The sequence below is a fragment of the Haloarcula argentinensis DSM 12282 genome (genome assembly GCA_000336895.1).
Taxonomy (GTDB): domain Archaea; phylum Halobacteriota; class Halobacteria; order Halobacteriales; family Haloarculaceae; genus Haloarcula; species Haloarcula argentinensis.
This window is the reverse complement of sequence record AOLX01000015.1, coordinates 56,414-111,339: the sequence shown is the minus strand read 5'-3', so window position 1 is coordinate 111,339 and position 54,926 is coordinate 56,414. Positions and strand designations below refer to the sequence as shown.

The following is a 54,926-nucleotide window of genomic DNA, read 5'->3' as shown; positions in this document are numbered from 1 at the left end:
CCCGCGCGAGGTGGCTGGTGTGGCCGCCGGTCCGACTACCCTGCTGGAGCCACTCGAAGGAGAGGGAGCTGTCGGCGGCGACGGAGCGGTCGATGCGGTCACCAAACCCTTCCAGCGTGGCGAGGCGCTCGTGGCTCTCGGGGTCGATGCGGTCAGCAACGACTTCCCGGACGCGGTCGAGGTAGCCGTCGAAGCCGAACACGACCCGCCCGGTATCGATAGCGTCGGGAAGCGCGTCGCTGGCGGGCAACGCCTCGTCCGCTGCGGCGACGGCTCGGCGCGTCTCCTCGTCCATGGCCTACAGGACGTCGTCTGCCGTGGCGTCCTCGAAGATGACGCCTTCGAGCTTGTCGAGGATGTCGTAGGGGTCGTCGCGCTGCCAGACGTTGCGGCCAACCGCGAGGCCGGCGACACCGACGTCCATGCAGTCTTCGACGAGTTCGAGGAAGTCACGGTCGGAGGTCTTCGACCCGCCGGAGAGCAGCACGCGGTTGTCAGCGGCCGAGCGGACGGCGTGTGCCATCGCTTCCTTGTCGCGCGGGTACTTCACCTTCGTGAAGTCAGCGCCGAGTTCCAGACCGATACGGGCCGCGTAGGCGATGGTCGAGGGACTGCGGTGCTCCTTGATGGCCTGTCCTCGCGGGTACGACCACATTGCAATCGGCAGGTCGTGATCGCGGGCGTTCTCCTGTACCGGGCGGAAGTCCTCGAACATGTCGGTCTCGCGGTTGACGCCCGGGTAGACGGTGTAGCCGATGGCGTCGGCACCGAGTTCGGCGGCGTAGTCGACCGACCAGTTCTGGGGCGAGTACGGATCGCCCATCCAGAGGTCCGAACCGCCGTTGAGCTTCGCCAGCAGGTTCACGTCGTCTTCGTAGCTCGGATAGTACGTTTCGGCGAGCCCTTTCCCGACAGCCAGCGCCGTCACGGCGTCGTGGGTCGCCATCTCGAACACCTCACGCGGGTCGAGGCGCTCCTCCACGCCGCTGAACTGCTTGGGACCATGTTCCAGCCCGTGGTCGTGTGCTAGCACCAGCGTCTTGTCGTTCCGTACGAGCGGTGAGTCTCCCAGTGGTCGCATGTGTCGTGTTTCTACCGAGAACGACCATTAACAGTTTTCGGTTCTGATTTGTTACTACTGTTCGCGTTCGTTTTTGATCGAGGGCGGGAATTAAGTGTGTTCCAGTGAAAGATTTGGACATGCCATCTGTGGAACTGGACGCTGAGACAGTAGAGCGCCTCGACGACCTCCGCGTCGAGGACGAGTCGTACGACGACGTCGTGACGGAACTCATCAACATCTACGAGGCCGAGGGGCTGACACTGTTCCACAGCGGCGACGAGTACTAACCCTGTGCCTGCTCGCAGACGGACTTCCAGCGCCCGTTCGATACCAGTTTCTCCTGAAGTTGCTCAGCGTACTCCTGTGCGAGCCGTGCCGCCTCTTCCTCCTGTTGTTTGTTCCCGCCACCGGACCCACCGAGCCCAAGCGCGTCCTTGACGCCCGAGAGGAGGCCGCCGCCCGAGCTTCCGGACTGATCGCCCCCGGGCCCGCCCATCGGCCCCTGATTGGCGACCCGTTCCATCTCTGGCATGACGCTAGAGAGCTTCGACGTATCGGCGACGATCCGAGCGGCGTCCGGGTCACCCGGGTTCTCGATCTCGAACTCGACGGCAGTCATTACCAGCCCCCACTGCTGGCTGGAGAACGATGATGCCTTGACCTGTTCGTTGAACCGCTGGTCGACCGCCATCCGTTCGCCGGCGATGCGGTCGGTCCAGTCTGAATCGCTCATGGACTGGTGTTTGCGGGCCGGCGGTATGAGCGTTTCCCGCTCCGTGCGGTGTTCTACAGTAAAACGTACCGTCTCTGGGCTGACTGTCACGCCACTGGCTGCCGCGACCGCTACGTTTTATTGTCTCCAAAACGGTTCCAATATGTTAAGTTAGCTCACGATATACTTGCATCTCGATGACTACTGAGTTTGGGACAGGGCAGGCGACGGGGGACTCGGGAGATGCCGCAGCGATGGACGCCATACGAGAAGCCATGGCCGATATCTCGGCAAGCGAACCAGACTTCTGTCAGATTTTCTGCTCTCCAACGTACGATTACGATGCGGTACTGTGGGGTGCTCGGAGTGTTGTTGGGTCAGATACCGAAATCGTGGGCTGTTCGTCCTCCGGAGAATTCACCGAATCCGGTTCGGGGGACGGAACTGTCACAGTCGGCGTCGTTTCGTCGGACTCGATGCGGTTCTTCTCCAGCCTCTCGACCGAACTCAGCGCTGATCCCGAGCGCTGTCTGTTCGAAGCCGTTCACGACCTCCCCGCAAGCGAGGACCCCGCTGTCGACGGGTATCCGCATCGGACGATCATCAACCTTCACGACGGTATGGCTGGAATCGGAAACAAGGTCACTCGACTCACCGAGCAGTATCTGGACGACGAGGAGACGCCGGTCGTCGGCGGGTCCGCGGGTGACGATCTCCAGTTGGAGCAGACCCACGTCTTCCGGAACGACCGCGTCGAGACGGACGCTGTCGTCCTCGCGCTCATCGCTGCAGAGGACCCGCTCCCGGTGACAGTCAACCACGGCCACGAACCGATCTCCGAGGCGATGACAGTAACCCGGGCAGAGGGAAGCACCGTGTATGAACTCGACGGGAGACCCGCGTTCGAGGCCTGGCGGGACGCGATTCGGGAGGACGCGATGGAGACATACGATATCGACGTCGACGAACTGGAGGCGGGATCGGAAGATCTCGTCATGTTGCTCGGCCGTTACGAACTCGGTATCGAGTCGGAACCGGAAGCCGATGCCGACGGACTCGCCTCCCGAATCAAGACCTTCATCGAGAGCAAACTCATCTCGACGACGGGATACAACATCCGATGGCCGGGCCACACGACCGACACCGAAGGACCGCTGGATTTCGCCGTCGCCGTCTCCGAAGGAACGGAAGTGGTGGTGACACATAGCAATAAATCCGACCAGGTGTATGCGGTCCGGAACGCCGCCAACAACGCTGTCAATGAACTCCGCGGCGGAAGCGTCGCGGGCGGGTTCGTCTACGACTGCGCCTGCCGTGCAATGATTCTCGGCGATGACTTCGATGATGCCGTCGACACGATTCACAGCGCTATCGACGCGCCCTTCGCCGGCTTCGAAACCTACGGCGAAGTCTGCTCGGCCGACGAGGATTACACGGGCTATCACAACACGTCCTCAGTCATTCTGCTGTTTCCGGAGTGACGACTACAGGCCTGCTACCAGCGAAGAATAAACGTCACCCCCGTTCCTGCCCACTCAGACGCCGGACTCGATGGAGATTTCCGCGTGCAGCTCGTCCTGCAGCGCCGAGTGGACGTGACAGATGTCTTCGGCGAGTTCGACGATGTCCTGCTCTTCGTCCGCAAGCGATTCCTCGACCTCGACGTGGAAATCGATGTGCTCTAGGTCGTCGTCCTCATCGAGATCCGCGGCGACTTCGACGTCGACGCTGCCGATGTCCTCGTGGCCGTACTTGTCTGCGGCGACGCGTAGCGCCGGAATGTAACAGGAAGCGTAGTCGGCGGCCAGCACCTCGTTCGGTGACGGGCCGTTCTCGCTCAGCGCGTCGACGATGAGCTCCCATTCGCCGTTGATGATGCTCTCTACTGTGTATCCTTCCTCGCATGTGCTCTCGACTTCGATATCTGCCATAGCAATCCTGTGGACACAGCCCTCCCCCTAAACGTTTCCTGCGTAGCATTTCTGTCGGCGGGGCACTGCCGAAAGGTAATACACCTCCAACCCGTATGAATGGGCAATGGAACACCTCGCACCGTCGAACGTGCCGGTGTACGCCACGCGGGACCACCAGCGTGAGATCTGGGAGCGCTGTCGGGACCGGGGTCACCCGGTCCTCGCTGTCAGAGACGCGACGCGGGGGTTCATCGTTCGGTACGACCTCCAGCATCTGTCCTACGAACTCTCTGACGCCACCGTTCAGGCGCTCCGGGACCGTGTCCGGTCCCGCCGACCGTATCCGACGACGACGGACCCGATCTCGGAGACGGAGGGCGTCGGCGGCGAGGCTGGCCCAGTTTCCGGCGAACTCCACGCGGACACTGAACAGGCCGCCAGAGAACTGGCGTCACACATCTCGGGGTTCGTGCTGGACCGGTCGAACTGGCGGTAGTACCGAAACAACGCGGATAGGGATTTTTCCCACTGCCGTGCCTTGGGTTCGTATGGCAGTCGCCCGACACGAGACCGGTCCGTTCGCGACCGTGAGTGCCCTGGCCTCGCAGGTTCATCCGGTGTTCATGCTGCCACCGCTTGCGACCTCGCTGTTCGGGGGGTTGCTCTCCGGCGGGTTCTGGCCACCGGTGGCAGCGCTCCACGCGGGCGCGATGTTCTTCGCTGTCTACACGGCCCACGTCAAGGACGGCTACGTCGATTTCCACGTCCGCGGCGAGGACGACGATCATCCCCTTACTGCTTCGGGCTGTCGCATGGCGCTGGTCGGTGCTGGCGTCGGCTTCGCGTTCTGTACGGGAGCTATCTGGCTGCTGGTCGGCCCCGGCGCAGCGCTGCTGACGCTGCCGACCTGGGTCATCGGCTACACCCACGCGCCACAACTGGATATGAACCCCGTTGGTGCGACTATGGGATACCCGGCGGGTATCGCGCTGGCGCTGCTGGGTGGCTACTACGCTCAGGTGACGACGCTGACGCCGCGTGCTGTCGGTCTCGCGGCCGTGTTCCTCCTGTTGCTGACCGGCATCAAGATCATCGACGACGAACAGGACTACGACTACGACCGGTCGATACAGAAACGCACCGTCGCCGTCGTACTGGGCCACCAGCGCGCCCGACGGCTCGCGCTTGGCCTGTTCGGAGCGGGTCTTCTCGGAATCGTCGGGCTGTCCGTGGCATTACCTGGGGTCCCGCCGAGTGCTGCAGCGGCTGCGGTCGTCTTCGGGACAGTCGCGGCTATCGCCCAGCGAGGTGACCCCGAAACTGCGACGATGTTGCTGATTCGCGGGTCGTATCTCCTGCTGGCTGTCCTCGTTACCGCTGTCTGGTTTCGGCCGCTAGCGTGAGGCTGTGGCTGTGCTGCCGGTTTTCGTCCGCTAGCTGCTCGAAACTCCCATCGTTCGAACCACCCCTCGTCGGTCAGCCTGAAATGTGTGTGAGGACGTGGGTCGCTGAGACGACCAGTGAGATTGTCAGTATCGAGACTGCCATGACACCGGCGACGACGGGCGAGAGGTTCCCCGAGAGGCCACCGACTGCGAGCAGTACGGCGGCGATGATCGTACAGACCAGCAGTGCCAGATGGACGAACAGCCACGGGCCGACACGTCGCAGTGAACCGAACAGCGTCTCGACTCCCGACGACTGCGTCGGCCGGACTCGTTGGCCGGGCTGGTAGTACTCCGCGGCAGTCCCGTAGCCCGTGCTCCCTCCACGAGTCTGGGTGGGCCGCTGTGTCGCTTTCGCCGTTGCCTCGCCCATTGTCTCTGCATCGGCCCGCTGGTCGACGTACTGCTGTGCGATGTCACTGACACCGCCCGTGGCTGTGCCTCCGTCCGCGCCGCTGTCGACGTGCCTGTTGACGTATGCGTCGTGGCCGAGCCGGTCGTATCGCTCTCGCTCGGCCTCGTCCGTCAGCACGTTCTTCGCCTGTGTGAGGCGCTTGAACCGTTCTCCCGCGGCAGGGTCGTCACTCACGTCCGGGTGATGCGTTTTCGTCTGCTCCCGGTAGGCGCGGACTATCGTCTCTTCGGTGGCATCTGGGTCCACCCCCAGAATACCGTAGAACGTCGCTTCCATACACACCCCTGTGTATTTATTCAGTTGGACTAGGTGTATAATAAGGTATCCACTCCCTCACGTCACGATATCGCTCGTCTGTCGCCGAGTCGCCGGACTGAAACTGCGTGGTCACCACCGTTTCTGTATGGACGACGACACCGAAGACTGGGCAGCGCAGTTGGAGGCCAACCGGGACGAGAAAGACCGCTTCTTCGCGGAACACCGCCAATCCCCGATTCCGCCCGAGGAACGCGACGATTTCGACGGACTCAGCTACTTCGATCCGGACCCCGACTATCGGGTCGAAGCGACAGTTACTGCTCACGAGACGCCGGAGTCGGTCGATCTGGAGACGAGCGACGACCGAACGGTGCGCTATCTCCACGTCGCAACGCTGTCGTTCGATCTCGACGGCGAGTCCCGCGAACTCCACGCGTTCCGGCAGGCTGCCGACGAGTCACGGACGCTCTTTGTTCCGTTCCGTGACAAGACGACCGGTCAACAGAGCTACCACGGTGGCCGGTACATGGAACTGGAACCCGACCGCGACCTGAGCGACGGCGACAAGATTACGCTGGATTTCAACCTCGCGTACTCGCCGTTCTGTGCCTACAGCGACACCTTCTCCTGTCCGCTCCCGCCGGAGTCGAACTGGCTCGAAACCGCGGTGACGGCCGGGGAACGGACTGACTGAGGCGTCTTTACCGGCAGTCATGACACAACACCAAACGAATTGTTTACACATCACCACGACCAATGCAGTGTATGGCAACGGATTCCCGGGAAGATCCGGTCTTTCATATGGCCCTGAAGGCCTTCCAGTACGGGTTTGCGCTTTTCTCGGCGCTCTGGCTGGGTTCGTTAGGGCTTTTGTTTGGCTTTAGCCTGCAGTACATCACTGTTTCTTTCCTGTTAGACGGTGCAGGAATCCAGTTGATGCCAGCACACGCACTGGTAATTGGGCTGATAACGGTCCAGGGGATCGGCTTACCGATCATCGCATACACGTACATCAAACTCAGGCCGCTGATCAGATCGAAGCTCCGCAAATACATCTCTTATCCGCCAGACACCGGTGCATTCAGTATCGGCATTTCTGTGCCGAGTCTCCGTGAAGCCGGCATCGTCGTGTTGGGCTACGCGAGCGCGATGGTCGGGCTCGTGGTAGTGGCCGTCATCATCAGGGCGCTCGTCTCGATGTTCGGGATCGAAACGGCGAGCAATCAGGCGGCTGAGATCGGAATGGAGAACCCGGATGTCCTCCTGCTGTTGATTCCCGCCTCCTTTCTCCTCATTGGTCCGGGCGAGGAACTGCTGTTCCGCGGCGTCGTTCAGGGCCGCATTCGGGACTACTTCGGCCCGATTTCGGGCGTCACCATCGCGAGTGTCATCTTCGCCGGCATTCACTACCCCGCCCTCAGCGGTGGGTCGGTCACGGGGAAACTTGTCGGGGTGTGCGGCCTCCTCATTCCGTCGCTCATCCTCGGCGCAACCTACGAGTACACGGACAACATCGTCGTCCCGTCACTCATCCACGGCGCGTACAACGCCACGCTGTTTACTGGCCTGTACGTCACCGTAAAATTCAGTGGTGAACTCTCGTCCGCCGCGGGCGTCCTCAGTAGCAACTGGTTCTGACCAGCCCCTGCCCAAGCAGGCTCGTAGTGTAGGACGTTTGTAAATAATGTGATTTGTTCCCCGGCCTGCACACCCAGGGGACGGTAATAGTTATATTCTATTTGCACCTCTAAAAGGCGATTTTTCTCCCCTAGATATCCCTTTCCCTCCGAACTAGCACTCGATCAACCACCCGAATTTTTACCCGGTGACAGGCGATACATTGATGCTAATACTTTGAAATGACAAACGTCTTATTACGGTTTTTGCACAATATCTAAACAGATGGTTGGTTCAGTGCGCGTCTTACATGTCGATGACGAACCGGACTTTGCCGATCTAACTGCGGCATATCTCGAGCGGACCATAGATTCCTTCAGCGTCGATACTGCGAAGCGGGCCGACGAGGTCATCGCGGACCGCCCGCAGGACACGTACGACTGTATTATCAGCGACTACGATATGCCTGGAATGAACGGGCTGGAGTTCCTCGAACGGATTCGCGAGGACGCACCGAAGTTTCCGTTCATCCTCTACACCGGGAAGGGTAGCGAAGAGATCGCGGCCGAAGCAATCTCCGCAGGTGTCACGGACTACATCCAGAAGGAATCGGGAACGTCCCAGTACACGGTGCTAGCGAACAGGGTGCAAAACGCGGTCGAAGCCCGCAGAGACGAACTGCAAGTCACGCGTGGGCACCGCGCAATGAATGCGGCCTGGGACGGCATCAGCACACTGGACAACGAGGGCCGGTTCACCTATTTGAACGATGCCTACGCGGCCACGTTCGGCTATGAGCGCGACGAGCTTCTGGGCGAACATTGGCAGAAAATCCACTCGGCAGCGAGCCTCAAAACGGTCGATGATGAAATCCTCCCGGCTGTGAACGAAAACGGGACGTGGACGGGCGAGACACTGCTCGAACGCGCCGACGGGACACAGTTCATCGGCGAACACACCGTCGCGAGTATCGAAAATGACGGCTCCGTCTGCGTGGTTCGTGACCGGACTGACCGCGAAGAACTCGACAAGCAACTGCGACACGAGCGCGAGCGGTTCCGGCTACTCGTCGATGCAGTCGAGAATTACGCGATGTTCCTGCTCGACCCCGACGGCCGCATCCAGTCGTGGAACGCCGGTGCGAAACAGATCACGCAGTACGAGGAGTCTGATATCCTCGGCGAGCATTTCTCGACGTTTCACACAGGGAAACAGGTGGCCGACGGCATCCCCGAGCAACTGCTGCGAGAAGCCGGGGAGTGCGGCAAAGCCACCGACCGCGGGCTCCGGGTTCGGAAGGACGGGAGCACGTTCTGGGCAGATGTGGTCATCACTGAACTCCGGGAAAACGGCGACTCCCATGGCTTTGCGAAAGTGATCAAGGACATCACGGAGGAAATCGAACGGGAGCGGCTACAGGCGACGGCCGAACGCTATCGAGAGAAACTCTACGAGGTCACGAACGATACGGACCGACGATTCGAACAGCGGTTAGTCGATGTACTGGAACTCGGTGTCGAGTATCTTGACGTCGATCAGGGCCATCTCGTCGCAATCGATCCCAAGGCGGGAACACATGAAATAATCGCTACCAGCGGCGAACCGTCTCTCACTGCCCCCGGCGACATCACATCGCTTTCCGAGACCTACTGTCGACGAACTATCGAATCTGACGGTATGCTTTCGATCTACAACGCCGAGCAGCAGGGGCTGGATGACGACCCCGCATACCAGCGGTACGGTATCGGCTGTTACCTCGGTGCGAAAATCGAACTCGACGATGAACTGTTCGGGACGGTCTGTTTCGTTGCCCGTGACTCCCGGTCGGGCCAGTTTAGACAGGACGAACAGGCATTCGTCGAACTACTCACCCGCTGGCTCAAATACGAACTGAGCCGACGTGATGGACAGGTCCAGTGGCCCCTCAAGACGTGAAAATCTGGAGATGAGCCCGTCGGGCTACGGATCGTGCTGACGTACGGCCTGATTGATAGCGGGCAGGTCAATCATCGACTGCGGCCTGTTCGGGCTGTCCGGTTTCGGACTCGGAACCGTATTTTACCTCTATGTACAGCAATGCCAAGATCGTGAGTGTTGCGACGGCCTGCACGGCAACGGTCATCGGCACCAGTGGAGCGAACATCGCTGCTCCCGCAGCCACCAGTAGCCCGGCGCGATTCGGCAGCCTGAGTTGGCCTGAGAAATAGTTGACAATGGCTGTCACGGTAGCGACGAGAGCGACACCCACGACGACAAACGTAATGGGTGTTGCCGGAGCCGACCAGAACAACAGACTATCGTTGACGACGAAGACGTACGGGAGAACAAACAGCGGCGCCCCGAGCACGAGTGATTTTCCGGCGGTCCGCCAGAAGTTCCCGCCTGCAACCCTGGCCGTGACGAGGCAGGCGATGGCAACCGGTGGCGTCAGCGCCGAGAGGATTGCGAAGTAGAACACAAAGAAGTGGGCAGCGAGCAGGTCGATACCGGCCTCAGTCAGTGCTGGTGCGATCAGCAGCACGGCCGTGATGTAGGCCGCGACGGTCGGCATCCCGAGACCAAAGAGAAGCGCGGCGACCATCGCGAACATGAGCAACAGCGCGAGCACGCCACCCGAGAGTTCAACGAGGCTGGACGCGAACACCTGCGTGAACCCGGTGAGATTCAACACACCGACGAAGATGTTCATCACGCCCAGCGATACCGCAATTGGGGCCGCGTTTTCCATCCCGCGACCCAGGCCATCCATAGTATCCACGAAAAAGTCGCGGCTCCCGTAGCCATCGCGGAAAAAGATTCCCTGGACGAACGCAGCCGGGAACGCGGACATTATCGAGAGAAACCCTGCGTACAGCGGGTCGTACATGAGGACAACCAGTGCGTACAGGAGAACGACCAGCGGGACCCACAGCGCGAGTCCCTCGACGATCAGGTTACGAACCGATATCTGCCCGAACGAAACAGCGGTTGTTGTCCGACCGAAGATCCTGTTTAGTGCGTTTTTCCGATCCTCATCAACCGTCTCAACCTCGGTTAGTTCTTCCTCGTTAACCTCGCTCGTGAGCCCTTCCTTGATGGTCGTCAGGTGGACACCAATTGCGACCGTTCCGTAGAAGAGGAGTGCCGGCAGGAATCCGACGACGATAATCTTCAGGTAGCTCATCCCAGTTATTTCGGCCATTATGAATGCCGCTGCACCCATGATTGGTGGCATAATCTGGCCCCCGCTGGAGGCCACTGCCTCGTAGGCCGCTGCGGTATCTCTATCGAGTCCGTGACGCTTGAGCAACGGGATGGTAAACGCGCCTGTCGTCGCTGCGTTGGCGGCCGCGCTGCCGTTGACTGACCCCATACCCATGCTCGCGACCGTCGTCATCTGTGCCAACCCGGACCGGACCCGTTTGCCGATCAGCGTTCCGACCTGGACGAAATACTCCAGCGCGCCGTACGCTTCCAACAGCCCCGCGAGGATCATGAAGATAATAATAAACGTCCCCGAAACCTCGACAATGACGCCGAAGACGCCGCTGCCGAACTCAACTGTCAGACCCTGCACCAGTCGTTCGGCCTGAACCCCGTTGTGGTTCAAAATCCCTGGGAAGTACGGTCCAAACAGCGCATACGCAAGGCCAACTACACCGACCAAGGACAGCATCGGACCGTAGACCCGCCGGCAGACATCCAACAACAGCAGAATTATCAACAGCCCCATGAACAAGTCGAGGTGGGTGTATATTCCGAGTTGCTCGTAGACGATGCGGTTGAAGGCCGTAAAGAGGTAAACGGCGACGACAACCGAGAGAGCGGCCTCAAGTAACGTCGCGTAGTTTCCGAGCCGCTCCCGGCGTGTCTCGGGTTCAGGTTCAAACGCGAGGACAGCCGCCCCGACGAGCATGAATCCGAGGTGAGCGATTTTGTGCTGGTCCTGTTCGAACGGGAACAGCTGGGTGAACCAGAGGTGATAGGCCGTCGAGGCGATTCCTAGGGCTATCAGGAACCCATACTTGATCATGCGCACCCGATCCGGAGCGAGCCAGCTTCCGGTTGTGTTTTTCGCAGTCATAGCTGGCATTGATGCGGTGACCGGACGGGATACGGGGAGTTCAAATTACCCCTCATATTCGTCAAGCGTGGTTAGTCCGTCCTTCCAGAGGCCCTGTTCCCTGTAGTACTTCTCGGCGCCGGGATGGACGGGTGCGTTCGGCGAGGAGAGTAAGAATTCTTTCGCGAAGTCCGGACCGGCGCGAGAGAGCACTGAACTCGCCTCACGGACCGCGTCAATGTCCTCCATGACGGTACGTACGAACTCGTAGCCCAGTTCCTCAGATACATCAGCCGGGAAGACCGTCTCGTAGCCGACACCGACTGCCGGAATGGAGTCCATTCGAATGTCCTGGCCGTCCCAGAGGCCGGCCGGCGTTTCGATGTACGTGTAGGGCAAGTCGGAGCTGGCCAGATCTGACTCGTCGAACTCCCAGTTGACGACTGCAACATCAGCTTGCGCGCCGGCCTCCTGCGCCCATCCGGTCAGTACCTCGCGACTGACCCCGTAGACCATCATCATATCGAGGCGGCCATCCGCGAACTGCGCCCCCTGATCTCCCCAGCTCATTGACTGGAGGTCGTACTTCTCCTCGACATTGTCGATCCCGGACAGTTGGAACCCATCAAGGCCCGCGAAGAAGTTCGTCCCGCCACGCTGGCCGAACGCCATCGAGACCGACCCGTCCTGCGGGATGTCCGACACTGTCTCGATGCCCGCCAGTGCGTCGTCAGTTCGCCTGACGAGGTAATACTCTAAGGTCATGAACGGTAACACCTGCGTCATCGTCTTCCCGACTGGTTCTCCGTAGGGGTCTCCCCCGCTGTTTGAGCGCGCGACTGCCCAGTCGGTACTCTGGGCGATATCGATGTCTCCCTGAGCGATCAACCGAGGGTTTGCGGCAGTCCCGCCGGTCGTCTGGGCGCTCATGCTGATGTCGTCGGACTTTTCAGAGAGCAGCTGTGCCATTGCTACCCCCGACGCGTGAGTCGCTGTCTCCGGCCCCGACGTCCCAATTGTCCAATTTGCACTGCCGCCACTGCCATCACTACTATCACTGTCGCCACTCCCACCGCTATCCCCGCCACTACTCCCGCCGCCACCGCTGCCGCCACTACCGCCGTCCCCACTACAGCCAGCGAGGCCTGCCAGACCAGCTGTACCTACCATCTTCAAGAAGCTACGCCGCTCGGAAATCGAACCCTCCTGACCGTTTCTGAACATTAGTTGAGCTACAACTATGGTGTCAACCAACCTATATTTAAATGTTACTCCAAATATTTTTGTCATACTGACATCGGCTGCGGAAACATACAATGCAGCCCCGACCGAATCTTCGAACCTCGGGCAATAGTGACCACTCAGCACCATTATCGAGACTGTGTAACCTGAGAGATGTGAGTCGACTCGACAGCCCTACTGTCGGGAATACCACTATTAACGATTCCCGAAGACTCGACTAACAGGGCGTCATCACGGAGGCATCCATCTCGGTGACACACCAGAGCCACTGTGGTATGTCCGTATTATATCAAATATTGCCACTAGTAGGCTCGAAATGTACGCCCGGAACACTAACGTCCGGCATCATCCTCGGCGGTGTGCCACGTCAGCCGGCAAACCCTCGTGCCGGGCGGGTCGCCGGATACGGCGACCGATTGCGCGAGCGGCGTCAGCCGCGAGCGCGGGTGATTACGGCGTAATCACCGAACGCCCAGACGGTGCAACCGTCTGGCGGGCCGTCATGTACGACGACCAAATGCGGTGTGAACCGCGGTCATGTCGCGTGCCCGGGTTCTCCGGGTCGTCATTGTCCCGGTGACGGGTCTCAGCCGGGGATTAAAGGCACGCAGCCGTAGTTAGCCGGTCGCACACCTAAGGGTGACGTTCAGACCGCGTAGTCGTCCTCGCGCAGCTGGACGTACCTGCCGTTGCGGGAGGAGAACTTCCCCCATTTGTAAGCCAGCACCATCTTGATGCCGTTGTAGCCGCCACGGAGAGCCGCATCGGCTTTGATTCCACGGGCGTCCATCAAGTCGTTGGCGGTAGTAAAGGCCCGGTCCCAGTCGGTGGGCCGCCAGTCCCGAACCATATCTGCGAAGGTGACGTTCCGGAGGATTTCGTCGCCGATGGCGTCGTGCCAGGCGTCGTTGTACCGTTCGAGGCGGTCGTTCGCGGCGAGGCGGCCGGCGATTTTTCCGGTGCGAACGGCGACGTGGTCGCCGCCCTCGTGGAACGCCGAGGTGGTCCCCATTGCGCCACCAGCCACAGCGATGCCGGCACCCACGGGGGACTCTATCGGCTGAGTTGAGGAGATGGGATACGTCTCCGTCCCCTTCGATTTCCCGCGGTCTTCGACGAGCGGGAAGTCGTCGAGATCGTACGCCTGAAACTCCCGTTCGAGCAGTCGCTCGATGTACTGCCGGCCCTGCGGGATGCTGTCGTCGTTCGCTCTGAGGAGGTCCCACTCGCTGCGGTCGTACGCGTCGATGTCCAGCCCGATGGGCATCGTGAGGCCGATGCGCGCGACGGAATTGTCGTTCGGGAAAATCCACGGGTACGCCGTGTGGCCGGGCATGATGCCCCACCAGAACTCGATGAACTCCGGTGTGAACAGTTCCTCGGGCATCCGGCGGTGTTCCTGATAGGCGATGTGGTTGACCTTGTTCGAGGGCATGATGTCGGCCATCGTCTGCCCGGCCGGGAGGAACTGGTCGAGCGTGCCGCCGGTGATAGTCCGCTGTGGGCCGTCGGCAAGGATCACGTACTCGGCGGCGATGTCCTCGCCGTTGGCCAGCCGAACGGTGTGTCGCGGCGAACTCCGCAGGTCGGTCTCGACATCGGTGACGCTGACGCCGACGCGGTAGTCCGCACCCGCGTCCGTCGCCCGTTCGCGGAGCCAGTCATCGAACCGTGCCCGGTGGAACGTGATACCGAAGTCATCAGTGCTGGAACTGATACCGGTCTCCGTGAGCTTCATCTCCGTCGAGGGGCCGTAGAACTTCGCCCCGTCGAGTTCGCTCAGAACCACGTCCTCGGGGAACTCCGACCGCGGAATACCCATGATGTCGAACCAGTAATCGAGCAGCCCAGCGGCGTCCGTCGAGTCCGGCCCCGTCCCCTCGCGGTCGGCTCTGGGGACCCCCTTTTCGAGGAGGACGGCGTCGGCCCCGTGGTCGGCTGCAGCCTCGGCCGCCGACGACCCGGCCGGGCCACCACCCACAATGGCGACGTCTACGTGTTCCATACCCGCTACGGCGTCCCGCGCCCGCTAAAACCTATTGTCTTGCATCGGATTCGCGCTCTGACGCCCTTGTGTCTGAACTGGAACGCGCTGCGCGCTACGGTTCGGACGCTGCGTCGGTGAGTGACACGTCGTGTTGTTCTAGCTGTTCGACGGCTCGCTGGTACGCGTCGCTCTCCGCAAGCACTGTGGCCCGTACAGCGTCGGCAACCGTTGCCCGGCGGTCGGCAAGTCCCAGGAGTTCCCGACGTTGCGTCTCGTACTCGCATCGGGCACGAACTGTCGAGAGCACCGACAACAGGGTATCCCGGTCCGCGGGTTTTCTGAGATACGAATCGACGGGGATATCCAGAACATCCACGTCCGGCTTGACGCTACTGATCATAACGACCGCAGGAGTAACTGACCGCTGCCGGAGCCTTTCGGCGACCGTTTCGCCGCTCAGGTCCGGCATCTGGCGATCCAGCAGTACCGCATCGACCGAGTCATCAATCCGCTGTAACCCCGTACGGCCGTCACCGGCCTCTATAATATTGTACTCTTCCGGAAGCCAAAGTCTGTAGAGTTGTCTATAGTCCTTATCGTCATCGATCACCGCAACGCTAGTCGGTCTCCCCATTCCTTCGAAATCCTACGCCGGTCATCCTACAAATATGCTAAGATATCGCCGAACTATTACTATGAATTTTACTAATTCATGCTGGTATTTCGCCCGTTCTCTAATGATTGCTAAACGAATACTATTCTCGGCGTGCGATCGACGGACTGCCGGCACCGTTTTGAGGCCCCCGCGTGGAACAGCCGGTATGGCTCCGCACGCCACAGGAGGGGTTCAATGGCCGATATCGTCGTGACCCGATACGCCGTTCACGGAATGCCGGTCGACCAGTACGCGGCAGCGCTCCGGGACCGACTACCGGAGTGGGACATCGCCGTCGCTGAAACGCCTGGGGCCGAGCGAGACTTGATCGGGAACGCGACAGTCCTGACCGGCAACGATCTCTCACCGGAGCTGGTCGACACTGCCGATTCGCTGCAGCTGTTTGCAGGGACATACGCTGGATACGACCATCTCCCGCTCTCGGACCTGGCGGACCGCGACATCGCGCTCACGACGGCCTCCGGCGTCCACGGCCCGAACGTCGCCGGGAACGTCGTCGGCTCGTGGCTCGCCTTCGCTCGGGGCTTCTTCACCGCTCGCCGCCACCAGCGTAATCACGTCTGGCAGTCGTTCCACACTGACGACTTCGCCGGTAGCCGCGTCTGTGTCGTCGGTCTGGGTGAGATCGGCGAGGCCATCGTCGACCGCGTTGAGGGATTCGACGTGGAGACCGTCGGCGTCCGCCACTCGCCGGAGAAGGGCGGCCCGACCGACGAGGTGTACGGCTTCGACGAGATTCACGAGGCGGTCACCGACACGGAGTACGTCGGGCTCGCCTGCCCGCTCACCGACGAGACACGTCACCTTATTGACGAGGAAGTGTTCCGGACGATGCACCCCGAGGCGGTACTTACCAACGTCGCCCGTGGCCCAGTTGTCGATACCGACGCGCTGGTCAGTGCGCTCCAGCGCAATCATATCGGTGGTGCGGCCCTGGACGTGACCGATCCCGAACCGCTGCCCGCCGACCATCCGCTATGGGACTTCGAGAACGTCCTCATCACGCCACATAACGCCGGCCACACGCCGAGTTACTACGAACGGCTGGCCGACATCGTGGCGGAAAACGTCCGGCGGGCCGAGCGAACCGGCGAATGGGATGGTCTCAGGAACCAGATCGACCTCTAGTCACTGTCGGCTGGCGAGATAGCCAGCGCGGGCTTCGTACACCAGATAGGATACCACTGTCACAGCGAGCACGCCGCCGAGTAGTTGATTGAGCGTGACGCTCCCGAGACTGGTCCGCCCAGCAACTTCTCGCAGGAAGGAGGCCACAGCTACCATCGCTGCAACTCCGATGTACCGCCAGCGGGCCGCAACTGGAATCGTCTCACTATCATCTACAAGAGCTAGGTACAGATGTGCGCCACCCAATATGACAAAGTTCGCACCTGCAAAAAACGCGACCGACCCAAGCCGTCCGAGCGGAAATACGAATGGGCGGAGCACTGAAACGATTATAACTACGCTCACCAGCCCAATCTGAAGCTTCGTGTCGCGGGAGACCATGTGTACGCAGTCGATACTGGTCGTAAAAATGTCTGCCTAGCGACTTGACCTCGGTCAGTTCCAAAAAACTGCACTCGGCGAGGCCGGCCGTTACAGATAGCCGCGTTTGTTCAGTAGTTCGCCGTTCAGCACGCTCGCACCGGCGGCACCGCGCATCGTGTTGTGCGCCAGACAGTTGAACTGGACGCCGTCGGTCGTTTCGCGGAACCCACCGACTGCGACGCCCATGCCGTCCTCGACGTTACGGTCGAGTCGTGGCTGTGGGCGGTCGGGTTCCTCGAACACCGTGATGAGCTTCTCCGGCGAGGACGGCAGGTCGATACCGGTCACGGACTCCATCGCGGCCTCGGCGTCGGCCGTGGAGATGTCTTCAGCAGTGTCGGCCCAGACGTTTTCGAGGTGGCCGTCGAGCGTCGGGATGCGGTTACAGGAGGCGGCCACGTCCATCTCGTTGCGGTGGACCTCCGCACCGTCGAACGAACCCAGCAGCTTGCGCGATTCGGTCTCCATCTTCTGCTCTTCGCCGCCAATGTGTGGGATTGCGTTGTCGATGATTTCCATCGACGTGACGCCGGAGTAGCCCGCGCCAGAGACGGCCTGCAGCGTCGAGACACGCACGTCGGTCAGGTCGAATTCGCGGTCGAGGCCAGCAAGCGGCGGGACCATCGTAATCGTCGAGCAGTTCGGGTTCTTCAGGAGTGCGCCGTCCCAGCCACGCTCGTCGCGCTGGACCTCAAGGAGGTCGACGTGGTCGGCATTGACCTCGGGGATGATGAGGGGCACGTCCTCGTCCATTCGGCCGTTCGAGGAGTTCGAAGAGACTGTGTAGCCGGCCTCGCAGAACTCCGGTTCGACCTCCGCGCCGACGCTCGACGGGAGCGAAGAGAAGATGAGATCGACGTCGTCGGGCACCGAATCCGGGTCGGTGGCGCGAACTTCCAGCCCGGCCACGTCCTCGGGAATCGGGGAGTTGACGCGCCACTTGGCGGCGTCCTTGTATGTCTCGCCAGCGCTCGCGTCGCTGGCTGTCAGTGCTGCAATCTCGAACTCGGGGTGGGGGTCAAGCAGCTGGATAAGTCGCTGCCCGACTGCGCCAGTCGCACCGAGCACACCTACGCGTACAGTCATCGCTTGACACACGGCTGTGGGTAGTCAAAACAGTTTGGATACGAAAGCGGTACCGCTGCCCTCGTAGGATTACTCCCCCTCGGTATCCTCGAACACCCACTCGATGACACGGGCCTCCACGAGGTCCCGCTCTTCGACGTAGGGGTCGTCGTGATTCGCCAGCGTCTCCTCGGCCTTTGCGCGCATCTCGGCTTCGATCTCCGTGTGGTCCGGCTCGTCCCGGATGTCGTTCAGCAGCGCCTCGAAGTCCTCTCGGAGATCGAAGGAGGCGCGAGCAGCGTTACACCGAGACAGCGGGCTCATACCGGTCTCTAACACGAGGTCCCGAACCGTCTCCCAGTCGGAGCCACAGAAGTAGATGGACACCTCACCGACGATATCCTGCCAGGCGATTGGGTCTGCGTGCTTGAGCAGCGGGACCGCCCGCGGCGGCAGATCGAGACGGGTTTTAGTGTCGGGATTCCCGCACAGACAGCAGGCCTTCTCCGTCTTCCCCGTGTACATGTGAGACAGTTGGGTCGGACGTATTTGGACCCATCGCAGTCGGACGGTCGCTGGCCGGCTACACCGGAATGAACTCGGGGTCCACGTGGTTCAGTCGGTCGGTGTTCGAAACGAACTGGTAGAAGTCGCTGTAGAGGTCCGTGCACTTCCCGTCGGCGTCGTAGCGGAGCGTGTGCCAGTCGGCGACGATAGCGCAGTACCGCTTCGCTCGCGTGAGCGCGACGTTCAATCGACGGGGGCCGTCGACCGGCCGCCCGAGGAACCCGACGTTCCCCGCTGCGTTACTCCGGACGAGCGAGAGGACGATTGCCGTCCGTTCACCGCCCTGAAACGAGTCGATAGTGTCGACAGTCACCCTGTCTCCAGCGTCGGTCCGCTTTGCGAGCGTCTCCCGGATGCGTGACACCTGCGCGCTGTACGGTGTGATGACGCCGATCTCCTCGGCGGGCACGTCTGCCAGCAGATCCTGAACGAGATGCGCGACAAGGCGGGCTTCGGTGGGATTGGCCTTAGAGTGTCCGACAGTCTCTACCCGGCCACCGACGTTGTACCCCTCTATCGCTGGCCGGTCGGGAAGCGGGTCGACGGCCCGCCCGTTCCGCAGCGTCCGGTCGTAGAACCGCCGGTTCGGGAAGTACGCGATGTTCCGGTGCATCCGGTACTGGGTCTGTAGCTGGAGGCCAACACCGTCGTAGACGCCGCCGTCGGCGTAGAGATGCTCGAACAGCGAGTGGCCGTAGCTCGATTCTGGCGGTTCATCGCTGGCGCTGTAGGGCGGGAGCTGTCGGTGGTCGCCGGCCAGCACGGCGCGGTCGGCCCGGACCAGCGGGATACACGACGCCGCACAGGTGGACTGAGTCGCCTCGTCGAGCACGACCAGGTCAAACTCACGGGCGAGCGTGGCGGCGCTGTTGTTCGTCACCGCCACTACGTCGGCCCGCCCGGGCACGTCGCTGTAGGCGCGCCGGACAACGCCGTTTGCCGACTGGCTCGCGTTCACGCGGTCGAGCGTGTAGTCGCCGTCGCCGTGCTGGCCGTAGGCGTGCAGTGACTGCGGGTCGGCCTCGTCGCTCCTCGACGACCCCGCCACGAGGTTGTCGACGGCCTGATTCGAGTCCGCACACACCAGCACGTCCTCACCGGCCTGTGCGGCCCGCCGGACGATTTCGACCAGCGTCCGCGTCTTCCCTGTACCCGGCGGGCCGTGAATACAGAACAGGTCGTCGGCCAGCAGCGCGTGCTCGACGGCCAGTTGCTGCTCCTGATTCAGTTCCTCGTCGAACTGGTCGCTCCGGGCGGCTGCCCCGTTCGAGAACGTTATCGGCCGGTCGCCGGCGAGCACGTCCCGAAAGCGGTGGTCGGTCAGCGACTCGATCGCCTCCCGTTCGCGGTCGAACGGAACGGGATTGAGCAATGCTGTGAGCCCGTAGGTGGCGTCACCGTCGGTGAGTGCGCTTTCGAGCGTCGTCGCCCCGTCGATATCGGCCCAGTTCACCGCGAGCCAGACCGACCGGCCGCGGATGCGCTCGACTGTCGCCGGGACCGGGAACGGGCCGCTCTTTCGGGTGCCGTCCACGTCGTGAATTAGTACCTCGTTTCCCTCGTGGATGCCGAACACCGACTCCACGACAAACGCCCAGTCACTGCCCTGTCTGGCGGCGACATCGGCGGGCGGGTCGACGTGGAACTGGTACGTTCCGTCGTCTCGGCCTCGCGTGTGGAGTTCGGGGACTGCGTCGCCACCGGCCTCGTACACCTCGTCAGGTGAGCGCCGCTCGGCGCGCTCTCGGTTCTGCTGGCGGGTCGCCTCGCGTTCGCGCTCGACGTGGGAACGCAAGCCGTCAAGCAATTCCGCCGATGGGATCGGATTTCGGGGCGGTTCGCTGTCGTCTATCGGCGAGTCGTAGGAGGGCGGGTACGTCTCCGGGACGTAGTCGGAGTGCCAGAATCGGATCCGGTTGGCCAGCCTCGTGGCTCCGAACCCGTCCGCCTCGACGAAGTCTCGCTCGCCGTCGCGTTCAAAAACGAATATCTCGCCGTGGAGCGAGTGGTCGGTGAAGGCGACGAATTCGTCGGTAACTCGCGCCGAGTCCGGTTCGTGCAACGGGATACAGACCCAGTCTTCCTCGGGATAGGCGAGTTCGTCGTGATGGGCCGCGAACTCGGCGACGGGCCGGGCGGGGATGACATCGCCGTGATCGTCGAGGGCGTCGTCGTCGGGGACACACAGCGACGCGCCGTCGAGGTCGAAGGACCCGATGACGTGGTCGAACAGGAGCGACATCTACCCCCGACTGTGCCCTGCTGTCATAAAACAGTACGGCCAAGTTCGACAGCCCGTCACACCGGACAGGAACGTTTTAATCGCCGGACCGGCCACACTGCGGTATGGATACCGCCGAGCGACTCGATCTGGTGACGCGACACACGACAGAGGTCGTCACCGAGGACGAATTGCGGACGCTGTTCGAGGAGAGCGACCCGTCGGCGTACATCGGCTACGCGCCGACCGGCGAGATGCACATCGGCCACTTCACGACGATGCGAAAGCTCGCAGACTTCCTGCGGGCCGGCGTCGACGTGACAGTTCTCATCGCAGACCTGCACGCCCACCTCGACGACAACAAGTCGCCCTTCGACCTGTTGGATGCCCGCTCGACCTACTACGAGACGGCCATCGAGAGCATGATTGAAGCGGCCGGCGCGGACCCCGAAGATGTGACCTTCGTCCGCGGGACCGACTTCCAGCTCGACGAGGAGTACACGCTGGAAATGTACCGGATGGCCGCCGAGACGACCATCTCCCGAACGCAGCGCGCGGCCAGCGAGGTCGTCCGCGAATCTGAGAGCCCGAACCTCGGCGGACTCATCTACCCGCTGATGCAGACGCTGGACGTGAAGGCCCTCGATGCTGACATCGCCTACGGCGGTGTCGACCAGCGCGGCATCTACATGCTCTCGCGCGAGATTCTGCCGGACCACGGCGGCGAGTCGCCGATCTGTCTGTTCGCCCCGCTGCTGTCGGGCCTCTCCGGCGGCAAGATGAGCGCCTCCGACGAAACGTCGAAGGTCAACCTCACCGACAGCCCCGACGAGGTCGACGAGAAGATCAATCAGGCGTACTGCCCGGCTGGCGAGGTTGAGGAGAACGGCGTGTTGGAGTACCTCGAACACCTCGTCTTCCCGGTGCTGGAGGTGCGCGGCGAGTCCTTCGTCGTCGAGCGCCCGGAGGAGTACGGCGGCGACCTCACCTACGAGAGCTACGACGAGGTCGAATCGGACTTCGTCAGCGGCGAACTCCACCCCGCTGACCTGAAGCCCTCGGCCGCCAGTGCGATCTCGGACGTGATCGACCCGGTTCGGGAGCGACTGAGCGACGAGGACGAGCTACTCGCCGAGGCGTACCCCGAAAAGTACGGCGCGGAGTAACGCCGTCGACCGATGCCGTCCCCTGACCAGAGCCCCGACAGTGACGAACCGGCCCACTCGCGGGCCGCCGTCCGCCGGACGTACGAGGACATCGGCGACCACTTCTCGAAGACCCGCGAGTACGCCTGGCCGGAGGTCGAATCGTTCGTCGACGAGTCTGGCAGTGCCGGAACGGCACTCGATGTCGGCTGTGGCAACGGCCGCCACGCGGAACTGCTTGCAGGGGTCGCTGACCGCGTCGTCGGCCTCGACGCCAGCCGCGCGCTCCTGCAAGCCGCGACCGACCGCGTCGGCGACAGCGTCGCGCTCCTGCAGGGCGATGCGACCCGACTCCCGCTCGCTGCCGGGTCCGTCGACCTCGCGGTGTACGTCGCGACGTTGCACCACCTCCCGTCCCAGACCGCCCGCCGCGCCAGCCTGAACGAACTGGCGCGCGTCCTCGCGCCGGACGCTCGGGCGCTCGTCAGCGCGTGGAGCACGGCCCACGACCGCTTCGATGCTGACCCCGACGCGGACGCGGGCTTCGACACGTCCGTCGACTGGACGCTCCCCGGCGGCGAGACGGTCCCGCGGTTCTATCACATCTACGCGCCGGCCGAGTTCGAGCGCGATGTCGCCGACAGCGACCTCCGGCTCGTCTCGCTGGAGCTGTCAAGCGGCAACTGTTACGGGGTTGTCGAGCCAGAAGGGAAACGCACTTAATTGCCTTCCATCTATGGACGTGTACGTTCGCACTCGGGCGGAACACAGTCCGCCGAGCCTGTGTCCGCACGAGCAAGCGGCGGTGGTGAGCGATTCCGGAGGAATCGCGAGGTACGCCGCGAACGAACGTAGTGAGTGAGCGGCGGTGGTCTAGTGGTAGGACCTGAGCCTTCCAAGCTCATGGCCCGGGTTCAAATCCCGGTCGCCGCATAACACGACTTCGCCGTCTTGCGTTTTTCGACGGAATCTGGACCAAAGAGCTATGAAAATCGTCCAGCAAAACCCGTTCGGAACGCTAATAGAACGCCGCCATATGGCGGTTTCAGATTCGTGTCTGGTTCACAGGAATAGGGTTAAATAACATGAAGTAGACGAGCGGCAGAATGAACTCCTTATAATCTGTTGGGTCAACGGCGTCCCGAATTATGTCGGCAAATTTACAGTTACAACTCAAGACCGTCCAGAGAGAGGGTTATACTCCTGTAGCTATACCGGGGGCTGTTATCTTCTGCGGTGCGGGCAAGCGAAATCTGCGGAATATCTCTACTTTGCTATGTCAGTATACGAACTGGTACTTATTAGAGTACAGTAGCTAGGAATTAGCCACTTCCCCGAGATAGTATCCTGTGGCACCGGCGATGGTCGACAACACCACTTTATGTGGTGAGATTATTGCTGTGAGATTCATTAAATTACTTCGATTCATCTCAAAAGAACCCCCATGTAACTCAACCTGAAATCTAATCATTCCCGCAGTAAATAAAAATAAGAATATTGGTACAACAGTTACTTTGATAATGGCTAAAACTCCCTTTTTTGTACTATCTGAAATTGCGTTTTTGAGCCGTTCCGGAGCAACATCCATCAAAAGATGATATATTGCGTCACTCAACGCGTCAGCCATTACCACCATCATCGAGAGCAGTATAGCGATAAAAAGCGATTGCCTCTCATTGAATGCCACATCTGTACCGTAGAGGGACACATCAAACACCCAAGTTCCTGTCGTCTCGATCCATTCTTCTATTGGTATAACAAGAGCAAGGAAAGCGCCAATGAATCCCAGCACCGCAACCATTTTCAACTTTTCAACGTCGCCCCAACTGATTTTCTTGGAATTCATAAACAGTGAACCGATTCAACCTACGACATTATGATCTTAAAAGATTATCTTTTTATTTTCATTCTTCGAATATATTCCCGATACTTCGGTCTTAGAGTTCTAGTCGTGCGTTCGCGCTTATGCCGATATTGACGACCAAGGACCCCGTAAACGGTGTTCTGTCTACGAACAGTGTTACCGACGTGAGCCACACGGCTCATTGTGTAGGAAGGGCGGATTTTGGCCCGGTGTATATAAATACTCACCCCGCGTTGTCAAGTATAGATTCTGGTATAGACGCACTGGCGGCCTATTTGAGTGCGGTTTCGGGCGCGAGGCGGTCCGAGCACTCCAGAGCCTTCCAAGCTCATGGCCCGGGTTCAAATCCCGGTCGCCGCATTTTGCTGCGAGCACAACCGCGAGCAGCAAATGCTGTACAGAGGGATTTGAACTACGGAAATCCGAGCGGTAGCGAGGATTTGCAGTCGAGTTCAAATCCCGGTCGCTGTCCGTTCCGACAGATAGTGACGATCAGCCGATGCGCCACCCCGTGTTTGACTTTCGCTGGGCGTACCTCTGTCCGATTCCGTAGCAGTCGACACTCTCACTCCGATTCGACGGCAGCCTGCTCGAACTCCTCCCAGTCATCACCCATCCACTCTTGCAGGCGGTCAGTGACGCCGGCGAAGTCCTCGCCGTCCTCGAAGGACTCGACGACGACCCAACCGTCGCCGTTGCGGTCGTAGCCGAGACTGTAGCCACGGTCGCCGTTGATGATAACGACGAACGCGGCCACCACGTCGAGGTCGGGGAAGAACCCGACCGGCGCAAACCCGTAGTCGTCGTGCTGGGCTTCGAGGGCCGAGATTTCGCTCGTCGAAAGCGGTCTGTCGGGCAGTGAGTCCGTCAGTTCGGTCATTACGTCGCAGTCGTGGGGAGAGGATTGAAAGCGTTTCGAGCGGGATGCGGTCAGGGGCTCTCAAAGTGTGAGACAAACATAACGTCGGCCAACATTGAAGTATTATCATGACTTTTGTTAACATGGAGATTCCTACGCTCCCGGCGGGAACGACCGTCGTACCATCCGGGATTGGCATCGGCGGACGATCATCGCCGGTGGAGGCTGGCCACTCCACCGGCCACGTATCGCTTTGAAACCAACGGCAAACGGAGCAGCTGACACCTCACCCCCACCCCCACCACTTTCCCTGCTCCCGTTTTTCGAGGTGTTTTCGATACAGCAGTCCGTACGTTGTCCTGATAGGGCCGACGAGGGCCGGTGGGGTTTTCTGCCAGTACACGTAGCGTCGGGTATGGATGCTGGGCGGCTCCCTGGGACCAGCGGCCCCGAGCAGATAGTCGCGCACGTCGACATGGACTGTTTCTACGCCGCCTGCGAACAGCGTCGGGAGCCGGCGCTCAGCGGCGAGCCGCTCGTCGTGGGGATGGGCTACGAGAACGGCGCGACCCACGGGGCCGTCGCGACAGCGAGCTACGAGGCTCGAGCATACGGTGTCGAATCAGCGATGGCCATCTCCGAGGCACTGGAACGCCTCCCCCGCAAAGTCGAGGCCGTCGAGGACCCGGACCTCGATGTTGAAGACGCCGGCTTCTACCGCCCGGTCGACATGGACTTCTACGAGTCCGTCGCCGCGGATGTCCGGAACATCCTCCATACAGAAGCGGACGTCGTCCGCGAGGTGAGTATCGATGAGGCGTATCTGGATGTAACTGAGCGGGTCTCATGGGAGACTGTCGAGTCGTGGGCAAGAGATCTGAAAGACACAATCGAGTCAGCGGTCGGCGTGGTCGCGAGCGTCGGTGTCGCGCCGACGATGAGCGCCGCGAAGGTGGCCAGCGACCGCGACAAGCCGGACGGGCTGGTCATCGTTGAACCGGGTACCGTCCGGGGCTTCTTCGCCGATTTGCCCGTCGAAGACGTCCACGGCGTCGGCCCGGTCACCGCCAGGGAACTCGACTCTCTAGACGTCGGGACTGCGGGCGACCTGGCGGCCGCCGACCCGGAACTGCTGGCCGAGCGCTTCGGCGAGCGCGGCCGCGAGATACGCCGCTACGCCCGCGGCGAGGACGAGCGCTCGGTGACGCCGAAAGGCGACCCCAAGAGTCTCTCGCGGGAATCCGCGTTCACTGACGCGACGACCGATATGGAGACCAAGTGTCGGCAGGTTCGCACCCTCGCCGACGCTGTCGCTGACCGCGCACAGCGAAAGGGTGCGCGCTACCAGACTATCGGCATCAAGGTCGTGACGCCGCCCTTCGACGTGAACACGCGTGCCCGGTCGCTCCCTGGTCCGGTCGAGGAACCCGAACTGGTCAGACGCATCGCGCTGGATCTGCTCGGCGAGTTCGCTGATGATCCGGTTCGGAAGGTCGGGGTTCGCGTCTCGAACCTGGACTTCTCTGCCGGCGAACAAGCTAATCTGGACGGGTTCGGCAGTGACTCCGGAACCGAAGAGAAGAGCGATAGCTCCGTCGCCGACAACAGCTCAGAGACGGCTAACGAACAGGACGGGGACGGACAGGTCGGACTCGGAACGTTCGGTGAGAACGACGGGGGCAGCGAGGCTGCCGAGGACACGGGAGGCGAGGGAACGGACGCCAGTGAGTCGCAGGTTTCACTTCCGCCCGGTCAGACGACGCTCGCGGATTTCTAAGGGTTCTCAGGCGACACCGTGCTCCAGATTCTCAAGCAGTTTCCCGACGAACAGGCCGGCTCGTGGCGAAATAGTGTCGTCGGCCGGGACTTCTGTCGGATGCGCGGCCAGCGTGTCGACGAACCGCTGGCTGTGGGTCATCGCGTGTAACATATCGACCACGTCGACCACCAGCCCCTCGTCACTGGTGTCCATCCCGGCGTACCGTTCCTTCTCAGCCTCGGAGTAGGTGATCGTCCAGGCTGGCCCGCCAGCGGCCGCGACGATGTCCGCCAGCGGGGCCACTTCGAGCGGGCCGTCGTCGCTCCCGACGTACACCGTTCCGTCCTCGACGAACGTCTCGTACCTGTCCATGGCCAGCCCCAGCCGAACAAGTATGTCAAGGTGCCCCACTACAATAGCCGTTACCCCGTCTCAGACTGGCTGGCAACACTCGCTATCTGTAGCATGTTCGCATCTCGCTGTACCTGAGACCCCGTTGGTCAGCACAACCGGTTTACAACTGTCGTTTGTCAGGGAAGATATGGTTGAGTTCGGACCACGCGACCGCGAGGCGGTCTACAAGTCCATCTACTCGCGACGGGATATCAGACGATTTGCCGCTGACCCGGTTCCCGAGGACGTGCTGGCACGGATTCTTGATGCTGCACACAACGCGCCCAGCGTCGGGTTCTCGCAACCGTGGGATTTCGTCGTGATCGAGGACGAGCAGACGAAATCAGCGGTCGCAGCGATTGCCGAACGGGCGATAGCCGCCGCACGCGAAGGCTACGAGGAGCCCCGCAAATCAGATTTCGGCCAGCTGAAACTGGAGGGAATAACCGATGCACCAGTGAATATCTGTGTTACCTGTGACCCCACTCGTGATGCACCACACGTTCTCGGCCGAAACACGATGCAGCGGATGGACGTTTATTCGACGTGCCTTGCCGTCCAAAACCTCTGGCTCGCCGCCAGTGCCGAGGGTATCGGTGTCGGCTGGGTCTCGTTCCTGTACCCCCACGAACTCCGTGAGGTGTTGAACATTCCACACCACGTTCAGCCTGTGGCCTACCTCTGTGTCGGCTACCCGGAAGACGGCTTCCCTGCTGAACCGGTACTGCAACGGGAAGGCTGGCGTAGTCGCATCGACAGAACGGAACTGGTCCACTACGACGAGTGGGACCCCAGTCGGACACCCGAACCGCAGTCATAACCAAGTCAGAATCGAAGCCCCGTTGATAGCACACGAGAATGAAGCCCGAGCGAGATCTCGAAGCGGTTTTGAACGGGTTCGCCCTGTGCCCAGACCTGTTCCACAGCTGATGGGCGTCTGACGGAGAGTTATGGGGCCTGCACGCCTCATTCGTGACAGAAACGCATGGCAGAGACCGAACAGATAACTGTCGCGACGACGAGCGCGGGGCCGGGTGGGACCGGGGAACCGGGAGAAACTGTCAATCTCCCGGTGGTGGAACTGCTGACCGGCCGGGGGTTCATCACCGGCAAGAGCGGGTCCGGGAAGTCGAACACGGCGAGCGTCATCGCCGAAAAACTGCTGGACAACGGGTTCGGCCTGCTTATCGTCGACATCGATGGCGAGTACTACGGCCTGAAAGAGGAGTACGAGATCCTCCACGTCGGCGGTGACGAGGAGTGTGACATTCAGGTCACGGACGACCACGCCGGCAAGATCGCGTCGCTGGCGCTGGAGCAGAACGTCCCCATCATTCTCGACATCTCGTCGTTCCTCGACGAGGAGGAAGCAGAGACGCTACTGACCGAGGTCGCCAAGCAGCTGTTCGCGAAGGCGAAAAAGCAGAAACAGCCCTTCCTGATGCTCGTCGAGGAGTGCCACGAGTGGATGCCGGAGAAAGGGTCGATGGGCGAGGTCGGGAAGATGCTCATCAAGATCGGGAAGCGCGGCCGGAAACACGGGCTCGGCATCGTCGGCATCAGTCAGCGCCCGGCCGACGTGAAGAAAGACTACATCACCCAGTGCGACTGGCTGGTCTGGCATCGCCTGACCTGGAACAATGACACGAAAGTGGTCGGGCGCATTCTCGATAACAAGTACGCCGACGCCGTCGAAGACTTGGATGATGGCGAGGCGTTCATGATGAACGACTGGGCCGAGCAGGTCAGTCGGGTCCAGTTCCACCGCAAGCAGACCTTCGACGCAGGTGCGACGCCGGGCCTCGACGACTTCGAGCGTCCGGAGCTCAAGTCCGTCAGCGACGACCTCGTCTCCGAACTGGAGACCATCAGCGACGAACAGCAGGAAACGGAGGACCGCATCAAGGAACTCCGCGAGGAGCTGGACAAGAAGAACTCCCGCATCGCTGAACTGGAGGCGGAACTGCAGGACGCCCGGGACCTCTCGCGGATGGCCGAGCAGTTCACCGAAGCGATGCTGGATCAGGCCGAGGACTACAACCCCGGTCGGACAGAACAGGAGAAGATGCGCCGCCAGCGCGAACGGTTCACCGACCAGCAAGCGTCGGACAGCGACGCAGATGCCGACAGCGAGGCGGACGCCAACGGTCCCCGCAACGAACAGCCCCCGGAGCCGGACGAGACCGCTGACGCCACGTCCGGTGGCGGGTTCGGCGACGCGTTCAGCGCCTTTGCCGAGGACGGGGCTGCGATGAACGGCGGGAGCGCCAGTGGCAGCGCAGACGCGAACGGCAGCAGCCCGGACATTGAACCTGAGTCAGATATCAGCAGTGCGGACGCCGAACCGGCGTCGAACGGTCACGCTGAGAACGGTGCTGTGGCGACGAACGGGGCCAGCCCAGACAACAGTGCGGCGGCCGTGCCAGCCAACGGCCAAGCTGAGACAGACACTGCTGCGGCTGATGACGAAGATCTAAGAGCGGCTATTGCCGAGGCCGTCGAAGCTGAGCAGTCGGACGGGGCAACTGAAGCCGCCGAAGACGAGACGTCATCCGATGCTGATAGCCCCGCTGTCTACGCCGACCTTCGAGCCGATATCGAAGAACTGGACCGAAAGACCTGCCGGATGCTCGCGTACTACCGCGAACAGGGTCCAGGGACGCCGCTGAACGCCCATTTCTCGGCCGGTGGCTCCGGCGATCGGACGGGGGCCTATGCGCGAAACAGGGAGCTCCGGCTCCGCGGGCTGGTCGAACACGTCGGCCGTGGAAAGTACGACACGCGGCTGGCGGCGCTGGTCCAGGAAGAGAGCGACCGCCGACTCGACGACGACGAGGCCGAGTCGGTTGTCTCCCAACTCGAATCGGCGTTTCTGGACGGGGACAGCGAGTAAAAACTCGTACCGCGATACCGGCGATTTTACAGCAGCGGTTCGACGAGGTCTTCGAGCGCTGCGCGCGGATCGTCAGCCTTCGCAACGCCGCTGGCCAGCAGGACGCCGCTCGCGCCGAGATCGCTCGCCGAGACGAGGTCCTCGCCGGTCGAGATGCCGGCCCCACAGAGCACGTCCACGTCGCCGTTGACGCGAGCGGCGGCGTCGACCGCGCCGGTCACAATGTCCGGGTCGGCCTTGCTGACGGGCGTGCCGGTCCCGATGAGTTCCGGCGGCTCGACGGCGACGCCGTCGGGGTCGAGCGCGGCGGCCGCACCGATCTGTGCGGGGTTGTTCGCACAGACGATGGTTTCGAGGTCTGCGCGGTCGGCGGCGTCGAGCGCGCCGTCGATGTCTGCGAGTTTGAGTCGGTTCTCGGAGTGGTTCAGCAGTGTGCCGACGGCACCGGCGTCCGCAGCGGCCTCGGCGAGGGTACTGCCGGTGTGGCTGCCGTGTTCGACGGCGCTGACGTGCTGGGCCCACGTCTCGACACCGGTCTCCGCTACAGCGCTGATCTGTGCGGCCTGTGGCGCGACAGCGACACGAACGCCGGAATCGTCGCTCACGTCAGCAGCGGCGGTCGCTACTTCCACTGGATCACACGGGTACGCCTTCAGATTGACAAGGACGAACATACGAAACGCACCGGTTGCTGTGGGGAAATAGGTTGCGAAGCCGCCGTTTGGCGGCCCTATCACTGTGCTGTCGATCCATCTCGGTCCGGCGCTCGGGGATGACAATTATTACGCTTCAGCCGAGACAAGAAACGAGACAAGCCGTGACAGCAGGGGATGACGACACACCGACCGTTCTGATAGTTGAAGACGAGCAACATCTGGCCGACCTGTACACCGATTATCTGTCCGACCAGTATCACGTCCAGACGGCCTACAGCGGCGAGGAAGGCTTGGAACTGCTGTCGCCCGACATCGACGTGGTGCTGCTCGACCGCCGGATGCCAGTCGTCTCCGGCAACGAAGTGCTCGCACAGATCGAGGAGAAAGGCCTTCGATGCCGTGTCGCGATGGTTACCGCCATCGACCCAGACTTCGACATCATCGAGATGCGCGTCGACGACTACCTTGTCAAACCTGTCACTCGCGACGACCTTCAGGAGGTCGTCGACCGACTGTACAAGATCCGAGAGTACAACGATCGACTCCGAACACTCACATCGAAAAAGCTCAAGCGCAACGTCCTCCGCGTCGAAAAGACTGACCGGGAACTGCAGGACAGTGAGCGCTACCAAGCCCTTCAAGATGAGATCGAAACCATCTCATCGAACGTCGAGTCACTCGCCGACGAGCTCGACGTCGAGGAAGGCGACCTCCAACTGTAGCTAGTCCTTTCGCTTCACGACGTCGCCGAGCGTGTACTCGCCGTCGCTGCTGCCGCCGGACCACTCCGTCTCGTCGGCACTGCCGCCGGCGCTCAGGGAAATCTCGAGTGCACTTTCGAGTTTCTTCTGGACGTCGTCACTAGGCAGTGAGTTGCCCTGTTCGAGCTTCCGGATCAGGCTCGCCTTCTCGTTGAGTTGCTTGGCGAGTTCCTCTTGGCTGAGGCCCTGGGACTCCCGACCCTTGCGGATTCGGTCGTGGTAATCCTGTGCGATCTCGTCCATCTCGTCGAACATGTCCCGACGGCGGCCACCGGACCCGCCACCACCCGAAGAACTCGACGAGGAGGACGAACTCGACGACGATGACGAGGAGGACGACGTCGAGTACTTCGTCGACGTGGACGACGTCTCCTCCGTCTTGACCTCCGTGCCGAAGTCGGTACACTCGTCGCAGACGTCGAGTTCGGCTCCCTCGATTTTGACGCGGTTCGGAGACGAAACCTCCGTTCCGCACATCTCGCACTGAACCATACCGACGGCTTGGACGGGGCGCGGTATAAATGGTGCGCTGGCTACTCCAGCGCGCCCATCGCGTGATAGAACCGCTGGGCGGCGGTAACGTGGCCGACAACGGCGAACACGACCAGCAGCCAGCCGACCAGCGTCAGTCCGGCCAGTGCGTTCGGGACGAACGCCGCGACGCCCGTGACCACACCGACGAGTGCAAGCCGGTCAGCGCGACCGAGCAGGCCGCCGTACACGCGGTCGAGGCCGACCGCCTGTGCCTGCGTCCCGAGATAGGAGGTCATCAGGACGCCAGTGACGGCGGCGATGCCCAGTTCCCACTGGCTCACACCGGCAGCGAGGCCGACGATGATGCCGATGTCGGCGTAGCGGTCCAGCACGTGGTCCAGCAGGTCACCGCCTGAGGACGCGACGTTCAGTTCCCGCGCGAGCGCGCCGTCGACGAGGTCTAGCCAGCCATTCAAAAAGACGAGAACGGCACCGCCGAGATACAGCAGGGGGTCCTGCGCCGCGACGGCGTACACCCCGCCCGCACCGAGGGCCAGCAGAAACGCGATGACGCTGACGCCGTTGGGTGAGAGGCCGGCCACCTTGGCGGCGCTGACGAACGGGCCAAGCGCGCGGTCGGCCAGCGGGCGGAACTTATCGAGCGTCATAGCCAGTCGATGTAGGAGACAGTCCCCGCACTCGGCTCTCGTTCGCCGTCCACGACGGCCTGAATCTCCTGTGCCACCTCATCGGGGTCTCGGTCCGTCGTCTCGATTTCGTAGACGGACTCCATCCCGTGCTCCTCGACGGCCTCGCCGAGGATGACATCAAGCGCTTCCGATTCCGCGTTCTCGTAGGCCTTTGAATCGTCGTCGCCGCGCTCACGAAGCCGCTCGACGATGGTTTCAGGGTGGGCTCGCAGCACAATCACCCGGTCGGCGTCGAAGTGATGCGCGAGGTGGGATTCGAACAGCACGTCGTCACGGCCGTCGAGCCACTCCGACAGCTTGTCCAGGTCCGCGACGAGGCTCCCGCGGTCCTCGTCGATGCCCGTTGAAAACCCCTCGTCCTTGATGATGTCATTGAGATGGAAGACATCGAGGTCTGTGTCGAGGTGTTCTGCTGCCGTGGTCTTGCCCGTCCCCGGCGTCCCGGTCACGGCGACTCTCACGCCTTGACCTCCCCGATGACCTCGTTCAGCACTGAGACGGCGCGTTCCGTGTCCTCGCGCGTCCCGCAGGTGATACGGATGCATTCAGGGAGCCCGAACGAGGAACAGTCGCGGATGATGACGCCGCGCTCCTGTGCGGCATCCGCGACGGCCGACGCGTCGCCGACCTCTGCGAGGATGAAGTTCCCCGCGCTGTCCCAGGTCGGCGCGTCGAGTTCCTCGGAGAGGTACTCCCGAGCCCACGAAGCGGTTTCGACGGAGCGCTCGACGTGCTCGTCGTCGTCGAGCGCCGCCAGCCCGGCACGGCAGGCGAGTTCGCTAGCCGAGAACGGCGTGTTGATGCGAGCGTAGGCGTCAGCCCAGTCTTCGGGGACGACCGCGTAGCCGAGTCGAATCCCCGCGAGCCCGTAGGCCTTCGAGAACGTTCGCAGGAGCGCAACGTCATCGCGGTCGGCCAGCAACGGCCGCTTGCTCGGCATTTCGGTGAACTCACCGTAGGCTTCGTCGACGACGACGAGGGTCTGCTCGTCGGTTTCTTCAGCGATCGTCCGGACCGCGTCGGTCGTGAACTCCGCCCCGGTCGGGTTGTGTGGGCTGGTGAGGTAGACGATGCGCTCGCCGTCGTAGTCTTTCAGGACGGTGTCGGCGGTCTGAGCGAAGTCGTCAGCCTTCGAGAGCGTGTACTCGTTGACCTCGCCGTGGTGATAGCGGGCGCTCATTGCGTAATACGCGAAACCCGGCGACGGGACGAGCACCTCCTGACCGGGATCGAGCATGGCTCGGGCGAGGCAGTCCAGCGCGCCATCGCCGCCGTTGCTCAGCCACACCTGTTCCGGTGTTACGTCCCACATGTCCGCCAGTTCGTCGACGAGGTCGGCGTGGGAGGCCTTCGGATAGGAGTGCATTCGCTCGGCCGACCCGCGAATCGCCTCGACGGCGTCCGGACTCGGCCCGTACATGTTCTCGTTCGACGCCAGCTTCACCATGTCGTCCGGGTCGAGACCGAGTTCCCGGGCGACCTCCTCGATACCGCGACCTGCCCGATAGACAGTGTGAGCGGAGAGGTCCCGTGGTTCCATGGCTGTGCAAAACGGACGGGGCGGCTTAAGCGTGCTCACATCGGGCGTGGCCGTGGCTCCCCCAGCCAGTTTCGCACAGAAATTTGCTGGCGGCTTCCCGTGAGAAACCCGTCGATGACGGGTAAGGCACGGAATAGCACGCTCCCCATCGAAGCTCTGTCAGTCAGTGGTAATGAGCGTTACGGTGAGCCACTGTCCAGTCGCCGACAGCTGTAGCCACCGAAAACGGTAACACACCATAGGTCCTGTTAGCCTGCAATGCCGCTTCTCATCGATATTCGGAAACTCACGCTCATCACCAGACTCATTCAGGACGGGGCCGAGCAGGTCGCCGATTCGCTGGCGACGCTGGCCGGCGTCGACGCCGCCGTCGAGATCAAGAGCCTCTCGTTCGTCCAGCCGGAGGACATCGACACCGAGATGGGTGGCGGGAACATCTACAGCGCTCGCGTCCGGCTGACAGAGCCGCCCTACGGCGTCTTCCTGATGACGTTCGAGACGGAGACGGCCGCGGAGATTGCGGAGCTGATGACCGGCTCCAGCGTTGACGATGGGTTCACACAGCTCCACGAGTCCGCACTGCAGGAGATGTGTAATATCCTCACCTCGGGCTTCATCGACGGCATCGCAAACACGCTGAACGCGACCATCAATATGGGGACGCCAACGGTCGTACAGGACGACGCGACCGAGATCGCCGACAAGGCGCTCTCGCATGTCCGCCGGGACTCGCTGACTATCGTGCTCGACTCGCTCGTCGACATCAAGGAGAGCGATGTGGCGTTTTCGCTCCGCATCTTCCTCATCCCCGACCCCGGCTCGTTCGTCCACCTTATCGACCAACTGGACTACGACACCGACCGCGAGACGCACATCTCTGCCGACACCGACGCGGTCAAAGAGCTCGATATGTCGGGCGATGCGGACGCCCTCGATGCCTTTGATTCTTCGGAGTAACTGTACCGAACCCACGACGTTGAAGAGGGTCGCGTCCAACCGCCGCATATGAGTGTCGTAAACGCGGCTGTCTTCGGGGTGCACCTGATATTCGCCGCGCTGTGGGCTGGAACCGTGTTGTTCATGACCTACGCTGTGCTCCCGACGGCGATGAACGGCGACTCCTCGCCGGGACCGCTATCAGCGATTACCGGGAAGCTCAAGACGGTGTCCCGGGCGAGTGCAACGCTCCTGTTTCTGACGGGTGGACATTTGGCAGCGACCCGCTACACCGCCGAGTCGCTGACGGGGACTGGTCGCGGCCACCTCGTCATCACGATGATCGTCCTGTGGTTCACTCTGGCCGGCCTCGTCGAGGTCGGCGCGTCGAAGCTCAGCGACGGCTTCGACCAGCAGAAGGTGCGCGAACCGGCTCGGAACGCACGCCCGTTCCTGCTGGGGGCGTCTCTTGTATCAATTCTCCTCTTGCTCGACGCCGGCGCGATTCTCGGCCTGTACTGAACGGCCGAGATATCAGTTACCGCTTCCTCCTCCCGCATACCTGTATCAGCAGATACAAATCACTATCCGGCATATCAAAACTCAATGTGGCCGTGGGGACATCTCGCCGTCGCCTACCTCGTCTACGTCGTGTACACTCGGTTTGACCCGACCCGTCGCCAGACAGCGGCCACGTTGACCGCGCTGGCGGTGGGGTCGCAGTTCCCGGACCTGATCGACAAGCCCTTCGCCTGGACGTTCGGCGTCTTGCCGTCCGGGCGGTCGCTTGCACATTCCGTGTTCACCCTCCTCGTTCTCACAGTGGTCTTGCACCGACTCGCGGTCCGATATCGCCGAACGGACCTCTCGACGGCTTTCACGCTCGGTGCATTCGTACACATCCTGACCGATATGAGCCCGACAGCGGTGGCAGGGCTGCTCGGCGGCGACCTGACACAGTTCCAGTGGCTGCGCTTTCTCGTCTGGCCGCTCCAGCCACCGCCACCGTACGCCAACGACACCTCCTTCGTCGAGCAGTTCGCTTCGCTCTCATTCGAACCGTACGTCCTGTTTCAGTTCGGACTGTTCGGCCTCGCCGTCGCCGTGTGGCTCGCACACGGCGCACCCGGTTTCCGGGCAGTCACTCGCCGGAGCAAAGCAGTGTTCACCGAGTCTGCGGACTAAAGCCGCTCGGAGACGTGGTCCGCGCACTTCAGTGCGAGCGCGGCGATGGTTAGCGTGGGGTTCATCGATCCAGCGGTGACGAACACCGACGAGGACGCGATCGAGAGGTTGGCCACGTCGTGGGTCTGCAACTGTGGGTTGACTACGCTCTTTTCGGAATCCGTTCCCATCCGCGTCGTACCCATGTGGTGGTATGCCGGCCCGGTGTCAGCCGGCCCGACCGTCCACGAGATGTCGACCCCCAGCTCCGACAGCACGGCGTGCTGTATCTCGTTCGCCCGCGAGAGCGACCGCTCCAGTCGGTCGCCCCACGACCACTTGATGTCCGGCACCGGGTTCCCGTGGTCGTCTGTCGTTGACGTGTCCAGCGTTACGCGGTTTTGCTTCCGTGGCGGCTGGCCGACCAGTCCGCCCATCGCGATGCTGGTGCCGTAGCTTTCGCGGAGGCCCGACAGCAGCGTATCGCCCCACTCCTCGCCGGAGAGCGCGAGTTCGACCGGGGACGGACCGGCGTAGTTCAGGAACTCCAGTTTCAGCGGCGACAGCGCCTCGTCGGTCGCCGCAACGACCGTCTCGCCGTCCGAGACATGCTCGACTGCCTGCCCGGGGTCGTCGTAGAACTGGTGACACTCGCTCGTGAGAAAGCCGACGTGGTTCTGTCGCGTTTCCCGGTCAAGCGTCCCGCCCGCCCCGGCGAACAGGTGGTCCATGAAGTAGTGGCCGACCAGCCCCGAGCTGTTCGCCAGCCCATCCGGGTGGCCGTCGCTCGCCGACAGCAAGAGGAGTCGCGGTGTCTCGACGCCGCCCGCTGCAATGACGAACTCGCGGGCCGTCTGGCGGTGTTCGGTCCCATCCGGCGTCGCGTAGACGGCCGCCTCGACGCGTCCGTCGGCGTCGGTAACGAGGCGCTGGACCGGCACACGGTCGATGACTCTGGCTCCCTCGGCTTCGGCGTCCTCGATGTGGACGCTGGCGTCGTATTTCGCGCCGGAGGGACAGACCGGCTGGCAGGTCCCGTAGCCCACACACGACCCCCGCCCATCGTACGGTTCCGAGTTTCGAGCGTTAGGAACGGAGTGCATCGTGATGCCCAGGCGCTCACAGGCCTCGGCGAACAACGAGTCGCTGTACGACGGCGGGAATCCGGGCAACGGATATGCACCGTCCCGCGGTGGTGCGAAGGGGTTGTCCGCGTCACCGGCGACCCCGATCGCCCGCTCGGCGTCGGCGTAGTACGGCCGCAGGTCCTCGTAGTTGATCGGCCACGCTGGGTCGTCGGTGTCGTGGCTGCCGTCGAAATCCGAGGGATGCAGCCGCATCACCATCCCCTGCCAGTGCAGCGTCGACCCGCCGACGCCTTTGACCCGTGAGATGTTCAACGGGTAGTACCGCTCGCCGCTCGCACTGAACGCGTCGCGGTCGCCGCCCATCTCCCAGACGGACCCGTGGTCGCCGGGCCGGATCGCCGCCTCCATCTGCTGCTCTCGTTTCGATCTGTCGAACCGCGGCCCGGCCTCCAGCACGACCACCTTCTGTCCGTCGCTGGCGAGCTGGCTCGCGATGAGTGCCCCTGCCGGCCCCGCCCCGACGACACAGACATCCGCCCGCTCGGACGGCTCCCGGTCCATTTCAGCATGGGTTAGGCAAGCCTAAACTTATACGTTGGCATCTCGGGTGCTGTATACGGCGACTACGTCGCCTCCCAGCCATCATAGGCCGTGTCGGCACGACAGTATGGTCAGACGTACTCGCTTCGCTGCGCGCGACTTGTAGGGTTTGAACTCCGTCTAGTTCGCTCGTCGCAGAACGGGCGTGGCGGGAGTGAGCAAACGCGGCGCGTTTGCGAACTACGCCACGGCCGCGAGTGTGTTTCGAGCGGACGCGAGAAACCACGAAGCGGGCGTGGCGGGATTCGAACCCGCGTTCTAGGGGTTAGGAACCCCTCGCCCTGGTCCACTAGGCCACACGCCCTACCGGGTGGTCGATTGAGCGGTGAAAAATCCTTTCGTTATCACTATCGCCCGCTGAAAACGGAGAAGTGGTCGAGATTACGTCTCGGTTTCTGTCGCCGTCTCGGTCGATTCGGACGAGTCCACGGCGGACGCGTCGGCCCCTTCTGCAGCGCTGCCATCACGCATTTCTTCGAGTTCCTGTTCGACTTCTTCGCGCCCCTTCTGGAACTCGCCCATGGCTTCGCCAGTCGACCGCGCTAGTTTTGGAATTTTGTTCGCGCCGAACAGCAGGACGGCGATGAGGAGGATGACCATCATCTCCGTCGTCCCGGGCATCCCCGGGAACAGTACTCCGGATGTCCCTAACATTGTATCCGAAGGTTACGTGGTTGCTATTATAACCTTTTTGCTCAGGACGGCTTGGCAGGCGAGTCACTGCCGTCGAGACCGACTCTCCAGTACTGGCTGGCGTGGGCAGCAGACCGAACGGTAGTCATAACTGAGCCGTGGCCGCTTTGTCTGTCGAAACGGCCTCGCCGGGAACCGACGGCGAGGCCTGACACAGGGGGCGTGGGCAATGGGTGTGGCTCGGAAGCGGCAACACGAGGCACTGGATCTCTGACTTCACGGTGTCGCTGGCTTGGGTTGGCACGTCGATGGGTAGACCGCAGCATGTCCACGGGACTGTGTCGATAGCTGGGGCTGTTCAGGTGACACGATTTCCGTGGCCATGTCCGGCATACATGGTCTACCTGCGTGCGGGTTCGCACCCGCAGTACCGGCTACACGCTCGTGTCAATTTGTTATATTCTTGTTAAGCCACTGTTCACCAGCCATAGCGCAGGACGGGTACACTCTCTGCCCGGGGATATAACTGCTATCGGGCGCTCAGAGATACCAGATGCCGGCCGATAGTCACACGATGGAAGTCAGGAGCGGAGAAGAGGTAACGATCCGACCGATCAAGCCCGTCGGGGAGGACGTCGTTCGAGTCGATATCGAGGCTGACGGGGTGTGGCGACTCGATATCACGCGTGAGGGCGAAATCGCTGACGTTGTCACGACCCGTGACGCCGACGGGACACTTGCGGACCGCGACCTGCCGGAGTGGATCGACGAAGTCACGGCGAAGTTTGCACAGTTCTGAGCACGTCCGGACTCGGTCAGGTCGGAAAGGGTTTTACTCGCCTGGGTCAACTCGGCAGTATGGTCTCAGTTGGAGACGTTGCGCCTGATTTCACGGCACCGATCGCAAACGGCGACGTTGATGAGGTAACTCTGTCCGAGGCGCTCGACGACGGGCCTGTCGTGCTCGCGTTCTTCCCGGGCGCATTCACCAGCGTTTGCAGTCACGAGATGAACTCGTTTCAGGACCGACTCGACGAACTCACCGAGGCAGGAGCGACGTTGTACGGTGTCAGCATCGACACACCGTTCTCACAGAACGCATTCCGGGACGAACTGGGACTCGAGTTCGATCTCGTCAGCGACTCCGGGCGGGAGATCGTCGATGCCTACGACATTTCGATGGACTTCGCGGCACTCGGCGTTCCGAACGTAGCAAAGCGAGCTGTCTTCGTTATCGACGAGAACCAGGAAGTCACGTACGCCTGGGTCAGTGACGACCCTGGCGTCGAACCGGACTACGACGAGGTTATCGACGCCGCCACCTGATCGCGCCGGTGGGGGATTTTTCGCGGTGGGTCGTCTGGGTTGTGGCATGAGCGTTGATAGCGACGATACCAGCGGCCGTATCTACGACCCCGAGGCGGACCATGCGTTCCCGGACGGGCGACTGAATGCAGTTCTCGACACCATCACGGCTGACGAGGAGATCCAAGCGTATCTCGAAGCCCAGAACATCAACCCCGTCGCGCGCAAACAGTACAACGACCACGGCGCGAAACACATCGGTATCGTTCGGAACCGAGCGCTGTGCCTGTATGACCTCCTTAAACAGGGCGGCGTCGAGTTCAACGGTGCGGCCGACCATGGCCTCGACGAGGCTGACGAGGCCGTCATCATCGCACTTGCGACGACGCTGCACGACATCGGGCACGTCGTCCACCGCGATTCACACCCGTACTATTCGATCCCGCTTGCGGCCGACATCCTCGATGACCTCCTCGATGAATTCTACGACGTTCGACAAGCAGTTCAAATAAAAGGCGAGGTGTTACACGCGATTCTCTGTCATCACACCGAAGAAAACCCGCTGACGCTGGAAGCCGGCGTCGTTCGCGTTGCCGACGCGCTGGACATGGAGCGTGGCCGTTCTCGCATTCCGTACAAGCGCGGCGGACGCGGTATCGACACCGTCTCCAGCCAGGCTATCGAGACGGTGACGCTGAGCCCAGGCGACGACTATCCTGTCCTCGTCGAAATCGCGATGAACAACGCGGCCGGCGTCTATCAGGTCGATAATCTTCTAAAAGCCAAACTCAAGCACTCTGGACTGGAAGAACACGTCCGTATCGTTGCGCTCAACACTCGAGAGGACGGCAACCAGATCGTCGAACGAATCGAACTCTAAGCAGGAGCGACACAACGGTTTTGTACCGTGCTTCCCTAGCTATGCCTATGAGTCTCACTCCCATGGATGAGCCACGGGGTGCCCGGGGCAAGACGGACGACGGTGACGTGCCGTCGCCCTCACTTCTGGACCGGGTCAGGTACCGCGTGCGCTCAGCCATTGAGACCATTTCGTTTGGGGAGAGGTGTGTTGAGTGGCTTGATAGACGTGGTCGAGACAAACCACAGTCGACGATTCACACGGATGGGTTCGCTGACGATGTCGTTGCGCCGCCAGAGTGTCCGTCAATCAGCGATCTTCCGACGCGGTCACGACCATTTACGTACCCGACGCGGAATCACGCGGAGAGCAACACTGTCGACCTCATCGCAGTCGAAACTGGAGACCAACTCACTATGACACATCCAGACGACTCTGAGGCGAAAATAACATCTGATATCTGGGTCGACGTCGAACAGTAACCAGCGTGATCTTTGCTTTCTTGCCCTCCAGTGTCGGCATATCTCTCATTGAAGCACTGTCACACTCGCTTTAGCTAGCAACGTAGTACCTCATTCTTCGCACCTGCGAGACTACCGATTGGGTGCCGTTGTTATAGATGGACATATATGTATATATAACCTTGAGCGGGGTGCTGTTATCGATTTTGATGTTATGGGCGAGAAACTTTTTTAAACGCAATTGCTTGACCAAACATGGTCGGCATTGGTCCATTCGGAACACTAGAGGTTGTAGGTCTGCTCGTTGCAGTAATCGGCTTAGTACCCGTCCTCTCACAGTATCGGGAAGAAACTCGGTGGTTCACCGCCGGGTACGTCCTCCTTGTGGTTGGAATGGTAGCAACAAACCTCGAAGCGGTCGTTCTCGGTGATGTACTGAATTTTGTTGAACACGGCGTCGGAATCGGTGTTGCTGGGATTACTTTCTTCCTAGCCGCCTATCTTCGTCGGGAGAACCGGATCAAAACTGAGGGCTAACAATGGTCGGAATTACACCCATCTTCGACGGTCTGGGCGCGCTCGGCTTTGTCGCTGCGACTGCGCTTGGCTGGCTCAATTATCGGGACACTGAAGCCGAGTCGGCCTTCTGGCTGACGTTCAGCTTTGCATCCACGCTTGGGGCCGTCTGGACATTCAGCCTCATGCTGGAGAAAGCCGGCATCTACGTAGAGGTGTTCAATCTGGCAACAGGGCCGTTGATGACATCAACCGTTGCCGTCTTCGCTATCGGAGGGACAGCCACCCTCTCGCTTGTCACGGAGATGCAAGAACTGGTCGACGAGGCAGAGACGAAACGACAGGAAGCAGAGCAAGCGAAACAGAAGGCAAACAAACAGCGCAAGCAGGCAAAAGACGCACAGCGTGAATCCGAGGAGGCGCGAGCGGAGATCGAAGAACGCGAGGCGGAGCTTGAGCAGTTGACCGCAGATCTAGAATCGACCGCCACGTCCTACGGCCAAGCGATGGAACGAGCAGCGGCTGGGGATCTTACGGTCCGAGTAGACGCGGATAGCCAGAACGATGCGATGGCAAGAATCGGGTCGGGGTTCAACTCGATGATGGACGAACTCCAGACCGTTATCGCCGAGATCCAATCGTTCGCACAGCAGGTTGACACGGAAAGCACAGAAGTCACAGGCGGGGCTTCGGATATCCGGTCCGCCAGTGCAGAGGTCGCCGAGAGCACTGAAGAGATTTCTGCCGGAACGGAAACACAGAGCGAGAAAATTAACGAAGCGAGCAGCGAGATGAGCGACTTATCGGCGACGATTGAAGAGATCGCCTCCTCGTCTGAAGAAGTCGCTACCCAGTCACAGCAGGCCGCAGAACTGGGTCAGGAAGGTGAAGAATCGGCCGGGACAGCCGTCGAAAAGATGGCCACGCTTGAAGCCCGGACTGATGAAACCGTCTCGGAGGTAGCAGAACTTCAGAATGCTGTCGAACGAATCGAAGAGGTTGTGAACCTGATAAACGACATCGCGGAACAGACGAACATGCTCGCGCTCAATGCGTCAATTGAGGCCGCGCGTGCCGGTGAAGCGGGTGAAGGATTTGCCGTTGTGGCGTCCGAGATCAAAACGCTGGCCGGTGAGACTGCCGACGCAACCCAGGAAGTCGAGACACTAATCGAGGGGATCGAAGAATCGACGGAAAGTGTCGCCGACGATATCTACGACACGCAGTCGGAGGTCGAGGAAACTCGGGAAACAATCGACGAGACAGCCACCGCACTGAATCGAATTGTCACCGAAGTCGAGGAGGCCAGCAGCGCGATCCAGTCGATCAGCCAGGCCACCGATCAACAGGCTGATTCCGGGCAGAAGGTCGTCACGATGCTGGACGAAGTTACATCGATTAGCGACCAGACAGCCGAACAGGCACAGGAAGTGTCGGCGGCAACGGAGGAGCAGACTGCGACGATTCAGGAGATTGCGACTAGTGCTGATTCGCTGTCAGACAGCGCAGAGCGACTCCTCTCCCTTGTCGCCCAATTTGACGTACAGGAGCAACAGGCCCAGACAGGGGCTGTGAATGCGGGAGCGACGACGGACTAACAGAGAGACAACGACTAAAAATCGTACTGCGCGATGTCACCGGAGCCACACACTGGACAGGTCGAGCTATCCGTTTCGATAGTGGTTCCACAGCGTCGACACTCCAGATGTGACCGCTGTTGAGTCCCCACGACACGGCGTAATCGCTCGATCATATTGCCAGACAGGGAGCCAGGCCGTATATAACCGGGTAATTCACAGTGAAAGTGAAAACCGCAAGACTGAGGGCCGATCCCGATGGGTCGTCAGCCGGGCGTCAGACAGCACTATCACGCCATCTGGGCCGCCAGTCACGACAGTTACGCGCGGGCCTGCTCACCGCGGTCCCGCTTGCCGGACGCGTACAGAAGTGCCAGAAACAGCCCAACTGCGAACAGCCAAACCACCACCAACCAGAGCAGTATCGATTGGACTCCACTCCAGAGCATGGGCTGTAAGCGTCACTATCCGTACTTAATTAGTAGCACTGTATCGGGAACGGATACAGTGACACAAGTGGATTATACCTCGGATAACCGTGACACCGACGTCGGTAACCCTCTACACCGCTCTTACTGACTCGGCACGCACGAAGACCCCGCTCCTGTCGGCCGCGCAATCCCGACACTCGTCTGTCCCGGGCCGCCCAGACGTTTTTGTGCATGCCGACGTAGCCACGCCCGATGACGGGAACAGCCGCGGCCGAGCCCACTGTGATGACGTTCACGTCGACTGTCGACCGTATCGATTCGACCGCCGTCGTGCTAGCGGAGACGTACTTCTACGCTGAAGGCGGTGGTCAGCCGGCAGACCGGGGCACTCTCGGTGGCGTCGAAGTCGTCGACGTCCAGCATCGAAACGGCGATATCGTCCACGAACTGGCCGAACCGCCAGCGTTTGAACCGGGCGAGACAGTCGAAAGCCAGATTGACACGGCATTCCGAACGTACTGCATGCGTGCCCACACGGCCAGTCACGTCCTCTACGGCGCTGGTCGTCGGCTGCTGTCAGATCTCGGCTACGGCGGGTTCGACATCAGCGCGACAATCCCGGACGATGCCGGTGGCGACGAATTCGGACCGGCTATCTCCGGGAAGGTGCGTGTAGATTTCGAAACGACGACCGAAATCGACGACGAGACACTCACCGAACTTGAGCGGCTGACTAACCGCGCGGTCTGGGAATCATACGACGTGACCTGGGAAGAAATCCCGCGTGACGAGGCACTGGACCGCGACGATATCGCGTTCAACACGAAGACCGAAGAGGGAATCGAGGGTGAGACAGTCCGTGTCGTCACCATTGAGGACTGGGACGTGGCAGCCTGTGGTGGGACACACGTCGGGAACACGCGGGAGATCGGGCCAGTGACCGTGCTCGGTCGGTCCAACCCCGGCGAGGGTCTGACTCGCGTCGAGTTCGCCGTCGGTCCGCGAGCGATCCGCCGGCGCACGACCGAGCACGAGCGGGCGATGGCTGCCGCCCAGTCGCTGGATACGAACGTTACTGAACTCCCGGATGCTGTCGACGGAGTTCAGTCGGAGCGCGACGACCTCCGGAATACGGTATCGGACCTCCGGGAGCGTCTGGTCGATTCTCGTCTCGCGGAACTGCGTGATGCTGCCGTCGAAGTGGACGGACAGCGATGGCTTATCGGGACCGTGGCCGGCCTCGACGCGAACGCGCTCGCTGACCGGGCGGAGTCCGCCGTCGACGACGACATCGACGTGGCCGCGCTGGTGGACGCCGATGGCCAGTATCTGGGCGTCGGTACGACCGGCGGCGTCGATGCCGGCGAGGTGGTCGATCAGGTGACCACAGAGTTCGGTGGCGGCGGTGGTGGGCGACCGACAGTCGCACAGGGCGGTGGGCTCGGCGCTGATGGGGATGCTATCGTCGCCTTCCTCAGGGACCTCTCTGGAAACGTCGATTAAGCGGGCGATAGAGGCGGCCAGTCCATCCGCTTCGCAATCGGCTCCGGTCCCGTTTTCGCAGTTGATAGCTGGGCCAGTGCGTACATGACTGCCGGCAGGAATCTCACACCAGATACCGATGGTACATCGCATTCTCTGTGTGGACCCGGACGAAGACGTCCGCGAGGAGACGGTCGACAAGCTCCGGTCTGAGTTGGCGGACCAAGACCTCCGCTTCGAAACGGCTGGATCACTGGCCAGCGCGGAGGCCGAGCTGACAACGGACACCGCGGCGGTTATCACCGAGTACGAACTCCCCGACGGCACCGGGTTCGACCTCGTCGGGGCGGCAGAGACGGCCTGTCCAGACGCCGGGTGTATCCTTTACACCGATACCGACCCGGACACCATCGATACAACTGAGCTTCGCGGCTCGATCACGGAATACGTCGGCAAGGATTCGATTTTCGGGACGGAACGCCTCTCGCAACTGCTTGCGACGACTGTCGAAACACGGATTCAGGCGACCTACCCGGTGCCACAGAACGAGACCGAGCGGCTGGCGGCGCTCCGGTCCTATGACCTCGACAACCCGGACCTGCTGACATCGCTGGACCGAATCACCGACCTCGCGGCCGACCATTTCGATGTCGACCGGGCCTCGATAAACATTATCAACGAGCACAGCCAGGACTTCCTGGCCTGTTACGGCGACGCACAGGACTGGGAATCGATGGACCGCGAGGACTCTATCTGTACGTTTACCATTCTCGAAGACGACGAAGTGATGGCCGTCGAAGACGTCACGGAAGACCCTCGCTTTGAGACCCGGAGCGAGACGCTCCTCGGCATGGGTATCCGGGCGTACATGGGTGCAAACCTCATCACGTCGACCGGGCTGGTCATCGGGCCGCTGTGCGTGTACGACGACGACCGACGGGAGTTCTCGGCGGCCGACGAGGCGTACCTCCGTGACCTCGCCGACGTCGCGATGGATCTCATCGAACTCCACTCGCGGCTGGACGGCGTCGCGGGTGACACGGGGGGAACGCAATGACTGCAGAGACTGATGGCGGGTACGAGTTCGCCGACGGTATCCCGATCAACCCTATCGACCAAGGGACGATCGTCCTCGTCGCTGGGCCGGCCCTTAGCCGTGCAGAGGGCGTCGCACGAACGCTCGTTGCTGACGGAAGTGACGCCGGAGAGGGGATGCTGTACATTTCGACGAACATGACCGCCGAAAAGCTGCTGAACGCCTGTCAGCAGACCCGGCCATCATTTGACGACACCAGGATGGGGGTCATCGACTGTAGCGGGCAAGACGCCGCACAGTCAACACTTGGCGAACGTGTGAAGTACGTCTCGACACAGAGTGACCTGACCGGGATCGGAATGAAGTTCTCGGCACTGTACGAGGGGCTGTACGGCACCGTCAAAAACGGGCGTGTCCGGACTGGGCTGATAAGCCTCTCCTCGCTGTCGATGTACGTCGATTTGCGGGCGCTGTTCCAGTTTGCACAGACCGTCTCTGGTCGCATTGACAGTGCCGGCGGCCTCGGGGTGCTCGCTATTGATCCGACGACCCACGACACGAAGGCAGTTAATACGCTAAGCCAGGTCGCTGACGGGCGCATCGAGGTCAGGGAGTCCGAGAGCGGTACGGGCGATGGCGAACTCCGGGTCCGTGGCCTGCCAGACCAGCCCAGCGGCTGGCAGCCGTTCACTCTCTCAGAATAGTAACGGGGGCTCAATCGCCCCGATTCGGCGTCCCGCTGAACCGTTCGACCTCGTTTCGCAGGGCGTCCCGCTTCAACAGCCCGAACCCGATGAGAATACAGGTGAATCCGACACCCGTGTAAACCGTCGGCGTCTCGCCGAGGAACAGCAGTCCGGTGGCGGCAGCGACGACAGGCGCGGCGTAGGAGACGAGGTTGATCTCGATCGGCCCGAGTCGCTCTAGCAGGTCGAAGTAAATGAGGAAGCCGAGCGCGCTGGCGACGACAACCAGATACAGCAGAGCCAGCACGGCTTCAGCAGTCCACTGAACGTCGGCCATCGATTCGGCGGCCCCGAAGCTGATACCGTGCATGAGTACCGCACCCAGCAGCATCGACCACGCCTCCATCGTTTCTATCTCTAGGCTGTCGTCGAACCGACGGGTCAGCACGCTCCCGAGGGCGAAGGACGTGGCCGCGAGGAACACCAGAACCAGCGAGACGGTTCGGGGGTCGAGCAGGTTCCCCGGGTCGGGGTTGCTGAGGACGCCGACACCGACGAACCCGACGAGCAGACCGACGATTCCCAGCGTCGTGAGACGCTCGTGCGGGAGGAACGCACGCGCGAACCCGGTCGTGAGAATCGGCGAGAGGCTCACGACGATAGCGGCGGCGGCACTGGTAGTTCCCTGTTCGCCGACGAACAGGAAGATGTGGTACGCGGCGATCATGAGTGTACCACTGATACCCACAACGATCCAGTCGGTCCGGCCCTTCGGGACCCACTGGTTGGTAGCGTACACCGCATAGCCAAGCATCAACAGCCCAGCGAGGTCGTACCGGAACGCCGCAAACAGGATCGGCGGGAAGTACTCCAGCCCGGCCTTGATGGCGGTGAAGGCGCTGCCCCAGGCGACTGCGAGCGCGACGAAGAGGATGGCGTTGCGGAACCGCATCGTCCGCTCAGTCGGCCGCCTCGTCGTTGGCCGCTTCATCGTCGCCCGGTTCGTACGTCTCCGCGATAGCGTCGAGTGCCTCGTGGTGTTCCGTCGTGTGCGGCGCAGTCAGTGGCGAGACGCTGACCTTTCCGTCGACGACGGCGCGGCGGTCGGTCCCCTCGGGGTCGGGGATATCGCCGTCGGCCATGTGCTCCCAGATGCGGTCGTGGAGCGTCACGGCGTCACCATCCTGCTCGGCGTCCATCTCGTAGAGGTGGGACGGTCGTGTGACCGTCATCTGTGCGTCACCCCACTCGGCGACGGGGGCGTTGACGTTCAGGTAGTCACACTGCTCGAACACGCCGGCGTCGACGGCGTGGTCGGCAAGGTAGGTCGTCGCCTTCGCTGCCTCGCGATAGCTGTCGCCGTTGGCCTCGATGTCGGCGAAGGCGGCGTCCTCGCGGACCGGGATGTACATCGAGACGGCCATCGCCGGCACGTCGAAGAAAGTGGCCTCGACGGCGGCGCTGACGGTCCCCGACCGGCCGAGAACGTACGCGCCGAGGTTCGCCCCGCGGTTACAGCCCGCGACGACGAGGTCGGTGTCGGTGACAAGCGCTTCCAGCCCCGCGACGACGCAATCCGAGGGCGTTCCCTCGACGGCGTAGCCGAGTTCGTGCTCGTGGACGGTCACTTCGTGGGAGATAGCCCGACCGACCGCGCTCTGGTCCTCCGCCGGGGCGACAGCGGTCACGTCGCCGACTGTCGAGAGACCATCGTACACCGCCCGGAGGCCGGCGCTCTCAATGCCGTCGTCGTTCGTCAGCAGAATCGTCGGCTCGTCCATACGCTCCGTGGGGCCGTCTGCGAGAAAAGCCCACCGCTAGCGCGCTCGATCGACGACCGTCTCGCCGTCGACGACGACGTTGTACGCCTCCTCGTCGTCGTTCCACAGCACCAGCGCGTTCTCGAAGGACAGCAGGTCGCCGTAGTCGGCTTTCCGGAGGTCCTCGTTCAGTATCGACGCCTCCGTCAGGACGGCGAAGTGGTCGACCTTCTGACTCCCATCGCCGAGCAAGTACAGCGGATTTGCCCCCTCCCGCTCGGCGAGGTCGTGGCTGAGCTTGACTCCGAGGAAGTTCACCCGGTCGGTGACGTAGTTCTCGGCGTCGGCCATCGGCGCGTGGATGCCCCGGTCCGGCGTCACGTCGTGCATCCGCTTGCCGTCGGTTCGCAGGACGCTGTAGGCGAACTGCACGTCCGTGTTGACGAACTCGCCCGTCCCGCCGGCGGGGTCGTCGAGACGTTGCTGCATGGTTGGCACCTCGATATCCGGTTTGCGGTCGAACGACCACGACTCGCTGTCGGGGGACTGGTGGGGCCACAGCCGCACTGCCGGGCCGTACACCGTCGCCGGACCGCCGTCGGCCACCTCGCGCTCGACCTGCCGGAGCTGTATGGCCGTGTTCCGGTCAGCCGGGGCCAGCGCAAGTAGCGTTCCGTCGTCGGCCAGGGCCTCGACGTACCGGTAGAGGGTCGCCGCCGCGTCGTCAAGTTCGCTGAGGACGTTGCCGAAGATGATGAGGTCGTACCCCTCGTTGGTGCTGTCGTCGCTACCGCTGTCCCCGTCTCCGGCCCCGCCACCGCTGTTGTCACCGATGGGCGACGACGGGTCGAACTCCTCGGCGAGTGCCCGGTGGATCTCCCAGCGGACGTTCTGACCGCTGTCTTCTAGTAGACTCTCCAGCACGTCCGCGGCGGCGCTTGGCTCGACGGCGTGGTAGTCCAGCAGGGCATCGTCAGGGAGCAGGTCACGCAGGGCGAGCGCCGGACCGCCGACGCCGGCCCCGACGTCCAGCACGCGAAGTTGGGACGGGAGCAGGCCGTCCGCGGCGAGGTCCGCGAGGACGTACTTCGCCACGGCGTAGTAGTCGGGGAGGTGGTAGACGGCGTAGCCAAGCGCCGTCAGTTCGTCGTACTCGACGGCTTGGCCCTGGAGGTACCGCTCCTTGATGTCGCGGATGCGCTCACGGAGTTCGTCACCGCTGTCGCCGCTGTGCCATTCCAGTCCGCCCCACTCTGTCAACAGGTCGATGACCTGCTGTTCGTAGCGGTCGGGGAACCGCTCGACGCCGTCGAAATCCACCGAGAGCCGTCCCTCGGGCGCCGGAACGAAGGTTCCGTCGCCCTGTTCGACGATGCCCAGATCGAACGCTTCCTCCCGGAGCACCTGCTTGACGACGGCGGGGTGGGGCTGGTCCTCGACGTATTCGTGTAGCTCCTCTGGGTCCAGCGGCCGGACATTCCGGAGGTACTGGGCGTTGTCGCGTATCTGCTGGCGTGTGTCCTGGTTCATGAGAGTTGCTCGTAGAGCCGTTCGAACGTCTCTGCGTCGGCGTCGGCGAGTTCCCTGGCGGCGTCGGCAACCGCGTCCGCGCCGTCGAATGTACGTTGAATATCGGAATACACCCGCGGGTCGCCACCGGTGACCTGCTCGACGAGATCGAACAGGCCGGCCGAAATCGGCGTCTGAAACCGGTCGGGCACGTCGGCGGCGGCCATCGCGAACGCGAGTACGGCGGCGTGGGCGCTGGCCTGGACCGTTTCCATGGCCTCGTCGTGTTCCGCCGGCGTCGTCTCGAAGCAGTTGTTCCCCGCTGCGGCAAGTGCATCGACGACAGTATCGGCGTCGGGACCCGACGCGTCGGCGACGACGGCGACGTTCCCGGGCGCATTCTCGGGGGCAAACAGCGGGTGGAGGCTGAGCCGCTGACCATCGGGCATGGCGTCCCGCATTGCCGCGACGGGGCCAGCCATGCTCCCCGTCACGTCGACGATTGCATCCGTGGCACACGGCGCGAACTCGTCGATAGCCGCCTCGGCGACGGGCATCGGCACTGCGATACAGACAACGTCGAAAGTCTCGGCCGCGTCGCTGGCGACAGCGCGCCCGCCGACCGAGTCGGCAGCGGCTTCAGCGGCCGACTGATCGAGGTCGGTGAAGGCAACGGTCGCGTCGGCGTGGGTCCGGACCGTATGTGCGAACCACTGGCCCATCGCGCCGGCGCCAACGACGAGGACGTTCATCGGCCCAGCGTAGCCCGTCCCGTCTCAAAAGCCGTTCGGTCACACTCCTGCTCACCGCGACACCGCAGGTGACGATGGCTGGGTAGACAACCGTCGAACAGCCCGCTGTGGTCCGGTTTCCCCCTCCTAAACGCTTATCTGTCGGCCCTGAGAGAACGGTGACATGAAGCGCGTTCGATTCCGTGATACCGCGGGGAACGTCCGGGGGGGCCGCTGGACTGTCGAGGACGGCGAGCCAGTCGTCACCGCCGCTGCCGGGCCGTACGGCCGTATCGCCTTTGGCGACGAGTCTTACGACCCCGACGAGGTAGATATCCTCCCGCCCTGCGAGCCGACGAAAGTCGTCTGCATCGGGCGCAACTACGCCGACCACGCCGAGGAGATGGACTCGGACGTCCCGGACCGGCCGATGCTGTTTCTCAAAGCCCCGAACGCCGTCGCGTCCCACGGCAAACACCTCACGATGCCCTCGGGGAAGGAACGCATCGACTACGAGGCCGAACTCGGCGTCGTCATCGGCGAGCAATGCCGGAACGTCAGCGAATCGGGCGCGATGGACGTCGTCGCGGGCTACACCTGCGTCAACGACATCTCCAACCGCGACGACCAGCGGCGGGAACAGAACTGGGTCCGCGGGAAGGCCTTCGACAACGCCTGCCCGATCGGCCCGCTCGTGGCCACACCGGAGCACGTCCCGGAGGACGCCAGCATCGAACTCCGACTGAACGGCGAGACGAAACAGTCCTCCTCCCGCGAGCACCTCATCTTCTCAGTTCCCGAACTGATCGCAGAGATAACCTCGTATATGACGCTCGAACCCGGCGATGTCATCGCCACAGGGACGCCAGAAGGGGTCGGCCCGATGGAGGGCGGCGACGAAGTCGAAGTCGAAATCGAAGGTATCGGGACGCTCAAACACAGCGTCAAGATTCCATAGGCCGGCAGCCGGTCAGTTCGGACACTATTCCACGACGATCGCTACTCGACAACGATTGCGCCTCTCATCCCGAGCCCTTGATGCGGTTTACACGAGTACAGGTAGGTCCCGGTCTCCTCGAAGGTGTGTTCGTAGGTGCTCCCTTCTTCGGCGACGAGTTCCGAGTCAAGCGGCCCATCGCCTTTTGAGACGATATTGTGTGGGCCACCGTCGCCTGTCCAGTCCCAGCGGACGGTCGTCTCAGTCGAGATCTTCAGCGCTGGGGGGCCAAACGCGTACTGCCCACCGTTCCCTTCTACACCGGCACTAACAGTTGCGGTGTCAGTGTCGGTGCGGTCGACAATGGTGCCCTCGAAGTTACTCGCCGCTGCGAGCCACTCGTCGACTTTTGTATTGCCCGAGGACGGTGGCTCTTTCACAATAATCGCACCCTTCATGCCATCGTCACGATTGGGTTCAGAGACGTAGCGGTACTCGCCGGTCTCCTCGAAGAAGTAGTGATACTTTGTTCCGGGCTGCGCGTTTGTCCGGCCGCTGTCGAAAGGTCCATCGAGTGCAACCACGTTCTGCTGGCCGCCGTGGCCGGTCCAGTCCCACCGGACGAGTGTCATCGGCGGGACTTCGATGACAGGCGGGTCGAACGCCAGTCCGCTGTCCGTCTCCTGACCAACCCAGACCGTTGGCCGGGACTGGGGGCCGAACCTGCGGGGTTCGCCGTCGTAGCCGTTGGCATCATCAAGCCAGTCGTCAAGCGACTCGGGCGTCGATTCAGGTGTTTCGGTTGGTGTCGCAGTTTCGGTTGGCGTCGCGGTTTCGGTTCCAGTTTCGGCCGCTGGTTCTGAACGACTTCCCGAGGACACGCACCCGGCGGTAACGGCAAGCGCTGTCAACCCTGTGCCTGCGAGAAACTGCCTACGAGTGGAGGGCCGTTGCATAGCAAGCTAGTTATTGATACTCGATGATAGAAAAGGGGGTGTGCCCTTTCCAGATTCTGGAAACAAACAGTCGCCCTTTATCTGAGGGTATTTTATAATCCCGACACTGGCCGGGTGCTGCTACCGGGGTACCGCAAGACACCGGGGTCGCAGTATCCCACAGGTTTCACGTCGCTGCCCCGTCATGTCGAAACCGAACCGCCCGCAGAACTACCTCCACACGTCCCCTGAAGGGTCCGCCGTGGCACACAACGACGCGAGCAAGACACAGGCGCTGTTCGACGCCCTCGCCGACCCTGACTGTCGCGACATACTCAGGGTGCTCGACGAGCCGCTGCCAGCCAAGGAGGTCGCCTCGGTCTGTGACCTCCCCCAGACAAGCACCTACCGGAAGCTCGAACAGTTGAGCGAGGCCGAGCTGGTCGCCGAGGAGACAGAAGTACGCCCCGACGGCCATCACGCGACGGCGTACGTCCGGGACTGTGACGGCGTGTTCGTTGGCATTGATGCCGACGGCGCGTTCGAAATTAACGTTCTGCCGGCCGAGGAGCGGCCGAGCGACCGGCTCGCACTCCTGTGGTCACGCGTCAGTGAGGAACTATGAACGGAGATATCCCACTCATCGTCGTCGGATTCAAGACTGTGACAGTGATACTCGGTGGACTCATCACCTACTTCGCTACTCGCGCAGCGTTGAAAACACGGGCAACCGGACTCACGTATCTTGCTGTCGGATTCGCGACGATTACTGTCGGGTCACTTCTCGCCGGCGTCGCGGACCAATTGTTCGGTCTGAGTACCAACGCTGCACTGATCTTCGAGAACGCGCTCACCGCGGTCGGCTTCGCGGTCATTGCATATTCGCTGTACGTTACCAGTCGCTCCGCGCTGGTCACTCGATAAAAATTTGCCCGATGGCTATCCGTTATTCGACGACGACTGCGCCGACCATCCCGAGCGCCTTGTGCGGGACACAGTTGTAGAGGTAGGTTCCGGTTTCTTCGAACGTGTACTCGTAGGTGTTTCCTTCCTCTGAGACAGCCGAGCCCGAGTCGAGCGGGCCGTCGCCCTCGGACTTGACGTTGTGGCCGGCCCCCTGACCGGTCCACTCCCAGACGACTGTCGTTCCGGTCGAGACGTTAATTGCCGGCGGATCGAAGGCGAATGCGCCGCCGTTGCCTTCGGCCCCAACAGAGACGGAGACCTCGTCTTGGTCGGTCATCACGACCATGGAGCCATCGAAGTTCGACGACTCGCCGACGTAGTCCGCGACCTCGTCCGGCGCTTCGACGGTCTCCATCCCACCGCTGCTCTCGGTGTCCATTGCCTCGGCTTCAGTGGTTTCCATCTCCTCGGCTTCGGTGGTTTCCATCTCCTCGGCTTCGGTGGCCTCCGTTTCCTCGCTGCCACCATCGCCGCCACTACCGCCATCGCCGCCGGACCCGCCACAGCCAGCGAGGAGTCCAGCGCCTGATACGGCTGCCGTCGTGCGGATGAACGTCCGTCTATCGAGGTCGTCTGTCATGCATTTAAAGTTATGACTGTGCACGTATAAGCGAGTCGTTTCTGTCGTTTATCAAGAAACAATAATTGAAGTTTTGATCGCCCCGCTGTCCCGGGATACCAACACAGTTCGGACAGGGATTGATACTGATACAGGCCCATGTCAAGACTAATGGGAGTGTCTGTTTGTCGATGACTGTCTGGCTTCGCGGTGACCATCTTATCCGGCGGTCCGGACCCGTCGCTCGACGGCCTGACGAACCGGTGCTTCTGATAGAATCGGAGTCGTTCGCCCGCAAACTACCGTATCACCCACACAAGCTGATTCTGCTGTTCAGTGCAATGCGGCATTTCCGCGACGAACTCCAAGACGATGGCCGAACGGTCCACTACCAGCAGACAGAGACCTTCGAGGACGGACTGACGGCACATTTTGAGGCCAACCCTAACGACACCCTTGTAACCCACCGGCCACAGACTGAGTCTACACAGGCGCGTCTCGAGTCGCTAGTCTCCGATGCTGGTGGAACCGTCGAGTTTGTCGCCGACGAACGCTTCCTCTGCTCACCATCCCAGTTCGACGAGTGGCGTGGCGACGGTCGCTACCGTCACGAGGACTTCTACCGGTTCATGCGCCGGGAGACGGGTTACCTGATGGCGGACGGTGACCCCGTCGGCGGCGAGTGGAACTACGACGACCAGAACCGTGAGACCCCACCCGACGAGTGGACGCCACCGGAGCCACCGCGGTTCGAGCCGGATGCCGTGACCGAGGACGTTATCGAGTGGGTCGATTCGACGTTCGAGGGAAGCTACGACGAGCGGCCGTACGGCGGTGACTGGACCGACCCCGAGCCGTTCCGCTGGCCCGTCACTCGCCGGCAGGCCGTCGGCGCGCTGGACCACTTCATCACGAACCGCTTGTCGG

The 54,926-nt window shown here is 61.9% G+C and carries 59 protein-coding genes, 2 tRNA genes and 1 pseudogene (2 of these 62 running past the window's edge); 31 read left to right on the top strand and 31 right to left on the bottom strand.

The window, feature by feature from the left end:
• Both C443_RS07280 and C443_RS07275 read right to left on the bottom strand, forming a co-directional pair.
• On the bottom strand, nt 1–295 hold the 5' end (the start) of the coding sequence (locus C443_RS07280; protein ID WP_005535168.1) for a hypothetical protein. It extends 833 nt beyond the left edge of the window; the window shows 295 of its 1,128 coding nt (coding positions 1–295); the start codon lies at nt 293–295; its stop codon lies beyond the left edge, outside the window.
• A 3-nt stretch (nt 296–298) separates the two neighbouring features.
• On the bottom strand, nt 299–1,081 hold the full coding sequence (locus C443_RS07275; RefSeq protein WP_004962592.1) for a class I fructose-bisphosphate aldolase: 783 nt from the start codon (nt 1,079–1,081) through the stop codon (nt 299–301).
• A 119-nt stretch (nt 1,082–1,200) separates the two neighbouring features.
• On the opposite strand from C443_RS07275, the gene C443_RS21640 reads away from it, so the two are divergent.
• On the top strand, nt 1,201–1,350 hold the full coding sequence (locus C443_RS21640) for a DUF7557 family protein (RefSeq protein ID WP_005535163.1): 150 nt from the start codon (nt 1,201–1,203) through the stop codon (nt 1,348–1,350).
• On the opposite strand, the gene C443_RS07270 is transcribed toward C443_RS21640, so the two are convergent.
• Nucleotides 1,347–1,796 (bottom strand): DUF5799 family protein, encoded by a 450-nt coding sequence (locus C443_RS07270; protein WP_005535161.1) that lies wholly within the window; start codon nt 1,794–1,796, stop codon nt 1,347–1,349. The two genes, C443_RS21640 and C443_RS07270, sit on opposite strands and share 4 nt — an antisense overlap.
• 176 nt (nt 1,797–1,972) lie before the next feature.
• Between C443_RS07270 and C443_RS07265 the strand changes: the two genes are divergently transcribed.
• Nucleotides 1,973–3,256, top strand: coding sequence for an FIST signal transduction protein (locus tag C443_RS07265; protein WP_005535159.1), 1,284 nt, complete (start codon nt 1,973–1,975; stop codon nt 3,254–3,256).
• A gap of 54 nt (nt 3,257–3,310) precedes the next feature.
• Here C443_RS07265 and C443_RS07260 read toward each other — a convergent pair whose 3' ends face one another.
• On the bottom strand, nt 3,311–3,706 hold the full coding sequence (locus C443_RS07260; RefSeq protein WP_005535157.1) for an OsmC family protein: 396 nt from the start codon (nt 3,704–3,706) through the stop codon (nt 3,311–3,313).
• 106 nt (nt 3,707–3,812) lie between these two features.
• On the opposite strand from C443_RS07260, the gene C443_RS07255 reads away from it, so the two are divergent.
• Both C443_RS07255 and C443_RS07250 read left to right on the top strand, forming a co-directional pair.
• The gene (locus C443_RS07255; RefSeq protein WP_005535156.1) at nt 3,813–4,184 is read left to right on the top strand and encodes a hypothetical protein; all 372 of its coding nucleotides are present in this window, start codon (nt 3,813–3,815) and stop codon (nt 4,182–4,184) included.
• A gap of 52 nt (nt 4,185–4,236) precedes the next feature.
• On the top strand, nt 4,237–5,091 hold the full coding sequence (locus C443_RS07250; protein WP_005535155.1) for a UbiA family prenyltransferase: 855 nt from the start codon (nt 4,237–4,239) through the stop codon (nt 5,089–5,091).
• Between the two features lie 73 nt (nt 5,092–5,164).
• On the opposite strand, the gene C443_RS07245 is transcribed toward C443_RS07250, so the two are convergent.
• A complete protein-coding gene (locus C443_RS07245; protein WP_005535154.1) occupies nt 5,165–5,824 on the bottom strand; it encodes a J domain-containing protein in 660 nt (219 codons plus the stop codon).
• 127 nt (nt 5,825–5,951) lie between these two features.
• Here C443_RS07245 and C443_RS07240 point away from each other — a divergent pair, with 127 nt between their 5' ends.
• The 3 genes from C443_RS07240 to C443_RS07230 all read left to right on the top strand — a co-directional run bounded on the left by C443_RS07240 (nt 5,952) and on the right by C443_RS07230 (nt 9,358).
• Nucleotides 5,952–6,500, top strand: a complete 549-nt coding sequence (locus C443_RS07240) for a DUF1684 domain-containing protein (RefSeq protein WP_005535152.1) — start codon at nt 5,952–5,954, stop codon at nt 6,498–6,500.
• Between the two features lie 71 nt (nt 6,501–6,571).
• Nucleotides 6,572–7,444, top strand: coding sequence for a CPBP family intramembrane glutamic endopeptidase (locus C443_RS07235; protein ID WP_049943955.1), 873 nt, complete (start codon nt 6,572–6,574; stop codon nt 7,442–7,444).
• A gap of 264 nt (nt 7,445–7,708) precedes the next feature.
• Nucleotides 7,709–9,358 carry a PAS domain S-box protein gene (locus tag C443_RS07230; RefSeq protein ID WP_049943954.1) on the top strand — a complete coding sequence of 550 codons (1,650 nt, stop codon included), beginning with the start codon at nt 7,709–7,711 and terminating at the stop codon, nt 9,356–9,358.
• A gap of 67 nt (nt 9,359–9,425) precedes the next feature.
• Here the strand turns inward: C443_RS07230 and C443_RS07225 are convergent, their stop codons facing one another.
• The 4 genes from C443_RS07225 to C443_RS07210 all read right to left on the bottom strand — a co-directional run bounded on the left by C443_RS07225 (nt 9,426) and on the right by C443_RS07210 (nt 15,328).
• Entirely contained in the window at nt 9,426–11,486 is a 2,061-nt protein-coding gene (locus tag C443_RS07225) for a TRAP transporter permease (RefSeq protein WP_005535146.1), read from the bottom strand.
• 45 nt (nt 11,487–11,531) lie between these two features.
• Nucleotides 11,532–12,635: a TAXI family TRAP transporter solute-binding subunit gene (locus tag C443_RS07220; RefSeq protein ID WP_311241279.1), complete on the bottom strand. Its 1,104-nt coding sequence runs from the start codon at nt 12,633–12,635 to the stop codon at nt 11,532–11,534.
• Nucleotides 12,636–13,353: 718 nt separating this feature from the next.
• Entirely contained in the window at nt 13,354–14,712 is a 1,359-nt protein-coding gene (locus C443_RS07215; RefSeq protein WP_005535142.1) for an NAD(P)/FAD-dependent oxidoreductase, read from the bottom strand.
• 94 nt (nt 14,713–14,806) lie between these two features.
• Complete coding sequence (locus tag C443_RS07210; protein WP_049943953.1) at nt 14,807–15,328, bottom strand: response regulator transcription factor; 522 nt, start codon at nt 15,326–15,328, stop codon at nt 14,807–14,809.
• Nucleotides 15,329–15,544: 216 nt separating this feature from the next.
• On the opposite strand from C443_RS07210, the gene C443_RS07205 reads away from it, so the two are divergent.
• A complete protein-coding gene (locus C443_RS07205; RefSeq protein ID WP_005535138.1) occupies nt 15,545–16,498 on the top strand; it encodes a D-2-hydroxyacid dehydrogenase in 954 nt (317 codons plus the stop codon).
• Here the strand turns inward: C443_RS07205 and C443_RS07200 are convergent, their stop codons facing one another.
• From C443_RS07200 to C443_RS07185, 4 genes are all read right to left on the bottom strand, one after another.
• Nucleotides 16,499–16,879: a hypothetical protein gene (locus tag C443_RS07200; RefSeq protein ID WP_005535136.1), complete on the bottom strand. Its 381-nt coding sequence runs from the start codon at nt 16,877–16,879 to the stop codon at nt 16,499–16,501.
• A gap of 90 nt (nt 16,880–16,969) precedes the next feature.
• Nucleotides 16,970–18,007: an aspartate-semialdehyde dehydrogenase gene (gene asd / locus C443_RS07195; protein WP_005535134.1), complete on the bottom strand. Its 1,038-nt coding sequence runs from the start codon at nt 18,005–18,007 to the stop codon at nt 16,970–16,972.
• A 69-nt stretch (nt 18,008–18,076) separates the two neighbouring features.
• Entirely contained in the window at nt 18,077–18,511 is a 435-nt protein-coding gene (locus C443_RS07190; protein ID WP_005535133.1) for a hypothetical protein, read from the bottom strand.
• A gap of 58 nt (nt 18,512–18,569) precedes the next feature.
• Nucleotides 18,570–20,795, bottom strand: a complete 2,226-nt coding sequence (locus tag C443_RS07185) for an AAA domain-containing protein (RefSeq protein WP_005535131.1) — start codon at nt 20,793–20,795, stop codon at nt 18,570–18,572.
• Nucleotides 20,796–20,899: 104 nt separating this feature from the next.
• Here C443_RS07185 and C443_RS07180 point away from each other — a divergent pair, with 104 nt between their 5' ends.
• The 3 genes from C443_RS07180 to C443_RS07170 all read left to right on the top strand — a co-directional run bounded on the left by C443_RS07180 (nt 20,900) and on the right by C443_RS07170 (nt 22,852).
• Nucleotides 20,900–21,940: a tyrosine--tRNA ligase gene (locus tag C443_RS07180; RefSeq protein ID WP_005535130.1), complete on the top strand. Its 1,041-nt coding sequence runs from the start codon at nt 20,900–20,902 to the stop codon at nt 21,938–21,940.
• 12 nt (nt 21,941–21,952) lie between these two features.
• Nucleotides 21,953–22,642: a class I SAM-dependent methyltransferase gene (locus tag C443_RS07175; RefSeq protein WP_005535129.1), complete on the top strand. Its 690-nt coding sequence runs from the start codon at nt 21,953–21,955 to the stop codon at nt 22,640–22,642.
• A gap of 139 nt (nt 22,643–22,781) precedes the next feature.
• Nucleotides 22,782–22,852 (top strand) — tRNA-Gly (locus tag C443_RS07170).
• A 382-nt stretch (nt 22,853–23,234) separates the two neighbouring features.
• Here the strand turns inward: C443_RS07170 and C443_RS07165 are convergent.
• On the bottom strand, nt 23,235–23,765 hold the full coding sequence (locus C443_RS07165; protein WP_005535128.1) for a hypothetical protein: 531 nt from the start codon (nt 23,763–23,765) through the stop codon (nt 23,235–23,237).
• Between the two features lie 583 nt (nt 23,766–24,348).
• The gene (locus C443_RS07155) at nt 24,349–24,663 is read right to left on the bottom strand and encodes a hypothetical protein (RefSeq protein ID WP_005535127.1); all 315 of its coding nucleotides are present in this window, start codon (nt 24,661–24,663) and stop codon (nt 24,349–24,351) included.
• Between the two features lie 394 nt (nt 24,664–25,057).
• Between C443_RS07155 and dinB the strand changes: the two genes are divergently transcribed.
• Nucleotides 25,058–26,419, top strand: a complete 1,362-nt coding sequence (dinB, locus tag C443_RS07150) for a DNA polymerase IV (protein ID WP_005535126.1) — start codon at nt 25,058–25,060, stop codon at nt 26,417–26,419.
• Nucleotides 26,420–26,425: 6 nt separating this feature from the next.
• Here dinB and C443_RS07145 read toward each other — a convergent pair whose 3' ends face one another.
• Entirely contained in the window at nt 26,426–26,773 is a 348-nt protein-coding gene (locus tag C443_RS07145) for a hypothetical protein (protein ID WP_005535125.1), read from the bottom strand.
• Nucleotides 26,774–26,942: 169 nt separating this feature from the next.
• Here C443_RS07145 and bluB point away from each other — a divergent pair, with 169 nt between their 5' ends.
• Nucleotides 26,943–27,614 carry a 5,6-dimethylbenzimidazole synthase gene (gene bluB / locus C443_RS07140; RefSeq protein ID WP_005535124.1) on the top strand — a complete coding sequence of 224 codons (672 nt, stop codon included), beginning with the start codon at nt 26,943–26,945 and terminating at the stop codon, nt 27,612–27,614.
• Between the two features lie 165 nt (nt 27,615–27,779).
• The gene (locus tag C443_RS07135; protein ID WP_005535123.1) at nt 27,780–29,687 is read left to right on the top strand and encodes a helicase HerA domain-containing protein; all 1,908 of its coding nucleotides are present in this window, start codon (nt 27,780–27,782) and stop codon (nt 29,685–29,687) included.
• Nucleotides 29,688–29,713: 26 nt separating this feature from the next.
• Here the strand turns inward: C443_RS07135 and tpiA are convergent, their stop codons facing one another.
• The gene (gene tpiA / locus C443_RS07130; protein ID WP_005535122.1) at nt 29,714–30,361 is read right to left on the bottom strand and encodes a triose-phosphate isomerase; all 648 of its coding nucleotides are present in this window, start codon (nt 30,359–30,361) and stop codon (nt 29,714–29,716) included.
• A 98-nt stretch (nt 30,362–30,459) separates the two neighbouring features.
• Between tpiA and C443_RS07125 the strand changes: the two genes are divergently transcribed.
• The gene (locus tag C443_RS07125) at nt 30,460–31,065 is read left to right on the top strand and encodes a response regulator transcription factor (RefSeq protein ID WP_049943952.1); all 606 of its coding nucleotides are present in this window, start codon (nt 30,460–30,462) and stop codon (nt 31,063–31,065) included.
• Here the strand turns inward: C443_RS07125 and C443_RS07120 are convergent, their stop codons facing one another.
• From C443_RS07120 to hisC, 4 genes are read right to left on the bottom strand one after another with little or no spacing between them, the layout of a single operon-like run.
• The gene (locus tag C443_RS07120) at nt 31,066–31,596 is read right to left on the bottom strand and encodes a multiprotein bridging factor aMBF1 (RefSeq protein ID WP_023843198.1); all 531 of its coding nucleotides are present in this window, start codon (nt 31,594–31,596) and stop codon (nt 31,066–31,068) included. It lies immediately after the preceding gene.
• A 41-nt stretch (nt 31,597–31,637) separates the two neighbouring features.
• The gene (locus C443_RS07115) at nt 31,638–32,246 is read right to left on the bottom strand and encodes a CDP-alcohol phosphatidyltransferase family protein (protein WP_005535114.1); all 609 of its coding nucleotides are present in this window, start codon (nt 32,244–32,246) and stop codon (nt 31,638–31,640) included.
• Nucleotides 32,243–32,749, bottom strand: coding sequence for an adenylate kinase family protein (locus C443_RS07110; RefSeq protein ID WP_049943951.1), 507 nt, complete (start codon nt 32,747–32,749; stop codon nt 32,243–32,245). The genes C443_RS07115 and C443_RS07110 overlap by 4 nt, the downstream gene beginning before the upstream one ends.
• Nucleotides 32,746–33,828, bottom strand: coding sequence for a histidinol-phosphate transaminase (gene hisC, locus C443_RS07105; protein ID WP_005535110.1), 1,083 nt, complete (start codon nt 33,826–33,828; stop codon nt 32,746–32,748). Before hisC ends, C443_RS07110 begins: the two co-directional genes overlap by 4 nt.
• 258 nt (nt 33,829–34,086) lie before the next feature.
• Between hisC and C443_RS07100 the strand changes: the two genes are divergently transcribed.
• From C443_RS07100 to C443_RS07090, 3 genes are all read left to right on the top strand, one after another.
• A complete protein-coding gene (locus tag C443_RS07100) occupies nt 34,087–34,785 on the top strand; it encodes a chemotaxis protein CheC (RefSeq protein WP_005535108.1) in 699 nt (232 codons plus the stop codon).
• A gap of 48 nt (nt 34,786–34,833) precedes the next feature.
• Complete coding sequence (locus tag C443_RS07095) at nt 34,834–35,286, top strand: hypothetical protein (protein ID WP_005535107.1); 453 nt, start codon at nt 34,834–34,836, stop codon at nt 35,284–35,286.
• Between the two features lie 84 nt (nt 35,287–35,370).
• Nucleotides 35,371–35,949: a metal-dependent hydrolase gene (locus C443_RS07090; protein WP_005535105.1), complete on the top strand. Its 579-nt coding sequence runs from the start codon at nt 35,371–35,373 to the stop codon at nt 35,947–35,949.
• On the opposite strand, the gene C443_RS07085 is transcribed toward C443_RS07090, so the two are convergent.
• The 3 genes from C443_RS07085 to C443_RS07075 form a co-directional block, all read right to left on the bottom strand.
• Nucleotides 35,946–37,577 (bottom strand): GMC family oxidoreductase, encoded by a 1,632-nt coding sequence (locus tag C443_RS07085; RefSeq protein WP_005535103.1) that lies wholly within the window; start codon nt 37,575–37,577, stop codon nt 35,946–35,948. The genes C443_RS07090 and C443_RS07085 overlap by 4 nt on opposite strands.
• Before the next feature lie 269 nt (nt 37,578–37,846).
• Nucleotides 37,847–37,920: transfer RNA gene (locus tag C443_RS07080), tRNA-Arg, on the bottom strand.
• 77 nt (nt 37,921–37,997) lie between these two features.
• Entirely contained in the window at nt 37,998–38,237 is a 240-nt protein-coding gene (locus tag C443_RS07075) for a twin-arginine translocase TatA/TatE family subunit (RefSeq protein WP_005535101.1), read from the bottom strand.
• Between the two features lie 586 nt (nt 38,238–38,823).
• Between C443_RS07075 and C443_RS07070 the strand changes: the two genes are divergently transcribed.
• The 6 genes from C443_RS07070 to C443_RS07045 all read left to right on the top strand — a co-directional run bounded on the left by C443_RS07070 (nt 38,824) and on the right by C443_RS07045 (nt 42,988).
• Entirely contained in the window at nt 38,824–39,048 is a 225-nt protein-coding gene (locus C443_RS07070; RefSeq protein ID WP_394295050.1) for a hypothetical protein, read from the top strand.
• A gap of 59 nt (nt 39,049–39,107) precedes the next feature.
• On the top strand, nt 39,108–39,575 hold the full coding sequence (locus C443_RS07065; protein ID WP_005535098.1) for a peroxiredoxin: 468 nt from the start codon (nt 39,108–39,110) through the stop codon (nt 39,573–39,575).
• Nucleotides 39,576–39,621: 46 nt separating this feature from the next.
• Nucleotides 39,622–40,434, top strand: a complete 813-nt coding sequence (locus tag C443_RS07060; protein ID WP_005535096.1) for an HD domain-containing protein — start codon at nt 39,622–39,624, stop codon at nt 40,432–40,434.
• Between the two features lie 62 nt (nt 40,435–40,496).
• On the top strand, nt 40,497–40,895 hold the full coding sequence (locus tag C443_RS07055; RefSeq protein ID WP_005535094.1) for a hypothetical protein: 399 nt from the start codon (nt 40,497–40,499) through the stop codon (nt 40,893–40,895).
• Nucleotides 40,896–41,129: 234 nt separating this feature from the next.
• Nucleotides 41,130–41,411, top strand: a complete 282-nt coding sequence (locus C443_RS07050) for a hypothetical protein (RefSeq protein ID WP_005535092.1) — start codon at nt 41,130–41,132, stop codon at nt 41,409–41,411.
• Between the two features lie 2 nt (nt 41,412–41,413).
• Nucleotides 41,414–42,988, top strand: a complete 1,575-nt coding sequence (locus C443_RS07045; protein ID WP_005535091.1) for a methyl-accepting chemotaxis protein — start codon at nt 41,414–41,416, stop codon at nt 42,986–42,988.
• A gap of 299 nt (nt 42,989–43,287) precedes the next feature.
• On the opposite strand, the gene C443_RS22110 is transcribed toward C443_RS07045, so the two are convergent.
• Nucleotides 43,288–43,416 carry a hypothetical protein gene (locus C443_RS22110; protein ID WP_005535089.1) on the bottom strand — a complete coding sequence of 43 codons (129 nt, stop codon included), beginning with the start codon at nt 43,414–43,416 and terminating at the stop codon, nt 43,288–43,290.
• 234 nt (nt 43,417–43,650) lie between these two features.
• On the opposite strand from C443_RS22110, the gene C443_RS07040 reads away from it, so the two are divergent.
• The 3 genes from C443_RS07040 to C443_RS07030 all read left to right on the top strand — a co-directional run bounded on the left by C443_RS07040 (nt 43,651) and on the right by C443_RS07030 (nt 46,620).
• Complete coding sequence (locus tag C443_RS07040) at nt 43,651–44,901, top strand: alanyl-tRNA editing protein (protein ID WP_005535088.1); 1,251 nt, start codon at nt 43,651–43,653, stop codon at nt 44,899–44,901.
• A gap of 139 nt (nt 44,902–45,040) precedes the next feature.
• The gene (locus tag C443_RS07035; RefSeq protein WP_311241280.1) at nt 45,041–45,937 is read left to right on the top strand and encodes a GAF domain-containing protein; all 897 of its coding nucleotides are present in this window, start codon (nt 45,041–45,043) and stop codon (nt 45,935–45,937) included.
• Nucleotides 45,934–46,620 carry a DUF7504 family protein gene (locus C443_RS07030; protein WP_005535086.1) on the top strand — a complete coding sequence of 229 codons (687 nt, stop codon included), beginning with the start codon at nt 45,934–45,936 and terminating at the stop codon, nt 46,618–46,620. The genes C443_RS07035 and C443_RS07030 overlap by 4 nt, the downstream gene beginning before the upstream one ends.
• Nucleotides 46,621–46,630: 10 nt before the next feature.
• Here C443_RS07030 and C443_RS07025 read toward each other — a convergent pair whose 3' ends face one another.
• The 4 genes from C443_RS07025 to C443_RS07010 are packed head-to-tail and all read right to left on the bottom strand — an operon-like array spanning nt 46,631 to nt 50,623.
• Nucleotides 46,631–47,554, bottom strand: coding sequence for a DMT family transporter (locus tag C443_RS07025; RefSeq protein WP_049943971.1), 924 nt, complete (start codon nt 47,552–47,554; stop codon nt 46,631–46,633).
• A 7-nt stretch (nt 47,555–47,561) separates the two neighbouring features.
• Complete coding sequence (surE, locus tag C443_RS07020; RefSeq protein ID WP_005535082.1) at nt 47,562–48,383, bottom strand: 5'/3'-nucleotidase SurE; 822 nt, start codon at nt 48,381–48,383, stop codon at nt 47,562–47,564.
• Nucleotides 48,384–48,419: 36 nt separating this feature from the next.
• Complete coding sequence (locus tag C443_RS07015; RefSeq protein WP_005535080.1) at nt 48,420–49,892, bottom strand: small ribosomal subunit Rsm22 family protein; 1,473 nt, start codon at nt 49,890–49,892, stop codon at nt 48,420–48,422.
• Nucleotides 49,889–50,623: a prephenate dehydrogenase/arogenate dehydrogenase family protein gene (locus C443_RS07010; RefSeq protein WP_005535078.1), complete on the bottom strand. Its 735-nt coding sequence runs from the start codon at nt 50,621–50,623 to the stop codon at nt 49,889–49,891. Before C443_RS07010 ends, C443_RS07015 begins: the two co-directional genes overlap by 4 nt.
• A 163-nt stretch (nt 50,624–50,786) precedes the next feature.
• On the opposite strand from C443_RS07010, the gene C443_RS07005 reads away from it, so the two are divergent.
• Nucleotides 50,787–51,560 carry a fumarylacetoacetate hydrolase family protein gene (locus tag C443_RS07005; protein ID WP_005535076.1) on the top strand — a complete coding sequence of 258 codons (774 nt, stop codon included), beginning with the start codon at nt 50,787–50,789 and terminating at the stop codon, nt 51,558–51,560.
• Between the two features lie 41 nt (nt 51,561–51,601).
• Here the strand turns inward: C443_RS07005 and C443_RS07000 are convergent, their stop codons facing one another.
• Nucleotides 51,602–52,420: a halocyanin domain-containing protein gene (locus tag C443_RS07000; RefSeq protein ID WP_005535074.1), complete on the bottom strand. Its 819-nt coding sequence runs from the start codon at nt 52,418–52,420 to the stop codon at nt 51,602–51,604.
• Between the two features lie 316 nt (nt 52,421–52,736).
• Between C443_RS07000 and C443_RS06995 the strand changes: the two genes are divergently transcribed.
• A complete protein-coding gene (locus tag C443_RS06995; RefSeq protein WP_049943970.1) occupies nt 52,737–53,099 on the top strand; it encodes a winged helix-turn-helix domain-containing protein in 363 nt (120 codons plus the stop codon).
• On the top strand, nt 53,096–53,398 hold the full coding sequence (locus C443_RS06990; protein ID WP_005535070.1) for a DUF7521 family protein: 303 nt from the start codon (nt 53,096–53,098) through the stop codon (nt 53,396–53,398). The genes C443_RS06995 and C443_RS06990 overlap by 4 nt, the downstream gene beginning before the upstream one ends.
• Nucleotides 53,399–53,420: 22 nt before the next feature.
• Here the strand turns inward: C443_RS06990 and C443_RS06985 are convergent, their stop codons facing one another.
• On the bottom strand, nt 53,421–54,020 hold the full coding sequence (locus C443_RS06985) for a halocyanin domain-containing protein (protein WP_005535068.1): 600 nt from the start codon (nt 54,018–54,020) through the stop codon (nt 53,421–53,423).
• 170 nt (nt 54,021–54,190) lie between these two features.
• On the opposite strand from C443_RS06985, the pseudogene C443_RS06980 reads away from it, so the two are divergent.
• Nucleotides 54,191–54,926 (top strand): annotated as a pseudogene (locus C443_RS06980) (cryptochrome/photolyase family protein); it runs 783 nt beyond the window's last position.

Bases quoted from the DNA above. Each gene is read 5' to 3' on its own strand.
- C443_RS07135 (WP_005535123.1), top strand. From the start codon at position 27,780: ATGGCAGAGACCGAACAGATAACTGTCGCGACGACGAGCGCGGGGCCG.
- C443_RS07090 (WP_005535105.1), top strand. From the start codon at position 35,371: ATGTGGCCGTGGGGACATCTCGCCGTCGCCTACCTCGTCTACGTCGTG.
- C443_RS07055 (WP_005535094.1), top strand. From the start codon at position 40,497: ATGGATGAGCCACGGGGTGCCCGGGGCAAGACGGACGACGGTGACGTG.
- C443_RS07120 (WP_023843198.1), bottom strand. From the start codon at position 31,596: ATGGTTCAGTGCGAGATGTGCGGAACGGAGGTTTCGTCTCCGAACCGC.
- C443_RS07190 (WP_005535133.1), bottom strand. From the start codon at position 18,511: ATGTACACGGGGAAGACGGAGAAGGCCTGCTGTCTGTGCGGGAATCCC.
- C443_RS07185 (WP_005535131.1), bottom strand. From the start codon at position 20,795: ATGTCGCTCCTGTTCGACCACGTCATCGGGTCCTTCGACCTCGACGGC.
- C443_RS07125 (WP_049943952.1), top strand. From the start codon at position 30,460: ATGACAATTATTACGCTTCAGCCGAGACAAGAAACGAGACAAGCCGTG.
- C443_RS07265 (WP_005535159.1), top strand. From the start codon at position 1,973: ATGACTACTGAGTTTGGGACAGGGCAGGCGACGGGGGACTCGGGAGAT.
- C443_RS07270 (WP_005535161.1), bottom strand. From the start codon at position 1,796: ATGAGCGATTCAGACTGGACCGACCGCATCGCCGGCGAACGGATGGCG.
- dinB (WP_005535126.1), top strand. From the start codon at position 25,058: ATGGATGCTGGGCGGCTCCCTGGGACCAGCGGCCCCGAGCAGATAGTC.
- C443_RS07100 (WP_005535108.1), top strand. From the start codon at position 34,087: ATGCCGCTTCTCATCGATATTCGGAAACTCACGCTCATCACCAGACTC.
- C443_RS07070 (WP_394295050.1), top strand. From the start codon at position 38,824: ATGGAAGTCAGGAGCGGAGAAGAGGTAACGATCCGACCGATCAAGCCC.
- C443_RS06985 (WP_005535068.1), bottom strand. From the start codon at position 54,020: ATGACAGACGACCTCGATAGACGGACGTTCATCCGCACGACGGCAGCC.
- C443_RS07250 (WP_005535155.1), top strand. From the start codon at position 4,237: ATGGCAGTCGCCCGACACGAGACCGGTCCGTTCGCGACCGTGAGTGCC.
- C443_RS07085 (WP_005535103.1), bottom strand. From the start codon at position 37,577: ATGGACCGGGAGCCGTCCGAGCGGGCGGATGTCTGTGTCGTCGGGGCG.
- C443_RS07025 (WP_049943971.1), bottom strand. From the start codon at position 47,554: ATGCGGTTCCGCAACGCCATCCTCTTCGTCGCGCTCGCAGTCGCCTGG.
- C443_RS07220 (WP_311241279.1), bottom strand. From the start codon at position 12,635: ATGGTAGGTACAGCTGGTCTGGCAGGCCTCGCTGGCTGTAGTGGGGAC.
- asd (WP_005535134.1), bottom strand. From the start codon at position 18,007: ATGACTGTACGCGTAGGTGTGCTCGGTGCGACTGGCGCAGTCGGGCAG.
- C443_RS07065 (WP_005535098.1), top strand. From the start codon at position 39,108: ATGGTCTCAGTTGGAGACGTTGCGCCTGATTTCACGGCACCGATCGCA.
- C443_RS07225 (WP_005535146.1), bottom strand. From the start codon at position 11,486: ATGACTGCGAAAAACACAACCGGAAGCTGGCTCGCTCCGGATCGGGTG.
- C443_RS07175 (WP_005535129.1), top strand. From the start codon at position 21,953: ATGCCGTCCCCTGACCAGAGCCCCGACAGTGACGAACCGGCCCACTCG.
- C443_RS07275 (WP_004962592.1), bottom strand. From the start codon at position 1,081: ATGCGACCACTGGGAGACTCACCGCTCGTACGGAACGACAAGACGCTG.
- C443_RS07095 (WP_005535107.1), top strand. From the start codon at position 34,834: ATGAGTGTCGTAAACGCGGCTGTCTTCGGGGTGCACCTGATATTCGCC.
- C443_RS07060 (WP_005535096.1), top strand. From the start codon at position 39,622: ATGAGCGTTGATAGCGACGATACCAGCGGCCGTATCTACGACCCCGAG.
- C443_RS07145 (WP_005535125.1), bottom strand. From the start codon at position 26,773: ATGGACAGGTACGAGACGTTCGTCGAGGACGGAACGGTGTACGTCGGG.
- C443_RS07005 (WP_005535076.1), top strand. From the start codon at position 50,787: ATGAAGCGCGTTCGATTCCGTGATACCGCGGGGAACGTCCGGGGGGGC.
- C443_RS07235 (WP_049943955.1), top strand. From the start codon at position 6,572: ATGGCAACGGATTCCCGGGAAGATCCGGTCTTTCATATGGCCCTGAAG.
- C443_RS07010 (WP_005535078.1), bottom strand. From the start codon at position 50,623: ATGAACGTCCTCGTCGTTGGCGCCGGCGCGATGGGCCAGTGGTTCGCA.
- C443_RS22110 (WP_005535089.1), bottom strand. From the start codon at position 43,416: ATGCTCTGGAGTGGAGTCCAATCGATACTGCTCTGGTTGGTGGTGGTT.
- C443_RS07015 (WP_005535080.1), bottom strand. From the start codon at position 49,892: ATGAACCAGGACACACGCCAGCAGATACGCGACAACGCCCAGTACCTC.
- C443_RS07040 (WP_005535088.1), top strand. From the start codon at position 43,651: ATGACGGGAACAGCCGCGGCCGAGCCCACTGTGATGACGTTCACGTCG.
- C443_RS07200 (WP_005535136.1), bottom strand. From the start codon at position 16,879: ATGGTCTCCCGCGACACGAAGCTTCAGATTGGGCTGGTGAGCGTAGTT.
- C443_RS07030 (WP_005535086.1), top strand. From the start codon at position 45,934: ATGACTGCAGAGACTGATGGCGGGTACGAGTTCGCCGACGGTATCCCG.
- C443_RS07115 (WP_005535114.1), bottom strand. From the start codon at position 32,246: ATGACGCTCGATAAGTTCCGCCCGCTGGCCGACCGCGCGCTTGGCCCG.
- C443_RS07245 (WP_005535154.1), bottom strand. From the start codon at position 5,824: ATGGAAGCGACGTTCTACGGTATTCTGGGGGTGGACCCAGATGCCACC.
- C443_RS07215 (WP_005535142.1), bottom strand. From the start codon at position 14,712: ATGGAACACGTAGACGTCGCCATTGTGGGTGGTGGCCCGGCCGGGTCG.
- C443_RS07155 (WP_005535127.1), bottom strand. From the start codon at position 24,663: ATGACCGAACTGACGGACTCACTGCCCGACAGACCGCTTTCGACGAGC.
- C443_RS07045 (WP_005535091.1), top strand. From the start codon at position 41,414: ATGGTCGGAATTACACCCATCTTCGACGGTCTGGGCGCGCTCGGCTTT.
- C443_RS07165 (WP_005535128.1), bottom strand. From the start codon at position 23,765: ATGAATTCCAAGAAAATCAGTTGGGGCGACGTTGAAAAGTTGAAAATG.
- hisC (WP_005535110.1), bottom strand. From the start codon at position 33,828: ATGGAACCACGGGACCTCTCCGCTCACACTGTCTATCGGGCAGGTCGC.
- C443_RS07050 (WP_005535092.1), top strand. From the start codon at position 41,130: ATGGTCGGCATTGGTCCATTCGGAACACTAGAGGTTGTAGGTCTGCTC.
- C443_RS07205 (WP_005535138.1), top strand. From the start codon at position 15,545: ATGGCCGATATCGTCGTGACCCGATACGCCGTTCACGGAATGCCGGTC.
- C443_RS06990 (WP_005535070.1), top strand. From the start codon at position 53,096: ATGAACGGAGATATCCCACTCATCGTCGTCGGATTCAAGACTGTGACA.
- surE (WP_005535082.1), bottom strand. From the start codon at position 48,383: ATGGACGAGCCGACGATTCTGCTGACGAACGACGACGGCATTGAGAGC.
- C443_RS07075 (WP_005535101.1), bottom strand. From the start codon at position 38,237: ATGCCCGGGACGACGGAGATGATGGTCATCCTCCTCATCGCCGTCCTG.
- C443_RS07180 (WP_005535130.1), top strand. From the start codon at position 20,900: ATGGATACCGCCGAGCGACTCGATCTGGTGACGCGACACACGACAGAG.
- tpiA (WP_005535122.1), bottom strand. From the start codon at position 30,361: ATGTTCGTCCTTGTCAATCTGAAGGCGTACCCGTGTGATCCAGTGGAA.
- C443_RS07240 (WP_005535152.1), top strand. From the start codon at position 5,952: ATGGACGACGACACCGAAGACTGGGCAGCGCAGTTGGAGGCCAACCGG.
- C443_RS21640 (WP_005535163.1), top strand. From the start codon at position 1,201: ATGCCATCTGTGGAACTGGACGCTGAGACAGTAGAGCGCCTCGACGAC.
- C443_RS07230 (WP_049943954.1), top strand. From the start codon at position 7,709: ATGGTTGGTTCAGTGCGCGTCTTACATGTCGATGACGAACCGGACTTT.
- C443_RS07255 (WP_005535156.1), top strand. From the start codon at position 3,813: ATGGAACACCTCGCACCGTCGAACGTGCCGGTGTACGCCACGCGGGAC.
- bluB (WP_005535124.1), top strand. From the start codon at position 26,943: ATGGTTGAGTTCGGACCACGCGACCGCGAGGCGGTCTACAAGTCCATC.
- C443_RS07210 (WP_049943953.1), bottom strand. From the start codon at position 15,328: ATGGGGAGACCGACTAGCGTTGCGGTGATCGATGACGATAAGGACTAT.
- C443_RS07260 (WP_005535157.1), bottom strand. From the start codon at position 3,706: ATGGCAGATATCGAAGTCGAGAGCACATGCGAGGAAGGATACACAGTA.